This window comes from Mesorhizobium sp., from assembly GCF_024509055.1.
Classification (GTDB): Bacteria; Pseudomonadota; Alphaproteobacteria; order Rhizobiales; family Rhizobiaceae; genus Mesorhizobium.
Map to the genome: position 1 here is coordinate 1 of NZ_JANINM010000096.1, position 57,671 is coordinate 57,671.

At 64.0% G+C, this 57,671-nt stretch carries 43 protein-coding genes and 1 tRNA gene (1 of these 44 running past the window's edge); 21 read left to right on the forward strand and 23 right to left on the reverse strand.

The window, feature by feature from the left end:
* Positions 1 to 2,132, reverse strand: a 2,132-nt coding sequence (tssH, locus tag Q0L57_RS05655) for a type VI secretion system ATPase TssH (protein WP_296739268.1), incomplete at its 3' end; no start/stop codon positions are given.
* 540 nt (positions 2,133 to 2,672) lie between these two features.
* Here tssH and Q0L57_RS34220 point away from each other — a divergent pair.
* Entirely contained in the window at positions 2,673 to 2,906 is a 234-nt protein-coding gene (locus tag Q0L57_RS34220; protein WP_366940873.1) for a GcrA family cell cycle regulator, read from the forward strand.
* A gap of 561 nt (positions 2,907 to 3,467) precedes the next feature.
* On the opposite strand, the gene Q0L57_RS05660 is transcribed toward Q0L57_RS34220, so the two are convergent.
* Positions 3,468 to 3,544, reverse strand: a tRNA-His gene (locus Q0L57_RS05660).
* A gap of 343 nt (positions 3,545 to 3,887) precedes the next feature.
* Positions 3,888 to 4,352, reverse strand: a complete 465-nt coding sequence (locus Q0L57_RS05665; protein WP_296739271.1) for a phasin — start codon at positions 4,350 to 4,352, stop codon at positions 3,888 to 3,890.
* Between the two features lie 244 nt (positions 4,353 to 4,596).
* On the opposite strand from Q0L57_RS05665, the gene Q0L57_RS05670 reads away from it, so the two are divergent.
* A complete protein-coding gene (locus Q0L57_RS05670; protein WP_296739274.1) occupies positions 4,597 to 8,532 on the forward strand; it encodes a PAS domain S-box protein in 3,936 nt (1,311 codons plus the stop codon).
* A gap of 355 nt (positions 8,533 to 8,887) precedes the next feature.
* Here the strand turns inward: Q0L57_RS05670 and Q0L57_RS05675 are convergent, their stop codons facing one another.
* Entirely contained in the window at positions 8,888 to 10,846 is a 1,959-nt protein-coding gene (locus Q0L57_RS05675) for an acetoacetate--CoA ligase (protein ID WP_296739367.1), read from the reverse strand.
* Positions 10,847 to 11,090: 244 nt separating this feature from the next.
* Between Q0L57_RS05675 and Q0L57_RS05680 the strand changes: the two genes are divergently transcribed.
* Positions 11,091 to 12,968: an AsmA family protein gene (locus Q0L57_RS05680; protein WP_296739276.1), complete on the forward strand. Its 1,878-nt coding sequence runs from the start codon at positions 11,091 to 11,093 to the stop codon at positions 12,966 to 12,968.
* A 46-nt stretch (positions 12,969 to 13,014) separates the two neighbouring features.
* On the opposite strand, the gene Q0L57_RS05685 is transcribed toward Q0L57_RS05680, so the two are convergent.
* The 6 genes from Q0L57_RS05685 to Q0L57_RS05710 form a co-directional block, all read right to left on the reverse strand.
* A complete protein-coding gene (locus tag Q0L57_RS05685) occupies positions 13,015 to 13,833 on the reverse strand; it encodes an ABC transporter permease subunit (RefSeq protein WP_296739279.1) in 819 nt (272 codons plus the stop codon).
* On the reverse strand, positions 13,830 to 14,795 hold the full coding sequence (locus Q0L57_RS05690; protein WP_296739282.1) for an ABC transporter permease subunit: 966 nt from the start codon (positions 14,793 to 14,795) through the stop codon (positions 13,830 to 13,832). Before Q0L57_RS05690 ends, Q0L57_RS05685 begins: the two co-directional genes overlap by 4 nt.
* 9 nt (positions 14,796 to 14,804) lie before the next feature.
* On the reverse strand, positions 14,805 to 15,944 hold the full coding sequence (locus tag Q0L57_RS05695) for an ABC transporter ATP-binding protein (protein WP_296739284.1): 1,140 nt from the start codon (positions 15,942 to 15,944) through the stop codon (positions 14,805 to 14,807).
* A gap of 177 nt (positions 15,945 to 16,121) precedes the next feature.
* Positions 16,122 to 17,219 (reverse strand): polyamine ABC transporter substrate-binding protein, encoded by a 1,098-nt coding sequence (locus Q0L57_RS05700; RefSeq protein WP_296739287.1) that lies wholly within the window; start codon positions 17,217 to 17,219, stop codon positions 16,122 to 16,124.
* 338 nt (positions 17,220 to 17,557) lie between these two features.
* Positions 17,558 to 18,508: a DMT family transporter gene (locus tag Q0L57_RS05705; RefSeq protein WP_296739369.1), complete on the reverse strand. Its 951-nt coding sequence runs from the start codon at positions 18,506 to 18,508 to the stop codon at positions 17,558 to 17,560.
* A gap of 145 nt (positions 18,509 to 18,653) precedes the next feature.
* Positions 18,654 to 20,102, reverse strand: coding sequence for a short-chain fatty acyl-CoA regulator family protein (locus Q0L57_RS05710; protein WP_296739289.1), 1,449 nt, complete (start codon positions 20,100 to 20,102; stop codon positions 18,654 to 18,656).
* A 249-nt stretch (positions 20,103 to 20,351) separates the two neighbouring features.
* Here Q0L57_RS05710 and aceA point away from each other — a divergent pair, with 249 nt between their 5' ends.
* The 3 genes from aceA to Q0L57_RS05725 all read left to right on the forward strand — a co-directional run bounded on the left by aceA (position 20,352) and on the right by Q0L57_RS05725 (position 22,609).
* Complete coding sequence (gene aceA / locus Q0L57_RS05715; protein ID WP_296739291.1) at positions 20,352 to 21,641, forward strand: isocitrate lyase; 1,290 nt, start codon at positions 20,352 to 20,354, stop codon at positions 21,639 to 21,641.
* Positions 21,642 to 21,695: 54 nt separating this feature from the next.
* A complete protein-coding gene (locus Q0L57_RS05720) occupies positions 21,696 to 21,938 on the forward strand; it encodes a hypothetical protein (protein ID WP_127858903.1) in 243 nt (80 codons plus the stop codon).
* A gap of 263 nt (positions 21,939 to 22,201) precedes the next feature.
* On the forward strand, positions 22,202 to 22,609 hold the full coding sequence (locus tag Q0L57_RS05725; protein WP_296739299.1) for a response regulator: 408 nt from the start codon (positions 22,202 to 22,204) through the stop codon (positions 22,607 to 22,609).
* A gap of 50 nt (positions 22,610 to 22,659) precedes the next feature.
* Here Q0L57_RS05725 and Q0L57_RS05730 read toward each other — a convergent pair whose 3' ends face one another.
* Entirely contained in the window at positions 22,660 to 23,373 is a 714-nt protein-coding gene (locus Q0L57_RS05730) for an HAD family hydrolase (RefSeq protein ID WP_296739301.1), read from the reverse strand.
* Between the two features lie 181 nt (positions 23,374 to 23,554).
* On the opposite strand from Q0L57_RS05730, the gene Q0L57_RS05735 reads away from it, so the two are divergent.
* From Q0L57_RS05735 to Q0L57_RS05745, 3 genes are all read left to right on the forward strand, one after another.
* Positions 23,555 to 24,988 (forward strand): glutamine synthetase family protein, encoded by a 1,434-nt coding sequence (locus Q0L57_RS05735; RefSeq protein WP_296739371.1) that lies wholly within the window; start codon positions 23,555 to 23,557, stop codon positions 24,986 to 24,988.
* A gap of 6 nt (positions 24,989 to 24,994) precedes the next feature.
* Positions 24,995 to 26,281, forward strand: coding sequence for an FAD-binding oxidoreductase (locus Q0L57_RS05740; RefSeq protein WP_296739304.1), 1,287 nt, complete (start codon positions 24,995 to 24,997; stop codon positions 26,279 to 26,281).
* A gap of 248 nt (positions 26,282 to 26,529) precedes the next feature.
* Positions 26,530 to 27,447, forward strand: a complete 918-nt coding sequence (locus Q0L57_RS05745; RefSeq protein ID WP_296739306.1) for an SH3 domain-containing protein — start codon at positions 26,530 to 26,532, stop codon at positions 27,445 to 27,447.
* A gap of 22 nt (positions 27,448 to 27,469) precedes the next feature.
* Here the strand turns inward: Q0L57_RS05745 and Q0L57_RS05750 are convergent, their stop codons facing one another.
* Both Q0L57_RS05750 and Q0L57_RS05755 read right to left on the reverse strand, forming a co-directional pair.
* Entirely contained in the window at positions 27,470 to 28,762 is a 1,293-nt protein-coding gene (locus Q0L57_RS05750; protein ID WP_296739307.1) for a Mur ligase family protein, read from the reverse strand.
* 155 nt (positions 28,763 to 28,917) lie between these two features.
* Complete coding sequence (locus Q0L57_RS05755; protein WP_296739373.1) at positions 28,918 to 29,664, reverse strand: SDR family oxidoreductase; 747 nt, start codon at positions 29,662 to 29,664, stop codon at positions 28,918 to 28,920.
* Positions 29,665 to 29,949: 285 nt separating this feature from the next.
* Between Q0L57_RS05755 and zwf the strand changes: the two genes are divergently transcribed.
* The 3 genes from zwf to edd all read left to right on the forward strand — a co-directional run bounded on the left by zwf (position 29,950) and on the right by edd (position 34,004).
* Complete coding sequence (gene zwf / locus Q0L57_RS05760) at positions 29,950 to 31,419, forward strand: glucose-6-phosphate dehydrogenase (protein ID WP_296739310.1); 1,470 nt, start codon at positions 29,950 to 29,952, stop codon at positions 31,417 to 31,419.
* Positions 31,401 to 32,117, forward strand: a complete 717-nt coding sequence (pgl, locus tag Q0L57_RS05765) for a 6-phosphogluconolactonase (RefSeq protein ID WP_296739311.1) — start codon at positions 31,401 to 31,403, stop codon at positions 32,115 to 32,117. The genes zwf and pgl overlap by 19 nt, the downstream gene beginning before the upstream one ends.
* A gap of 63 nt (positions 32,118 to 32,180) precedes the next feature.
* A complete protein-coding gene (gene edd / locus Q0L57_RS05770) occupies positions 32,181 to 34,004 on the forward strand; it encodes a phosphogluconate dehydratase (protein ID WP_296739314.1) in 1,824 nt (607 codons plus the stop codon).
* Between the two features lie 43 nt (positions 34,005 to 34,047).
* Here edd and Q0L57_RS05775 read toward each other — a convergent pair whose 3' ends face one another.
* From Q0L57_RS05775 to Q0L57_RS05795, 5 genes are all read right to left on the reverse strand, one after another.
* Positions 34,048 to 34,440, reverse strand: a complete 393-nt coding sequence (locus Q0L57_RS05775) for a GFA family protein (protein ID WP_296739316.1) — start codon at positions 34,438 to 34,440, stop codon at positions 34,048 to 34,050.
* A gap of 75 nt (positions 34,441 to 34,515) precedes the next feature.
* Positions 34,516 to 36,222 carry a VWA domain-containing protein gene (locus Q0L57_RS05780; protein ID WP_296739319.1) on the reverse strand — a complete coding sequence of 569 codons (1,707 nt, stop codon included), beginning with the start codon at positions 36,220 to 36,222 and terminating at the stop codon, positions 34,516 to 34,518.
* A gap of 91 nt (positions 36,223 to 36,313) precedes the next feature.
* Positions 36,314 to 37,312 (reverse strand): GlxA family transcriptional regulator, encoded by a 999-nt coding sequence (locus Q0L57_RS05785; protein WP_296739321.1) that lies wholly within the window; start codon positions 37,310 to 37,312, stop codon positions 36,314 to 36,316.
* Positions 37,313 to 37,330: 18 nt separating this feature from the next.
* Positions 37,331 to 38,230, reverse strand: a complete 900-nt coding sequence (gene folD / locus Q0L57_RS05790) for a bifunctional methylenetetrahydrofolate dehydrogenase/methenyltetrahydrofolate cyclohydrolase FolD (RefSeq protein ID WP_296739324.1) — start codon at positions 38,228 to 38,230, stop codon at positions 37,331 to 37,333.
* A 176-nt stretch (positions 38,231 to 38,406) separates the two neighbouring features.
* Positions 38,407 to 40,704 carry a Wzz/FepE/Etk N-terminal domain-containing protein gene (locus tag Q0L57_RS05795; RefSeq protein ID WP_296739325.1) on the reverse strand — a complete coding sequence of 766 codons (2,298 nt, stop codon included), beginning with the start codon at positions 40,702 to 40,704 and terminating at the stop codon, positions 38,407 to 38,409.
* A 201-nt stretch (positions 40,705 to 40,905) separates the two neighbouring features.
* On the opposite strand from Q0L57_RS05795, the gene Q0L57_RS05800 reads away from it, so the two are divergent.
* Positions 40,906 to 42,201 (forward strand): lipopolysaccharide biosynthesis protein, encoded by a 1,296-nt coding sequence (locus tag Q0L57_RS05800; RefSeq protein ID WP_296739327.1) that lies wholly within the window; start codon positions 40,906 to 40,908, stop codon positions 42,199 to 42,201.
* Positions 42,202 to 42,207: 6 nt separating this feature from the next.
* On the opposite strand, the gene Q0L57_RS05805 is transcribed toward Q0L57_RS05800, so the two are convergent.
* The 3 genes from Q0L57_RS05805 to Q0L57_RS05815 are packed head-to-tail and all read right to left on the reverse strand — an operon-like array spanning position 42,208 to position 45,088.
* Positions 42,208 to 43,128, reverse strand: coding sequence for a DUF6492 family protein (locus Q0L57_RS05805; RefSeq protein WP_296739331.1), 921 nt, complete (start codon positions 43,126 to 43,128; stop codon positions 42,208 to 42,210).
* Positions 43,125 to 43,919: a WecB/TagA/CpsF family glycosyltransferase gene (locus Q0L57_RS05810; protein WP_296739333.1), complete on the reverse strand. Its 795-nt coding sequence runs from the start codon at positions 43,917 to 43,919 to the stop codon at positions 43,125 to 43,127. Before Q0L57_RS05810 ends, Q0L57_RS05805 begins: the two co-directional genes overlap by 4 nt.
* Positions 43,916 to 45,088 (reverse strand): glycosyltransferase family 4 protein, encoded by a 1,173-nt coding sequence (locus Q0L57_RS05815; protein WP_296739336.1) that lies wholly within the window; start codon positions 45,086 to 45,088, stop codon positions 43,916 to 43,918. The genes Q0L57_RS05810 and Q0L57_RS05815 overlap by 4 nt, the downstream gene beginning before the upstream one ends.
* 168 nt (positions 45,089 to 45,256) lie before the next feature.
* On the opposite strand from Q0L57_RS05815, the gene Q0L57_RS05820 reads away from it, so the two are divergent.
* From Q0L57_RS05820 to proC, 3 genes are all read left to right on the forward strand, one after another.
* Complete coding sequence (locus Q0L57_RS05820) at positions 45,257 to 46,255, forward strand: glycosyltransferase (protein WP_296739339.1); 999 nt, start codon at positions 45,257 to 45,259, stop codon at positions 46,253 to 46,255.
* Positions 46,224 to 47,543 (forward strand): O-antigen ligase, encoded by a 1,320-nt coding sequence (locus Q0L57_RS05825; RefSeq protein WP_296739342.1) that lies wholly within the window; start codon positions 46,224 to 46,226, stop codon positions 47,541 to 47,543. Before Q0L57_RS05820 ends, Q0L57_RS05825 begins: the two co-directional genes overlap by 32 nt.
* Before the next feature lie 83 nt (positions 47,544 to 47,626).
* Entirely contained in the window at positions 47,627 to 48,442 is an 816-nt protein-coding gene (gene proC / locus Q0L57_RS05830) for a pyrroline-5-carboxylate reductase (RefSeq protein ID WP_296739345.1), read from the forward strand.
* On the opposite strand, the gene Q0L57_RS05835 is transcribed toward proC, so the two are convergent.
* Entirely contained in the window at positions 48,417 to 49,757 is a 1,341-nt protein-coding gene (locus tag Q0L57_RS05835; RefSeq protein WP_296739348.1) for an NAD(P)H-dependent oxidoreductase, read from the reverse strand. The genes proC and Q0L57_RS05835 overlap by 26 nt on opposite strands.
* 407 nt (positions 49,758 to 50,164) lie before the next feature.
* Here Q0L57_RS05835 and Q0L57_RS05840 point away from each other — a divergent pair, with 407 nt between their 5' ends.
* From Q0L57_RS05840 to Q0L57_RS05855, 4 genes are read left to right on the forward strand one after another with little or no spacing between them, the layout of a single operon-like run.
* Positions 50,165 to 51,622, forward strand: a complete 1,458-nt coding sequence (locus Q0L57_RS05840; protein ID WP_296739351.1) for a TolC family outer membrane protein — start codon at positions 50,165 to 50,167, stop codon at positions 51,620 to 51,622.
* 30 nt (positions 51,623 to 51,652) lie between these two features.
* A complete protein-coding gene (locus tag Q0L57_RS05845) occupies positions 51,653 to 53,785 on the forward strand; it encodes a type I secretion system permease/ATPase (protein WP_296739354.1) in 2,133 nt (710 codons plus the stop codon).
* A 14-nt stretch (positions 53,786 to 53,799) separates the two neighbouring features.
* A complete protein-coding gene (locus Q0L57_RS05850; RefSeq protein ID WP_296739357.1) occupies positions 53,800 to 55,089 on the forward strand; it encodes an HlyD family type I secretion periplasmic adaptor subunit in 1,290 nt (429 codons plus the stop codon).
* Positions 55,079 to 55,720 carry a ribbon-helix-helix domain-containing protein gene (locus Q0L57_RS05855; RefSeq protein WP_296739359.1) on the forward strand — a complete coding sequence of 214 codons (642 nt, stop codon included), beginning with the start codon at positions 55,079 to 55,081 and terminating at the stop codon, positions 55,718 to 55,720. Before Q0L57_RS05850 ends, Q0L57_RS05855 begins: the two co-directional genes overlap by 11 nt.
* Positions 55,721 to 55,753: 33 nt before the next feature.
* Here Q0L57_RS05855 and Q0L57_RS05860 read toward each other — a convergent pair whose 3' ends face one another.
* Positions 55,754 to 56,725, reverse strand: a complete 972-nt coding sequence (locus Q0L57_RS05860; protein ID WP_296739362.1) for a transglutaminase-like cysteine peptidase — start codon at positions 56,723 to 56,725, stop codon at positions 55,754 to 55,756.
* Between the two features lie 324 nt (positions 56,726 to 57,049).
* Between Q0L57_RS05860 and Q0L57_RS05865 the strand changes: the two genes are divergently transcribed.
* On the forward strand, positions 57,050 to 57,671 hold part of the coding region annotated (locus Q0L57_RS05865) for a hypothetical protein (RefSeq protein WP_296739365.1) (this coding region is incomplete at its 3' end). Its footprint extends 114 nt past the window's final position; 622 of 736 annotated nt are visible.

A 57,671-nucleotide genomic window follows, 5' to 3' on the forward strand; every position in this document is an offset into this window, starting at 1 on the left:
CCCGGGTGCGCCTTCTCCATTTCGTCGAGAAGAACCACCGAATAGGGCCTGCGACGCACTGCCTCCGTCAGCACGCCGCCCTCACCATATCCGACATAGCCCGGGGGCGAGCCGACGAGCATGGAGACCTTATGCTCTTCCTTGAACTCGGACATGTTGATGACGGTAAGGTTCTGCTCGCCGCCGTAGAGGAGATCGGCCACCGCCAGTGCCGTCTCGGTCTTGCCGACACCCGAGGTGCCTACCATCAGGAAGACGCCGATCGGCTTACGCGGATCAATCAGCTTGGCGCGCGACGTTCGGATAGTCTCGGCGATCGCTTCGAGCGCGTGCGGCTGGCCGATAACCCGCTCTTCCAGCTTGTCTTTCAGCGACAACACCGTCCTGATCTCGTCGGACACCATCCGACCGACCGGAATTCCCGTCCAGTTTCCGACCACCTCGGCGATGGCCTGGGCGTCGACTGTCACCCGCATCAGCGGATTCTCACCTTGAAGAACCGCCAGCTTTTCCTGCAGTGCTTTCAGCTCTGCGCGCAGCGCGTCAGGATCGTCGGCACCTTCCGCCGGCGCGCCTTCGGTATTCCACTCGCCTGCGGCCGCCTCTTGCTCCTCGCTTAGTCGATCGTGAAGCGAACGTATCTCTGAGACGAGCTCACGCTCCTTTTCCCACTGGCTTTCAAGATCAGCGAGCTCGGCCACAGCCTTCTCGCGTTCCGCCTCCAGATCCCGCATCCGTGAGTCATGGTCTGCACCGATACGAGCCTCCCGGGCGAGCACCCGAAGATCCATATCGATCATGTCTATGCGGCGACGACCGTCCTCAACGGCGGCCGGAATGGCATGGCTGGCGATGGCGACGCGCCCGCAAGCGGTGTCCAGAAGGCTCACCGCCTTGTCCGGAAGCTGACGGCTCGGAATATAGCGGCGCGACAGCCTAACCGCCTCCTCGACCGCGTCGGCAAGGATGCGGACACCGTGGTGCGCCTCCAGCGTGGGAGCGATGCCGCGCATCATGGCGATCGCCGCCTGGTCGCCGGGCTCTTCCACCTTGACCACCTGGAAACGACGCGTCAGGGCCGGATCGCGCTCGAAATACTTCTTGTACTCAGCCCAGGTCGTTGCCGCGATCGTGCGCATCTCGCCACGGGCGAGCGCTGGCTTGAGCAGGTTGGCCGCGTCGTTCTGGCCAGCCGCCCCACCCGCGCCGATCAGCGTATGGGCTTCGTCTATGAACATGATGATCGGCCTTGGCGAAGATTTGACGCCCTCGATCACATTCTTGAGGCGATTCTCGAACTCGCCTTTCATGCCTGCGCCAGCCTGCAGAAGGCCGAGATCGAGCGAGCGTAGCTCGACATCCCTAAGAGCGGGAGGCACATCCCCTGCCGCGATCTTCAGCGCAAAACCTTCGACGACCGCTGTCTTGCCGACACCCGCCTCTCCCGTCAAAATCGGATTGTTCTGGCGGCGCCGGGTCAGGATGTCGACGATCTGACGTGTTTCCGCGTCACGCCCGAGCACGGGATCGATCTTGCCCTCGCGCGCCCTTGCGGTGAGATTGACGGTGTACTGATCAAGCGCGGCGCCTGCTGGGCTAGCCGCGGCTTGAGCGCTGCGGCCGGGTTCGCCGTGGGCGGCCGGCGCTCCTGCCGATTCGGTGCTGCCCTCGGTGATCTTGGCCAGCGAAGACCGCAACGTCTCCACATTGATCCTGGCGAACTGCGAGGAAGCATCTCGCGCGACGGGCGCCAGTGAATCGTCGCCGAGCAGGGCGACCAAAAGGTGCCCACTCCTGATCATTGCCTGGTTGAACTGCAGGGACGCCACGACCCATGCTTCGCGAATGAGCTTCACAATGTTCGGGGCGAGCGCCGGCGGACGACTGTTTCCAGTCTTGAGGCGGTCAAGGACGCGCGTCAGGTCGCTGGCGACACGGCCCGCATCGATCTCGAAATGGCGGAAAACAAGAGAGATGTCGCTGTCGGCGCTCTCGATGAGCTTCGACAGGTAGTGCTCGATCTCCACATTGTAGTTCGTTCGGGAAAGCGTCAGCCCGACCGAACCTTCCAATGCGGTTCGGCAAAACGGCCCGAGCTTCGATACAAGCGACTGAAGGTCGACATTGACCACGATGCCCCCCCGACCCCGACGAAGCTGCATAACGCAACCGCAGCCGCGAAAACGGCTGGTGGACCGACGATCACTGCAGCTTCTGGATAACTCGGCAACTAGAATAGGTTCAAGGCACGAGTAAAGTCCAGCCATTTCAAGAAAAGTTGTTGGGTTATGGTAAGCGAAGGTGAAGTCACTTCCGCCTCGTACCCATACACGGAAGGCCTCGCGAAGGTCGCGCCTGGCCCCGACGTTCGCCTGCGTCGTACCAGGCCGGTAAAGACGTGACCGGCTGAAGGCGCTTCTTCCGCCATGGGGCCGACAGCGGACTGTCCGCCATCGGGGGAGTTCAGCGGATTACTGCCATTCGGCAGCCGAAGGTGTGGCCTTAAGTCGCAAACTATCGGCTTCGTATAGCGGGCCTAGGGCTTCATTAATGCCGCGACCACACCATATGACGATCCATAGCCTTTCAAAACGAGAGACGCTCGCCTCGGTGCGGTCGCGCTGCGGCCGCCAACCGGCATCGGCTTATGAACTAGGAACCTGAAAACCATCATGCGCGAAAATACCAGACTGACTTCGAGAGACGTCCCGCTCATTCAACTAGGCGTCTATCAGTGCCGCTTCCCGATCAGCGAAGACCCATCAGTGCCCGGCGGTTATCGTTTTTGTGCTGGGCCAACTTCGACGGATCGCGTCTACTGCGATCACCACCACAGCATCGTGACTGCGGTCGACCCTCGTCGAGCCCGGCCGAGTCCCCAATTCGCTCAACGACGCGCCGCGTAGGTTACGTTTGGTGGGCGAGCCCTCCGCGCGCTGGCGGGCGTCGCTTCGCCGTCGGCCATTTCCAGACCTTGGCGCACCTGATGTCGCCATTCGCGAGGGCCACCTAGCCCATCTGCGTCCAATCGACGGCATGATGTTATCGCCCGAGCGCAACCAAATCCGTATTTCGGCTTGGGTCGTGATAGGCGGCCATCAACGCGGTCGGAAATGTCCATGTTGGCCGCCGGCCGAAAGTGAACATATGGCAGCTTTAGGCTTGGCAAGGGATCGGCGGACGGCGACATCACGGCGCAAAGCGGCCATATCGTTTCGAGGGCCAGAAGCTATGAAGCCTGCGCCTGATGCACCTGCTACGTCCGAAAGCTCCTCGCCTCTAGAAGATCGCGCGGCGATCACTGGATAGCTTGCGTCAATTGTTGATGCAGTCCGGTAGAGGACTGGATTCGACCCAATCGCACTCCATTGCCGCACACATAGTTGCGGGGTCTTTTACCGCCCGAGGCCTTGCGGCCGAAATCACAAATTCCTTAGCAAATTCAATACATTACATGCAAAAGCCAGTGGTACCGTTGGCTGGGATCGAACCAGCGACCTCCGGATCCACAATCCGGCGCTCTAACCAGCTGAGCTACAACGGCACATCTGCCTGGGCTGGATCGAGGTTGAGTTGCACTCACCTCAAATACGCCCTGTCGTTCGGCGATGCGTCCAATACGGGCTATCGGATTTTAATTCAAGGCCTTTCGGAAGCAAAGGGGCGACTTCTGTGGACCGCCGGCTTCCGGGCAAAAGAAAAGGCCGGCGGGAGGAGGTGCCGGCCTTTTCCTGTTACGAGCCAGCGGGAGGAGGTGCTGGCTGGTCACCCCGGGGAGCGGAGGGAGGAGGTTCCGATCGCCCGGGTATCTGGTTGCACAACCCTATCCCACATCTATTGTCTGACGAATGCGACGTTTTGATGCGGTTTGGGTCGTGCGCGAAAAATCAGGCCGCCTTGGCGTCCTTGAAGGCCTTCTCGAAAGCGGTCTTGACCGGCTTGGAAACGTCCTCGACCGCCTTGGAAGCAACGGTCTGGAACTCCTTGGCCTGCTCGACGGCCAGCTCGACGCGTTTGCGCAGGAACGCGGTCTGCAGCTCGACGACTTCCGACAGCGACTTGGCGCCGATCAGGGCTTCCAGATGCGAGAAGTTGGCCTCAGCGTTGGAACGCAGGATGGCGATGGTCTTGAGCGACAGGTCGTTGGAAACGGTCTTGGCGGTCTCGTAGGTCGACTCCAGAACCTTCTGGGTCTCCTCGGCGCCATTCTTCAGCTTGGTGTAGGCTTCTTTCGACTGCTCGACGCCCTTCTCGGCGAAGGCGCGGATCTGGTCGGTGGCCTTGGAAGCGTCGAAGCTCGGGAATTCGACGTTTTCGATGGTCTCGGCGGTCTTGGTGGTGGTCTTGGACATTTTCCAACCTTTCGGGGCAGCGGCTTTGACAGAAAGCCGTCTCGTTCATGTATGATGGCAATATAAAGGATTTTTTGTGCATTGCAACATCTTTGTTGCAATGCACCATAGATTCCTCCCCGCCGTTAACCAAGAGGCCAGAGATTTCGGCCACTTCGCGCATGGCTTGTGGACCTTCGCCCCACAGGCTTTTATTAACAAAGCGTTAACTGAAAATAGCCGTTCGGGGAGCGTTCGCCTGCGCATGCCGCCTGAAAACTACTCCTTCCTCGACGTCGCCGTGCTCGATGCGGTCCGCCAGCGCTTTGCGGCCGGCGACGCGCTCGCCATATTGTCGGCCGACCTCGAGCAGGTCATCTGGGCTAATGGCCCCGGCGCGGCGGTGTTCGGCTATCCGGATATCGAGGCCATCATCGGCGCTTCGGCGCGATTGCCGCTGATCGCCAGGCGGCAGGTCATGGCGACCAGCGGCTTTCCCGAAATCGGCAGCGACCGCGCCATCACCGTCAGGCTGGCGACCGGCATGGTAAGCCGCGCCGTTGGCCTCCTGGCCAGCGCGGTCACAATGCCGGACGGCGAGAAGGCGATCATGCTGGCCGTGCCGGCGGCGCAGACCAGCTCGCGCAGCGCCGGCGAGATCGCCAGCCGCGCCATCGGCGGCTTCACCGAGGCCGGGCATTTCATTGCCTTCGTGGATGGCCAGGGACATGTCGAGGCGGCATCCGAGGGCTTTGCGGCGCTCGGCATCAAGCCGCAGACGCTGGCCGCGCTGGTCGCGGACGTGGCGAGTGCTGGCGACCGCGTCGTCAAGCGCCTCGTTCCCGGCGCCAGCACCTCCTACCCCGCGGGCTTCGCACGGCTGACCGAGGCACGCCACCTTCTCGTGGTAATCGACGAGGACCAACTCGACGGCGATCAGGAAGGGCCCGCGACAGAGATAGCTCCTCCCGCTCCAGCAGGCGAAAGCGCCGTCGTGGAGGCAGAGCCGACGCAGGACAATCATGCGGCACCGGCACCTGCCGTCACAACCGAACAGGCAGAAGCCGCTCCGAAACTTTCGGGAGACAGCAGTGCGCCCGCAGCCGAAGGCCAACCCGCGCCGATCGTTCCGGCGCCCGGCAGCGCTCGTGCCAGCGAGCCGGTCGAGGATGCCTCGCCGGCCCAACATGACCATTGGTATTTCAACGCTGGCGGCGACGAGCCCAAGCGGCCTGAACCCGACGCGCGGACGCCGCTCGAAGCGGCATCGGACGCAGGCCAGGCGATGGACGTCTCCGAGACCGCGGTGCCGGAGCAGCCGGCCGCCGCGGCCCGAAACATCGACCGCTCGGCGCCGCCGCTGCGCTTCGTCTGGCGCACCGACGCCGAGGGCAAGTTCAGCATGCTGTCACCGGAATTCGCCGACATTGTCGGCAAGCCGGCCGCGGACGTGATCGGCCGCCGCTTCAGGGATGTCGCCACCACGTTCGGCCTCGACGCATCCGGCGAGATCGCCGGCCTGCTCGAACGGCGCGACACTTGGTCCGGGCGCTCGGTGCTATGGCCGGTGGCGGGGACGGAGCTGAAGATTCCGGTCGACCTGGCGGCGCTGCCGGTCTACGGCCGCAGCCGCGCCTTCGAGGGTTTTCGCGGCTTCGGCGTCGCGCGCAGCGCCGACGCCGTGATCGATCCGGAGGCGCTTGGCATGGCGCTTGTGCCGAATGGCGCGCCGGCGACCGAACCCAAGTCCCCGGCTGGGGAAATCACGGCCGAGCAGGCCTCGACTGAACCGCCGAAACCCGAAGACCCGTTCCGCGGCGAGGTGCCGGCGCTGAGCATCGTGCCGAAGCCGGAGCGGCGCTACGCCGACAAGGTCATCCGGCTGGCCGAGCACCGGCAGCCGGCGAATGACAAGCAGCCTGGAAGCGACAAGCAATCCGGAGGTGACAGGCAGCCCGGAAGCGACCGGGGACTGTCGGTCCTGGAGCGCAGCGCCTTCCGTGAAATCGGCGAGCGGTTGCGCAAGGACAGTTCCGGCCCGGCGGAGCCGCCGGCGCCCGTTGGCGATGCGGCTGAAAAGCAGGTCAATGCCGGCAAGGCCGAAGCATCGAAAGAACCGAAGGCCGGCGAAGCAAAGTTTGATGAACCCAAGTTGGGTAAGCAGGACGCAACTCCGCGCGATCGCGAAACGCAAGATACGCCGATAGCCGAGGCCGACACGGCCGAGCGCGCGGAAGCGGAGACCGAGGCGGAGGACCTGAAGGATCTGGCGCGGCTCGACGGCGCCGAGGACGTCCCCGGCGAGAGCGGCGCTTCCCCAGACCAGACCCCGGCGGTCTCCGGCTCGCTGCTCAGCTATGCAGGTCAGGCGGAAACTGCCGACAAGCCTGGCGAGGCTTCTGGGAAGGACAAGACCGCGCAGGTCCATGAGCCCGCCGGGCCAACCACGGCGCAGCCGAAGGCAGCCGAAGCGCCTGCACCCCGCACGGGCGCAGGCGACGACAGCATGACCGCCGACGATTTCCGAGACGCGGAAGACAGCGAGGACTGGAAGGAAGCTGGCGCCGAAGCCAGTTCGGAGACCGGCGCCCGCGTGGCCGAGTTGGAAAAGGCAGCCGCGGAGCGGCCGCGCCTCACGGTGCCGCCGCTCAAGCTCGAAGGCTTCGTGCCTTCCGCCTTCTCGACCGGAGAGGAAGCCGGCGGGCCCGACACGTCCATCGTCGCCAGGCTGCCCGTGCCGCTGCTCATCCATTCCGGCGACGTGCTGCACTATGCCAACGAAGCGTTCCTCGAACTCACCGGCTATGACGCGCTGGACGACCTAGCCGATGCTGGCGGCCTGGGCGCATTGTTCGCCGACCACTACGCCGACGATGGCGGCGCGGATGAAAGCGACCGATCGCTCAAGCTCACGACCCGCCAGGGCCAGGAATTCCCGATCGATGCGCTGCTGCGCTCGGTCCCATGGCGCAGCGGCAAGGCGCTGATGCTGGTGGTGCGCCGATCCGGCGAGGACGACACCACGCCTGCCCATTTCAGCGCCGCGAACGATGAACCAAGCCAGCAGCCGGACGTGTCCGAGTTGAAGTCGCGCATCGCCGAAATGCGCACCATCATCGATACCGCCACCGATGGCGTGGTGCTGATCGGCCGCGACGGCAATATCCGCTCGATCAGCCGGCCGGCCGAAGCGCTGTTCGGCTTCGACAGCGACGAGGTCGCGGGCAAGCCGTTCGCCTCGCTGTTCGCGATCGAGAGCCAGCGCGCCGCGCGTGATTATCTCGCCGGTCTCTCCGAGCCCGGCGTGGCAAGCGTGCTCAACGACGGCCGCGAGGTCATCGGCCGCGAGGCGCAGGGGCGCTTCATCCCGCTGTTCATGACCATCGGCAGGCTGCCCGGCGACAGCGGCTTCTGCGCTGTCGTGCGCGACATCACGCAATGGAAACGGGCTGAGGAGGACCTCACCCAGGCTCGCGCCGTGGCCGAGCGCGCCTCCTCGCAGAAGACGGATTTCCTGGCGCGCATCAGCCATGAGATCCGCACGCCGCTCAACGCCATCATCGGCTTTTCCGAATTGATGGTGGATGAGAAGTTCGGTCCCGTGGCCAACGACCGCTACCGCGACTACCTGCGCGACATCAACCGCTCCGGCAACCACGTGCTCGACCTCGTCAACGACCTGCTCGACATCTCGAAGATCGAGGCCGGCCAGCAGGAGATGGACTACGAAGCGGTGTCGCTCAACGACACGCTGGCCGAAACCGTCGCGATGATGCAGCCGCAGGCCAACCGGGAACGCGTCATCATCCGTTCGAGCTTCGCATCGCGGCTGCCGGAAGTGGTGGCGGACCTGCGCAGCGTGCGCCAGATCGCCCTCAACATCCTGTCTAACGCCATCCGCTACACGCAGGCCGGCGGCCAGGTCATCGTCTCGACAGCGTACGAGGCGTCGGGCGACGTCGTCATGCGGGTGCGCGACACCGGCATCGGTATGACTCCAGCCGAAATCGAGCAGGCGCTGAAGCCGTTCAAGCAGATCAACGCGCTGAAGCGCGGGCGCGGCGACGGCACCGGCCTCGGGCTGCCGCTGACAAAGGCGATGGTCGAGGCGAACCGGGCCCGCTTCATCATCACCTCCACGCCCGGCGAGGGAACGCTGGTGGAGGTGGCCTTCCCCTCGACCCGCGTGCTGGCCGAGTAAGCATCGCAGCCTGCCAAAAGAAAAAGGCGTCCGTGAGGACGCCTGGAAAATGGGATTGCTGTCACAACGGGGCTTGAGCGAATCTGATCCTCAGGGGACGAGGAACGGGATTTCTCCCTCAAGTTACACGCGACTATCGACGCCGTCCCTTAACAACTCCTTACCGGACCCTGAAAAAATTTACGAATGTGTACCACTCGTGAAATCTAGGTAAATTCGACCGACAGAATTCCTTAACCATGCTCCGGCGTTCTAAAGCGCGTCGCGTTTGAGCGAATTCACGCGACGCGCTTTAAGTTTTGTTTTGATGCGTGTCGTTGTCCCAAAACCGCTGCGCACTTTTGGGCGACATGCATTAGCTCGCAAGCTGCGGCAGGTTCCTGAACAGCTCCAGCGCATCCGGGTTGGCGAGCGCCTCCTTGTTCTTGATGGCGCGGCCATGCACGACGTCGCGCACGGCGAGCTCGGTGATCTTGCCGGATTTGGTCCTCGGAATGTCGGTGACCGCGACGATCTTGGCCGGCACATGGCGCGGGCTGGCGCCGGTGCGGATCTTTGCGCGGATGCGCTTTTCCAGGTCCTCGTCGAGGCTCACGCCGGCGGCAAGCCGCACGAACAACACCACCCGCACGTCATTGTCGAAATCCTGGCCAATGCAGAGCGCTTCAAGGATCTCCGGCATCTGCTCGACCTGGTTGTAGATCTCGGCCGTGCCGATCCTCACCCCGCCGGGATTGAGCGTCGCATCGGAACGGCCATGGATGATCATGCCGCCATGCGCGGTCCATTCGGCGAAGTCGCCATGGCACCAGATATTGTCGAAACGCTCGAAATAGGCCGCGTGATACTTCTTGCCCTCGGGGTCGTTCCAGAAGCCGATCGGCATGGATGGGAACGCCCTGGCGCAAACGAGTTCACCCTTCTCCTGCCTGACCGGCTTGCCGTCGTCGTTCCAGACGTCGACCGCGAGGCCGAGGCCCGGTCCCTGGATCTCACCGGTCCAGACCGGCTCGATCGGCACGCCGAGCACGAAGCAGGAGACGATGTCGGTGCCGCCGGAGATGGAGGCCAGGTGCACATCCTTCCTGATTCCGTCATAGACGAAGCGGAAGTCTTCCGGCGACAGCGGCGAGCCGGTGGACGATATGGTGCGCACGCTGGAAAGGTCATGGCTTTCGATCGGCTTCAGACCGGCCTTGCGCACCGAATCGATGAACTTCGCCGAGGTGCCGAAATAGGTCATCTTCTCGGCATCGGCGAAGTCGAACAGCGCATTGCCGTCGGGATAGAAGGGCGAGCCGTCATAGAGCAGAAGCGTCGCGCCGGAGGCCAGCCCCGAGACCAGCCAGTTCCACATCATCCAGCCGCAGGTGGTGAAGTAGAAGAATCGGTCGCCGTCGAGCAGTCCGGCATGCAGGCGCTGTTCCTTGACATGCTGGATCAGCGTACCGCCGGCCGAATGCACGATGCATTTCGGAACGCCGGTCGTGCCCGAGGAGAACAGGATGTAGAGCGGATGCGAGAACGGCAGCCGCTCGAAGCTCACCGCCTTCGCAGCGAATGGCGAGAGCGCCTCTTCCAACGACCCCGCCTTGTCGATGGTGGCGGCGACGTCGGAAGACGTGCCGAGATAGTCGACGATCAGCACCTTGCGCACGCTGGCAAGCTTTGCCGCCACGGCGCGAACCTTGTCGGCGACCTCGATCGCCTTGCCGTTGTACCAATAGCCGTCCGGCGCGATGAAAACGGTGGGCTCGATCTGGCCGAAACGGTCGAGCACGCCCTGCTCGCCGAAATCGGGAGAACAGGACGACCAGACCGCGCCGATCGAGGCGGCAGCCAGCATCGCGGCGACCGTCTCCGGCATGTTGGGCATCATTGCTGCGATGCGGTCGCCGGCCTTGACGCCGAGCGACAGGAAGAGCTGCTGCAGACGCGAGGTCAGCGCGCGCAACTCGTTCCAGGAAAGCCTGCGCTCGACCTTGTCCTCGCCGCGAAAGACGATCGCCGGCCCGCTGCCGGTCTTCTTTAGAAGGTTCTCGGCGAAATTGAGCCTGGCGTCGGGGAAGAAGGCGGCGCCAGGCATCCTGTCGCCGTCGACGAGCGCCCGTTCACCCTTGTCGCCGACCAGCCCGCAGAAATCCCAGACCAGGCCCCAGAACGTCTCACGGTTGTCGATCGACCAGCCATGGAGCTCGACATAGCTGGAGAAGGTGGTTCCGGCCTTGGCCTCGGCGGCCTTCATGAAAGCAGTCATGGGCGCCGCGTCGATCTGCTCCTGCGTCGGTGCCCACAAGGGTGTCTCGGCTGCCATCATCGCTCCTCCCAAAGCGTGTCGCGTTTCAGGCGGTTAAGCCTGTTATCGCATAGGTCGTTGTCCCAAAGCCGGCGCACCATTCTGGGGCATCCGATAAGGTGGACCGCTTATGCATGTTGCAGCGCAGCATAGCAAGATTTTGTTCGCGCGGCCATTGCCGGGCCATAAAGACTTGAAAAGCGTCAGCGCTCGGTTACACCCGTCGGGCAATTTTGTCGGCAATGGAAGCATACGGGGCGAGATGCGATCATCTATGATCCGACGTGGGGTGTGGGCGGTCGGCGTTGCCGTGCTTGTCCTTGCGCTCGCCGTCGCCGCCCTGCCGCTGATTGCCTCGACGCGCATCGTGCGCGACCGCATCGCGTGGGAGCTGAGCGCCTGGAGCGGATTCCGGGTCACTATCGACGGCTCGCCGCGCATCGAGGTCTGGCCGAAATTCCAGGCGATCTTGAGCGACGTGACGCTGTCGCAATGGACAGAGACCGATGCGCCGCCGGTGATCGTGGCCGACCGCGTGGAGGTCGATCTTTCCGCCATGGCCGCCCTGCGGGGCGACGTGGCGTTTTCGACGGCAAGGCTGGTGCGGCCGACGATCCGGGTGGAGCGGACGGCGAGCGGCTTCTACCTGCCGCCGCTGCCGAGCGGCGGCCGCATCGCGCGCTCGATCGACACCGCGCGCGTCGTGGTCGGCGCGAACCCGCAAAAGCCCGATCTCGGCAAGTTGCCATCCGATCCGTTCGGCGTGGTCGAATTCCGGGACGGCCGTGTCATCACCTCGGCGGGTGGCAAGGACACCGAGATCCTGAGCAGCCTGAGCGGCCAGGTGAACTGGGCGGCGATGAACAGCGACGCATCGCTGACGGCAACGGGGATATGGCGCGGAGAGAGCGTCCAGGTGGATTTTTCCTCGGCCAGGCCGCTGGTGCTGTTTGCCGGAGGGGGCGCGCCCGTCACGCTTTCGTTCAAGGCGGCCCCGGCGACTTTCTCCTTCGATGGCGTCGCCTCGATGTCGGACAATGCCTATTTCGACGGCCAGGCGAAATTCGCGGCGCCCTCGCTTCGGCGCGTCCTGGAATGGTCACAGGCGGGTATCGCTCCGGGAGCCGCAATCGGCTCGGTCTCGGTCTCCAGCAAGGTGACGGCTTCGGCAGGCCGGGCGAAGTTCGAGAACACCACCGTTGCGCTAGACAACAACCCAGGCATGGGCGCGCTTGATTTCTCCTTCGCTGAAGCGCGGCCCGTCATCGCTGGCACGCTCGCCTTCGACACGCTGGACCTCCGATCCTTCCTGTCCGCGTTCACTCCGATCGCGCCCACCGGCCAGGCAGGCCCCGGCGAGATCGACACCAGCTTCGCCGACCGGATCAACCTCGATCTGAGGCTCTCGGCCGCGCACGCAACGGCCGGACCGGTCCAGCTTGCGGACGTCGCCGCGACCGCGCAGGTCAAGAACGGCCTCGCCGTCTTCGACATATCCGATGCGTCGGCCTTCGGCGGCAATGTCCAGAGCAGCCTGCGCTTCGACCGCAAGCCGGAAGGCACGCAGGTCGAGATGCGGCTGCTGGCGTCCGACGTCGACACCGGCGCCTTCGCCACTGCCGCTGGCATGACCCGGCTGGTGCCGGCCGGCACCGGAACCGTCTCGGTCATCCTCAAGGGACCAGGCAAGGCCTGGGATTCGATCTTCGAAAATGCCGATGGATCGTTCTCGGCGACGTTCGGACCGGGTTCGCTGAACGGGCTCAACCTGCCCGCCTTCCTCAAGCACAACGAGCAGGGCGGCTTTTTCGCGCTCGACGATGTCGCCGACGGCTCGCTGCCGATCGACGGCGCGGAGATCAAGGCGAGCATCTCGAAAGGCGTGGCGCGGCTGGACAAGGCCGAGGTCAATTCGCAGAAGTACAAGATCTGGCTTTCCGGCATTGCCTCCTATACCGGGCGTGGATTGGCGCTCTCCGGCGGCATCGTCCCGACGGGCCAGCCTCCAGCGCAGCCGCAGGCCAACGGCCAGACGGCCAATCCGCCCCCTCAAGCCCCCAATCAGTCGCTGTTCTTCGTCGGTGGCAACTGGAGCTCGCCGTTCATCTCGCCGATCAGCCGCGGCGTTTCGGGCCAGTAGCAAACGAAAGGCCCGTTCCCTGCCGAACGGGCCTATGCCGGTCCCTCTATCCGCGCTGGGCGGCCTGCTCGTCGCGCTGACGCTGCACCTCGCGGCGCTTGTTGGCGATCGAGGCAATGATGACGCCGACCGCGACCACCGCGATCAGGATGGTGCAGGCGGCGTTGATCTCAGGCGTCACGCCGAGGCGGACCTGGCTGTAGATCTTCATCGGCAGCGTCGTGGCGCCCGGACCCGACGTGAAGGAAGCGATGACCAGATCGTCGAGCGACAGCGTGAAGGCCAGCATCCAGCCCGAGATGATCGCCGGCAGGATGACCGGCAAGGTGATCTGGAAGAAGGTCTTCACCGGCGGCGCGCCGAGATCCATCGCCGCCTCCTCCAGCGAGCGGTCGAACGACACCAGCCGCGACTGCACGACGACGGCGACGAAGCACATGGTGAAGGTGATGTGGGCGAGCGTGACCGTCAGGAAGCCACGGTCGAGTCCTACGGCGACGAAGAGCAGCAGCAGCGACAGGCCGGTGATGACTTCCGGCATGACCAGCGGCGCGAAGACCATGCCCGAGAACAGCACCCTGCCCCTGAAGCGCGTGTAGCGCGTCAAGGTTATGGCGGCCAGCGTGCCGAGCACGGTCGCCACCGTGGCGGAGATCACGCCGACACGCGCCGTCACCCAGGTCGCGTCCATCAGGCCCTGATTGTGGAAAAGCGAGACATACCACTTGGTCGAGAAGCCGCCCCAAACGGTGACGAGCTTCGATTCGTTGAAGGAGAAGATGATGAGGAGGACGATCGGCAGGTAGAGGAAAGCAAAGCCAAGCACGATCGAGGTGATGTTGAAGCGGCTCCAGGTCGAGTTCATTTGCCTTGCTCCTGGGCACGCGCCTGGGCCTGCTGGAAGAACATGATCGGAACGGTCAGCACCAGCAGCAGGATGACGGCCACCGCCGACGATACCGGCCAGTCGCGGTTGGAGAAGAACTCGTTCCACAGCGTCTTGCCGATCATCAGCGTCTGCGAGCCGCCGAGGAGATCCGGAATGACGAACTCGCCAACGACCGGGATGAACACCAGCAGGCAGCCGGCGATGACGCCGGGCAGCGACAGCGGGAAGGTGATCTTCCAGAAGGCGCCGGTGGGCGGGCAGCCGAGATCCTGCGCCGCCTCGATCAGCGAGTAGTCCATCTTCTCAAGCGAGGAGTAGAGCGGCAACACCATGAAGGGCAGGTAAGAGTAGACGATGCCGATGAAGATGGCGGTGTAGGTGTTGAGGATCACGAGCGGCTCGCTGATGATGTGCAGCGACAAAAGCAGCTGATTGAGCAGCCCTTCAGGCTTCAGGATGCCGATCCACGCATAGACGCGGATCAGGAACGAAGTCCAGAACGGCAGGATCACCAGCATCAACAGTGTCGGGCGGATCGTCGCCGGGGCGCGGGCCATGCCGTAGGCGATCGGATAGCCGACGATCAGCGTCAGCACCGTCGAGATCGCCGCGATGACCAGGCTCGTCACATAGGCGTTGAAGTAAAGGGCGTCCTGCGTCAGCCAGGTGTAGTTGTCGAAGCTCAATTTCTTGAACTGACCTATAAAGCCCGACCAGCCATCGGCGAAATCCATCACCGGCGTATAGGGCGGCATCGAGATCGCCGACTGCGACAGCGATATCTTGAAGACGATGATGAACGGAATGAGGAAGAAGAACAGCAGCCAGAGATAGGGGATAATGATGACGAGGCGGTCAATGACACCCTTCGCCAGCCTCGCCGGCAACGCGGCGGTGGTTTCGGTCGATGGGGAGACGGCGGCGGCGATGTCGGTCATGGCCCCCTCCTACCTTGTCAGCACGACGCCGGCATCGGGCCGGAACGAAACCCAGGCGCGGTCGTTCCAGGTCAGCGGGTCCTCGGAGACGCGCGCCGCGTTCAGCGCGCTCGCCCGCACGATCTGTCCGTCATCGAGCTTGACGTGATAGACGGTCATGTCGCCGAGATAGGCAACATCGTACACCTCGCCTTCCAGCGCGTTGACGGCATCGGCAGGCTTCTTCGAGGTAACCCTGATTTTCTCCGGCCTGATCGCAAAGACGATGTTGGCACCGGCCGCGGCGTCGCCGCCATTGTCGACGACGATCTGCGCACCGGTCGCGCCGGTGATGCGCGTGGTGCTCGCGGAGCGCTCGGCGACCTTGCCCTCGAACATGTTCACGTTGCCGACGAAGTGCGCCACGAAGCGCGAAGTCGGCGCCTCGTACACCTCGGCAGGCGTGGCGACCTGCATCACCTCGCCCTTGTCCATGATGGCGATGCGGTCGGCCATGGTCATGGCCTCTTCCTGGTCGTGTGTGACGACGACGAAGGTGAGGCCCAGTTCCTGCTGAAGGTCCATCAGTTCGAATTGGGTCTCCTCGCGCAGCTTCTTGTCGAGCGCGCCGAGCGGCTCGTCCAGAAGCAGCACCTTCGGCCGCTTGGCGACCGAGCGGGCAAGCGCGACGCGCTGGCGCTGGCCGCCCGAAAGCTGGTGCGGCTTGCGCTTGGCGAACTGCTCGAGCTTGACCAGCTTCAGCATCTCGGCGACGCGCTTTTCGATGTCCTGCGCGGGCATGCCTTCCTGCTTGAGGCCGAAGGCGATGTTCTTCTCCACGGTCATGTGCGGGAACAGCGCATAGGACTGGAACATCATGTTGACTGGCCGTCGGTAGGGCGGGATGCCGCGCAGATCCTGGCCGTCGAGCAGGATGCGGCCCGAGGTCGGCTCCTCGAAACCGGCAAGCATCCTGAGCAGCGTCGATTTTCCGCAGCCGGAGGCGCCGAGCAGGGCGAAGAACTCGCGCTCGAAGATGGTCAGCGACAGATTGTTCACGGCGGTGAAGTCACCGAAATTCTTGGTGACCTTGTCGAACTGGATATACGGCTTGGCGTTCGGATCACTCCACGGCGCGAAATCCCTGCGGATGCTGCCAAGCGATTTCATATCCCCACTCCCATTGTCTTAAAGTGCCGTTCGCGCGGTCCGTCGTCTCGAGCAAGCGCGGACCTGTTCTACCAGCTTGTTGTGACGCAATTCCCGGCGGAAAACCGCCGTGCTTTTCCTGGAATTGACTAAAGAAATGTGACCCCGGCAGTTTGCTGCCGGGGTCACCCGCGACTGTTACTGACCGGTGACGATCTTCGTCCAGGTGCGTGTGATGACGCGCTGGGTCTTCGGATCGTATGGCTGCACCGTATAGAGCTTCTTGAGCGTCTCGGCGTCGGGATAGACCGAGGTGTCTTCCAGGATCGCCTTGTCGACGAATTGCTGAGAAGCCTTGTTGCCGTTGGCGTAGAGCACGTAGTTCGACGACTTGGCGATCACTTCCGGCTTCATCATGTAGTTGAGGAATTCATGCGCCTCGGCGACATGTTTTGCATCGGCGGGGATCGCCATCTGATCGAACCACATCTGGGCGCCTTCCTTCGGAACCGAGTAGCCGATCTCGACCCCTTGCTTGGCGTCATGGGCGCGGTTGCGGGCCTGGAATACGTCGCCGGACCAGCCGATCGCCATGCAGATATCGCCATTGGCGAGCGCATTGATATACTCGGAGGAGTGGAACTTGCGGATGTAGGGACGGACCTTGAGCAGTGCTTCCTCGGCCTTCGAGATATCATCCTGCGAGGTGCTGTTCGGATCGAGGCCCAGATATTTCAGCGCCGCGGGAATGACGTCGGCCGGCGAGTCCAGAACGTAGACGCCGCAGTCCTTCAGCTTGGCCAGCTTGTCAGGATTGAAGAACACGTCCCAGCTGTCGATCTTGTCGGTACCGAGCGCGGCCTGCACCTTCTTGACGTTGTAGCCGAGCCCGACCGTGCCCCACATGTAGTTGACTGAATATTCGTTGCCGGGATCGTATTTGCCGGTGCGCTCGGTAATGACGTCCCACATGTTGGAGATATTGGGCAGCTTCGACTTGTCGAGCTTCTGGAACACGCCGGCCTGGATCTGGCGCGCCAGGAAGTTGGCGCTCGGCACCACGACGTCGTAGCCACTGCCGCCCGCAAGCAGCTTCGTCTCGAGAATCTCGTTGGAATCGAAAGTATCGTAGACGACCTTGATGCCGGTCTGCTTGGTGAAGTCGTCGATGATCGAACTGTCGATATAGTCCGACCAGTTATAAACATTGATGACGCGATCCTCGGCGTGGCCGCCGATGGTAAAAAGCGTCAGAAATACCGAGGTTGCCGAAAGCCAAAGCGCTTTGCGGATCATGCTTCTCTCCTTTGATGAATGTTCCCCCACCGCCCGCGGCGATATGGGCGCGGGGCGGCGTTCGTTTCAGATTATTGAGCTTTACTGGAAGCGACAAGCGTGAACTGCCGGCAATGCGCCGGACCGTCGTGCGATGGTTGCAGGCGCTTCGCCATCTCCGGGGAGGTCCCGGAATGGCGGCAACGGCATTCGCCGCGGCATAAGAAGAAATACGACAGTGTTGTCCGGTCCCGACCAGACCGGCGAATAAACTTGGCAAGACACGCCTGTCTTGTTGTTGCAATGGCCTCAGCCTGCCCGGCCAGCAACGCGGTTGTCAATGGGGAGGGGCGTTACAATCAATTGGGAGACGGCAGGCCGGTGACGCCGGGCCGCGCCGGCCGCGTCTGGCGTTTGAACTCGAAGCCGATATGGACCAGCAGCGCCGTGACGACGACCGCGCCGCCGATGATGGTGCGCACCGACGGCACTTCTGAATGGACCAGCCAGACCCAGATCGGGCCAAGGATCGGCTCGAAAGTGCCGAGCAGCGCGGCGATCGCCGCGGGCACCAGCCGCGCGCCCATGGCGAAGAAGGCGAGACCGACGCCGAGGTTTATCACGCCGAAGGCGAAGAGGAATCCCATGTCACGGCCGGAGACCGCGAACTCCGATGCCTGTGATGCAGCGAACACACAGGCAAGCAAGGCGGCGAGACAGTTGGCCGGAACCATGCGCACATGGGCGAAACGCCGGGTGATGACGGTCGCGAACGAAAACATCACCGCGATCAACAGCGCGAGGCCGTCGCCGATCGGAGAGACGGCGCCGCCGAGGGATTCCGAGACCATGATGGCGACACCCGCGATGACGGCGGCAATGGCGACCCATGTGCCCGGGCTGACGCGTTCGCGAAACAGCACCCAGGCAAGCAAGGCCGCCAGCAACGGCACGCCGGCCTGCATCAGGAGGATGTTGGCGACCGTGGTGTAGGAGAGCGCCACCACGAAGCTCGTCGAGGCCGTGGCAAAGCAGATTGCGACGCCAAGGCCGGGCAAGCCCATGTCACGGAACAGTTTCCAGGTGCCGCGCCAGCCGTCGCGCCAGAGCATGAAGGCGATGAGAAAGGCCACCGCCCAGAGCGAGCGCCAGAACACGACGGTCCAGTTGTCGCCGACATGGATGAAGCGGGCGATGGTGCCGCCAAAGCTCCACATCAGCGCCGACAGGAAGACCAGCAGCATGCCGATCCGCTCCTCGCGCGGCGAGACTGTGGGCAAGGCGACGCGAGGCGAGGCGGTATCGGTCATGGACACGACTGTCAGCGAGTTGCGGGCGGTACGATGCACCAAGGACGACAAGACTATGTCCCATTCGCGTAGCGCAAAGACGAAAACGAGGCGTGATCCAGCAGTCGCTGAAATATGGGACAAAAGCCGCTGGGGGGCCCCGGACCTAGCCCTGGAAATCGAAGGCGCTGAGACCCGTCACCATCTCGTCGAGGCCTAGCGGGCGCGTCACCGGCGGCTCGGCGCGAGCCAGGCAGCCGGCGCGCTCGCAGAGCCTGCAGGCGGGGCCGACTGGCGTGGCGAACACGGGACCCGCCCCCGCCTTGCCAGCGGCGACCGTCGGCAACGCCGCGCCGTAGACAATCTCGTCGCGAAAGCCGATGTCGCAGCCAAGCAGCAAGGCCGTGCGCCGCGGCCGTTCGGAGAAGGCGCCCTGCGGGCCTTCCAGGGTGCGGGCGATGCAGAGGAATTCGGCCCCGTCGGGCATCTCAACGGCCTCGACAAGGATTTGCGCCGGTTGCGAGAAGGCAGCATGGACCGCGAGTTTCGGACAGCCGCCGCCGAACCGGCTTTGCGGATAGCCCAGGCTGCCCGCCTTGCGGAAGCGGTTGCCGGCATTGTCGACCTCCAGCATGAAGAAGGGCACCCCGGATGCGCCCGGTCGCTGCAGCATGGTCAGCCGGTTCGCAGCCTGTTCGAAGGAGACGCCGAAGCGGGAGCGCAGGACATCGATGTCGTAGCGGGCGCGCACGGCCGCGGCATGGAAAGCCTGATAGGGCATCATCAGCGCGTGCGCGGCATAGCGGCCGAGCTCGAAGCGGGCGAGCCGGCGCGCCTCATCGGTACCGAGCTTCAGCGCCTCAATCTCGGCGGCCACGGCCACCGTCATGCGGATCAGGCTCGCCTCCATCGCGATCTCGCGCAGTTGATCGAAGGGCGATAGCCGCTCGGACAGGAACAGGCGCTGCGAGTGGCGATCGTAGCGGCGGCGCCAGTTCGGCATGGTAGCGACCGGCAGCACCTTGATGACGATGCCATGCTCGCGCCTCAGCCAGGCCTTCAGCGCGCCGAACAGATCATCGCCAGGATCGAGCACCGAGATGAAAGCCTCGGCCTCCTCTTCCAGCGATGCGAAGTGGTTCGCCCGGCGCTCGAAGGTCTCGTGCACCTCATCTATGGGCAGCCGCGCGCCGGACAAAGCTGTCGCCCTGCCCTCACGCGCCAGCAGCTCGTTGAGGTCCGACAGCCGCTCGGCCTGCTCGCGATAGGCGCGAAACAGTTTTACCATCGCGGCCGAGGCATTCGGAGCAATCTCCGCAAGATCGATAAGCTCCTGATCTCCCGGCAGTTCGGCGCTGAGCAGCGGATCGCCGAACACCTCTTTCAGGGCCGCGATCGACCCCTTCGTCTCGCCCTGCAGCTCGTGCGGGTCGACCTTGTAGACGGACGCAAGCTTCAGGATCAGCTGCACCGTGATCGGCCGCTGGTTACGCTCGATGAGGTTGAGATAGGAGGGCGAGATGCCCAGCCCTTCGGCCATCGCCGTCTGGGTCAGGCCCTTGGCGTTGCGAAGCCGTCTAATACGCGGCCCCGCGAAGATCTTCTGGTCGGCCACCCGGCAATCCTTGACAAAGCTTGACTCGAGCCACCCGTCAGGAGGCTGTGCATCACCATTTACAATCGTGACAAATTTACAGAGCCAGCCTGTCAAAGGCAACACAGCTTTTCTCTTATTTTCAGCGCGAAACCACGGTTTTCGTGGCGTATTTTGCGCTGCAATGTAAACGATGTCACACACCTGCAGCGCAATGACAGTTGAAGCAAGGCGCTGCTCGAACCAGCTTTCAATGACCTGGAGTGAGCAATGACCGATTTTTACAACCTCGTCCCATCCGCGCCGGAGGGCCGTTTCGATGGCATCGAACGTCCTTATTCGCCGGAGGATGTGAAGCGGCTGCGTGGCTCGGTCCAGATCAGGCAGACGCTCGCCGAAATGGGCGCGAACCGGCTTTGGAAGCTCATCCACGAGGAAGACTTCGTCAACGCGCTCGGCGCCATGTCCGGCAACCAGGCCATGCAGCAGGTGAGGGCCGGGCTGAAGGCGATCTATCTGTCGGGCTGGCAGGTCGCCGCGGATGCCAACACCGCGTCCGCCATGTATCCTGACCAGTCGCTCTATCCGGCCAATGCCGCGCCGGAGCTGGTCAAGCGCATCAACCGCACCTTGCAGCGCGCCGACCAGATCGAGACTTCCGAAGGCAAGGGCCTGTCGGTCGACACCTGGTTCGCACCGATCGTCGCCGACGCCGAGGCCGGTTTCGGCGGACCGCTCAATGCCTTCGAGATCATGAAGGCCTTCATTGAAGCGGGCGCCGCGGGCGTCCATTACGAGGATCAGCTGGCGTCGGAAAAGAAGTGCGGCCATCTCGGCGGCAAGGTGCTGATCCCGACGGCCGCGCATATCCGCAACCTCAACGCGGCGCGCCTGGCGGCCGACGTCATGGGCACGCCGACCCTGGTGGTGGCGCGCACCGACGCGGAAGCGGCAAAGCTGCTCACTTCCGACATCGACGAGCGCGACCGGCCTTTCGTAGACTACGACGCCGGCCGCACGGTCGAGGGCTTCTACAATGTCAGGAACGGCATCGAGCCTTGCATCGCGCGCGCCGTCGCCTACGCGCCGCATGCCGACCTGATCTGGTGCGAAACCTCGAAGCCCGATCTCGCGCAGGCGAAGAGGTTCGCCGAGGGCGTGCATAAGCATCATCCGGGCAAGCTGCTCGCCTATAATTGTTCGCCGTCCTTCAACTGGAAGAAGAACCTCGACGACGCGACCATCGCCAAGTTCCAGAGGGAACTCGGCGCCATGGGCTACAAGTTCCAGTTCATCACGCTGGCCGGCTTCCACCAGCTGAACTTCGGCATGTTCGAACTGGCGCGCGGCTACAAGGACCGGCAGATGGCGGCCTATTCGGAGTTGCAAGAAGCCGAGTTCGCGGCCGAGGCCAACGGCTACACCGCGACCAAGCATCAGCGCGAGGTCGGCACCGGCTATTTCGACGCGGTGTCGATGGCTATCACGGGCGGGCAGTCTTCGACCACCGCCATGCATGAATCGACCGAGCACGCCCAATTCAGGCCTGCGGCCGAGTAACGGATAACAACCAGAGGAAACGCCCACAGGGCATCTACATCGAGGAGAACAGCAATGGCATCGATAAGCCGAGTCAAGGAACGCGCCGAAGAACAGTCGAGCGCGATGAGCGTCGACCAGCAGGCAACGATCCGCATGCTTGCCAACGACCTGCACAGGCTTAACCAGTCGGTCATGAAGGCAGTCGAGGCGGGCGTCTCGGTGGAACTGGTGCGTTCGGCCAGGCACCATGGCGGCGACGGCAACTGGGGTGATCTTTTGATCCCGGTCATCGTTACACATCAGAGCCATAGCTGACGTAACGTCAACAATCGCTGGCGAGTGTCTCCCGTGCGTTATACGTTCGGGAGACAGTCGTCTCTTTTCGAATTTCGTTCATTGCGGTAGTCAGAACTTGCGCTGAATTTTAGCAGTTCTTGTTATATTTTCGCGTTCTATCGTTTCAGCTTGACACGGTGGGCGATCTCACGCCAATTGCGCCTCAGGTTTCAACCCTGCATTGAACCAGAGGCCCGCCCAGCCCCATGTGTCCCGCCAATCCCGACGACCCTGCAAAACCATTGAAACCGGCAGACCGTGCCGGCGGGTTGCCGACCGACTTTTCCAAAGTGCTTGTCGTCGGAAAATCCTCGATCAACCGGGTCGTCGTCTCGAAGATCGTCGAGAAATCGGGACTGAAGCCAATATCTGAATCGCCCGACACCGCCGGGAAGGCACTGAGCGGCCATGTGCCCTGCGCTGTCATCCTGGACGGCGGAGCCGACAACAAGGATTGCGACGGGCTGGTCTCCGGCATCGACGCGTTGCGGCGCGCGTCGGGCAAAGCACTGCCCTCGGTGATCCTGCTCTCGTCCAGGACCGGCACGCCGGAAAGCTTCGGCCTCTCGAGCGTGATCGACGCCGTGGTCGCCAAGCCGATCACGCCCGAACGGCTGCAACCGGTGATCGATAGGCTGATTGGCCGCTGACAGTTCAGCACTAAGCGGGATCGCCGACGTTCCTGCCCGAGATCAGGCGATTAGCCAGCCTTCGCTATGGTCTCGATCAACGCAGGCAGTTGTCCAAGGTCGGCGATCCGACGAAACCGCGGCGCGGTAACCGGCGCCTCGGCATGCTCGACCGCCCAGGTCAGCTCGTGCGGCACATGGACGCCCCAACCGCCGGCCTCGATGGCCGGAACCACGTCCGATTTGAGCGAGTTGCCGACCATCATGCTGTTTTGCGGCCCGTCGCCATGGCGGCCGAAGATACGGGCATAGGTGGCCGCGCTCTTGTCGCTGACAATCTCGACGGCGTCGAAAAGATCGCCGAGCCCTGACTGCGCCAGCTTGCGTTCCTGGTCGAAAAGATCGCCCTTGGTGATCAAGACCAGACGGAAGGAGCCAGCGAGCGTCTCGACCGTTTCACGCGCATATGGCAGCGGCTCGATCGGATGGCTGAGCATCTCACGGCCGGCGGCGAGGATTTCGCCGATGACCGAACCTGGAACCTCGCCATTAGTGACCTCGACCGCCGTCTCGATCATCGACAAGGTGAAGCCTTTGATGCCGAAGCCGTAAAGGGCAAGATTGCGCTTCTCGGCCGCGAGCAGCCTTGCAGCGACGTGTTCGTGATCGCCGTGGTCCGCCAGCAGAGCGGTCAGGCGCTTCTCGGTCATGCGGAAGAACTGCTCGTTCTGCCACAGCGTGTCGTCGGCATCGAAGCCTATGGTCGTCAGACGTGAATCGGACATGGACAGAGACTCGCCTCTCGGATAGTTCATCTAGACCTTGTCGGGCGCGATCGCCAGCCGCAGCGACGGGACCAAGTCTCCGGCTGGCGGTCCCGCGCCTGTGACGAGCGGGACGCCTCCCCTTCCCTTCCCCCACGAGGCCCGGCTATAATTTGAAATCCGCAACACAATCTGGTGAATGATGCCGCCTGAAAAAAAGGAAGTCCGTCCGTCAAGCCGGGGGGGACGCGCCCGCACGCCCGCTTTCCTGAAAAACGAACGTGGTGTGAAGAACTGGAAGGAAGCCAGCGCCTGGCTCGAATGGCGCGGCATCGAGGACATCGAATGCATCACGCCGGACCAGGCCGGCGTCGCCCGCGGCAAGATGATGCCGTCGAAGAAATTCACCTCCAACACCTCGCTGGCGCTGCCTTCGGCGGTGTTCATGACGACGATCTCCGGCGGCTACCCGGAAGACGGCAACGGCTTCCACTATCCGGAGGATGACGGCGACCTGAAGCTTTTGCCCGACCTTTCGACGCTCACCGTCGTGCCCTGGGAAGAAGACCCCACCGCCGCTGTGATCTGCGACCTCGTGCATCAGGACGGCCGTTCGGTGGAATTCACGCCGCGCAACGTGCTGAAGCGCGTGCTTGCCGCCTACGACGAGCGCGGCCTCAAGCCCGTGGTGGCGCCCGAGATCGAATTCTACCTGGTACGAAAGAACCCCGATCCGGACTATCCGCTGACGCCGCCTGTCGGCCGCTCGGGACGGCCTATCGGCGGCGGCGCCGGCTACTCGATCGCCGGCGTCAACGAGTTCGACGAGCTGATCGACGACATCTACCATTTCTCGGAGCGGCAGGGCCTGGAGATCGACACGCTGATCCATGAAGAGGGCGCCGGCCAGCTCGAGATCAACCTGCGCCATGGCAACCCGATCGAGCTCGCCGACCAGGTCTTCATGTTCAAGCGCACCATCCGCGAGGCGGCGCTGAAGCATGAGATCTACGCCACCTTCATGGCCAAGCCTATCCAGGGACAGCCGGGTTCGGCCATGCATATCCATCAGTCGGTGGTCGACAAGAAGACCGGCAAGAACATCTTCTCGGCCGAGGACGGCTCGGAGACAGACGACTTCTTCCATTTCATCGGCGGCATGCAGAAGCACGTGCCCAACGCGCTGGTGATGTTTGCGCCCTACGTCAATTCCTATCGTCGGCTGACCCAGGCCGCTTCGGCGCCGGTCAACACCCAGTGGGGCTACGACAACCGCACGACCGCCTTCCGCGTGCCGCGCTCCGACCCGGCGGCGCGCCGCGTCGAGAACCGCATTCCGTCTTCCGACGCCAATCCCTACCTTGCGCTCGCCGCTTCGCTGGCCTGCGGCCTGATTGGCATCACGAAGAAGGAGAAGGCGTCAGCGCCGGTGCTGACGACAGCCAACGAAGACGAGATCGATCTACCGCGCAACCTGCTGGAGGCAGTCGACCTGTTCGAAAGCGACACGGAACTCGGCGCTCTCCTGGGAAAATCCTTCGCGGCGACCTATGCGGCTATCAAGCGCGCCGAGTTCGAGACCTTCATGGAAGTGATCAGCCCGTGGGAGCGGGAATATCTGCTTCTCAACGTCTGACCGATCATGAACTATCAATCCCCGATTTCCCCCGGGCGCTCGTGGTATGAGGATACGGCCGGGCCTCGGCCCGAGTATCCTGCCCTCGATGGCGACCGCCAATGCGATGTCGTCATTATCGGCGGCGGCTTTACCGGCCTGTCGGCAGCGGCTCATCTTGCCAAGGCCGGCTCGAATGTCGTGCTCATCGAAGCCTATCGTTTCGGCGACGGCGCTTCGGGCCGCAATGGCGGGCAGCTCGGCACCGGCCAGCGTGCCTGGGCCGAGGAACTGGAGGCCGAGTATGGCCTCTCGCGCGCCAAGGCGCTGTTCGATCTTGCGGAAGAGGCCAAGGCGCATCTGCTCGACTTCAGCGCCGCCAACGGCATCGATATCGACTACATGCCGGGCCAGTTGTCGGTGGCGCATAAGGAACGTTACGTCGACGACTACAAGCGCCATGCCGACATCATGGCGAGCCGCTTCGACTATCCGTATGTGAGCTTCATGGACGCGGCGGAAACGGCGCAACGTCTTGGCTCGACGCGTTACTTCGGCGGCGCGCGCGACAAACGCACCGGCCATATCCACCCCTTGAAGCTGGTGATCGGCACGGCCAAGGTGGCGGCCACTGCCGGCGCGCATCTGTTCGAGCAGACGCCGTCGACCGGCATCACCTCCGCCGGCGGCAAAGTGAAGGTCACGACCGCAAGAGGCACGATCTCCGCCGACAAATGCCTGATCGCGGTCAACGCCTATGGCGGCAATCTCGAGCCGGTAAGCGCGGCACATATCATGCCGATCGGCTCCTTCATCGGCGCGACCGTGCCGCTGGGGGCGGATTCGAAAGTGCTGCCCGGCGGCGAATCGGTGGACGATTCCCGCTTCGTCGTGCGCTATTTCCGCAAGTCGAAGGACGGCCGGCTTTTGTTCGGCGGCCGCGAGGTCTACGCCGTCAACGATCCGAAAGATATCCACATCCATATCCGCCGGCAAATCGCCGAGCTCTATCCGGCGCTCAAGGATGTCGAGATCACGCATGGCTGGGGCGGCTATGTCGGCATCACGGTGCCGAGAAAACCCTTCGTGCGTGAAGTCATGCCGAACGTGATCTCCGTCGGTGGCTATTCCGGGCATGGCGTCATGTTGTCCAACTTCTTCGGCAAGCTCTACGCCGAGACGGTTTGCGGCAATCGCGACCGGCTGAAGCTGATCGAGGATTTGAAGATTCCAGCCTTTCCTGGTGGCCGGCGCTTCCGCGCGCCGCTGCTATTCCTGGCACTCAGCTGGTATGCGCTGCGCGACCGTATCTGAGCGGGCATCGGTCCGAAGCCTTTGATTCGGCAAGCGACATGCCGCTGCGGCAAGTTGCAGAATCCTTAACAAAGGCGCAGAATTTCGCACTGATGCCATAATCGGCAGCGATAGGTGCAAGTTCTGGGCGATAGATACGGGGATTTGCGCGGGCCTGCCCGCCGCAATTCGGGACCGATGCCGATCGAAAGCCGGCTGTTACGGCAGTGATCGAAAGAACGTCGGCCTGCTACTTGGAGGTGGTTTGAGTGAGTGAGCCCTTCAGTTTCGGCGCGCCGGAACGACGGCGCTTCGCAATGCAGTTCGGCTATGATGTACGGCCATCCTTCTGGCAGAATGTCCAATCGAATTCGCATTTGGTGATCGCAGCTGTCGGCACCGTGGCGCTGCTTGGCGTCGCGGCGGTAGCGCTTTGGCTGGCCTTGCCCGGCAACGGCCGGCAGACCGTCGCCAGCACAGGGCAGACCGTGCCCGCCGTTCCGGTCAAGACGACGAAGATCGCGCCGGCCGCGGCAAACGCCGTCGTGACGGTTGCGGCAGCGCCGCAGGCCGCTCGCAAGGCCGACGCGGTTTCGCCGGCCACCGCGGTCCGCGAGGCCGCTATTCCCGCGCTGGCCTCCAGCAGCCCCCGCTGGAACCCTGCCGGAAGCGGAACAACACCTGCTCCGGCCGAGGCGGCGGCATCACCGGCGCCAGCCAACCAGGCGGCTTCCACCGAGTCGGCTTCCAACCAGCCCGCGGCCAGCCCGCCGGCCGCGCAAAAGGAAGCGGTGGCGGCCTACGCCGAAGCCCCTGCCGAGAACGACGCCTCGACGGCGCTGTCGGAAGTCGCGGCGCCCGCGCCGACGGACGACCAATCGGCGGCCGGGAACAATGCGGACGCCGAGACCGCGGCCATCCCGGAAGTCAAGCCGCAGGCTCCCGATGCCGATACGGCGGCAACCGGCGACAACGCAGCCAAGCCTAGGCAAGCCAGCGCCGGCGCGAATGGGCACATCCTTCGGCCGGTGACGATGCGGGCAGGCCCAAAGAAGGGCGCTGCCGCGATCCTGACCGTGCCCGCCAAGGCGCCGGTGCAGGTGATGAATTGCAAGCAGTGGTGCGAGATCGTCTACAACGGCAAGCACGGCTGGGTCTACAAGAGCTACGTCAAAACCGGCGCCTGATCCGGATCGCCGCGCGGCTGCGTCAGCCGCCGAACGCCCGGCGAAGGCGCTGCAGGCGGCGATGGAACTTGCGCTTCCTGACGAAGTCCCGATGTTCATCGAACGGCACTTCGTAGAGGCCGCAGGTCAGGCAGCCTTCCTTCTTGCCGCAGGCCGGAATCCAGCATTTGACGTCGCGGGACCAGGCAAGCGCGATACGCTCCAGGTGAAGATTGGAGGAACTCTTGAGCAGGACCAGTTCGCCGGGCGCCGCCGTGCGTTTGATGTGATCCGAGACCTCTTTGGGCGTGCGCAATTCGACGAACCTGCCGATGTCTCGATCGTCCTGACTGGCCTTCGATCGATGCGCATGCTCGCCGACATAGATCACTTGGCCCGCGATCTCCCGTGCGCTCTCATATGCCCTGGCATATCTTATGTTCGAGCCGGTAAAGTCCGACAACTGGCCAAGGACGATCCGCTTGCTGTCGAAAGTCGAGCTTGCCAACATCTCGAAGGCAAGGCCCACCGAATGCCCGGGCGCCTTGGCGCAATCCACGATGAAGTGTGGGCCGCCGTCGGTGGTGATTACCTGGCAACGGTTGGCCAGTGGTTCGAATGTCGCGACCCTATCCGCCACCGTCTGGGGCAGCACTCCAAGTTCCAGCGCGGTGGCCGCCGCCGCGGCCACAGGTAGCCAGAAATGCGCGCCAGGGAATGACGTTTGCAGGTCCAGTGCCGCGGCGCGCCAGAGCAGCGTGAAGCTGAGCCTGCGGGGATAGGCAGCGCTGATATCGGTGACGCGATAGTCGGCTGCTTCCGACTCGCCGAACGTCACGAAGCGATGCTGGCCCGATGCCATGGCAAGCACGTTGGGATCGTCGGCATTGAGCACGGCGAGGCCGCCCGGTTCCAGGGCCTCGACCAGTGCACGTTTTTCCTGAGCGACGTTTTCCAGGGTCCTGAAACTGGAAAGATGCTCCAGCCGGACCATCGTGACGACGGCCACGTGCGGCTTCAGCATTTCCGCCATCGGCCTGATGGTACCGACGCCGAAGGCCCCGGCTTCGAAGACCACATAGTCGAGAGGGCCGGCCCGCGGCACCCGCTTGTAAAGCGTGTTGACCAACGCGGTCATCGCATTGGCAAGTATCTGCGTGTGGACGGCACTCTGTCCGGCCAGGATGTGCCCGAGCAGGCCGGCCGCCGTCGACTTTCCGGAGCTTCCGGTGACACCTATGAAAACCGCGCCGCTTCGCGCCCTCGCGCGCCCGGCCCGGTAGAGCCGCAACCGCCACGCCAAATTCTTGCGAATTTCCCGCAGACCAGCCTTCATCAGCCGCTATACCCGACCCGATCCGTTATGCCCTCCGGCGGATCGTCGAGTCAAACCGGAACCGCATGTCGGCTGTGTGCCTTGGCGAACAGTTTACCGGCTTGTTACCAGGCAATTCAGGACGGGAACCGTTCCACACTTCTCCCGGGAATTGCCTACACGCAGCGCCCGCCGTCGACCTCCAGCGCCACGCCGGTGATGAAGGCGGCTTCGTCCGAGGCCAGCCAAAGCGCAGCGTTGGCGATGTCGAGCGGTGTCGAGAGCCGGCCGAGCGGGATGGACGCGCGGAACTTCTCGCGGATCTCCGGCGTGTCCGCGCCCATGAATTTTTCCAGCATGCCGGTTTCACCGGCGACCGGGCACAGGCAGTTGACCCGGATGTTCTTCGGGGCAAGTTCCACCGCCATCGACTTCGTCGCTGTGATGGCCCAGCCCTTGGAGGCATTGTACCATGTCAGGCCGGGCCTCGGACGGAGGCCCGCCGTCGAGGCCGTGGTCAGGATGACGCCGCCACCCTGACGGTCCATGATCGGCACGACGGCAAGTGCTGCGTGATAGATCGCCTTCATGTTGACGGCGGTGATCAGGTCGAAGGTCTCCTCGTCGACGCCAAGCATGTCGCCGTTGCGGTGGGTATAGCCGGCATTGTTGACCATGATGTCGATGCGGCCGAAGGCGCTCTTGGCGGCGTAGATCATCTCGTCGAACTCGGAGCGCAGCGAGACATCCGTCTGCGTCCAGATCGCGTTGTCGCCGATCTCTTGCGCCACGCGCTCGGCCCCCTTGGCGTTGAGGTCGGCAACCACCACGCGCGCGCCCTCCTCGGCAAAGCGCTTGGCCATGCCCTCGCCGAAGCCCGACGCCGCGCCGGTTATGATGGCGACCTTATTTTCCAGACGCATGCTTTTGCCCGCCATTGAACCCATCCCAGAATTTCAGGAGAACGACCGCGCCGCCATTCTCCCTTAGCTTTCGTCACATTCACGTTCTATGTTGCAGCCGCGAACGCTGCCGGAAGCCGTCGCCCCGCCGACAAGCCTCCGTGCAGCGCCGGTGTCAAGGGCACAGGGGACGCCAACCGATATGCAGCGATTGGCTCTTGCTGTGACACCATGGCACTGGAAAATTTAAATCGATTAGAATATACCACTCGCGCTACCGGCGCCCGGCCTCAAATCGGACTGACCATGACCAGCCAGATCATCCCTGTCGATCCTTTCGACTTCATCATCTTCGGCGGCACCGGCGACCTGTCGGAACGCAAGCTGCTGCCTTCGCTCTACTATCGCCAGCGCGACCACCAATTTTCCGAACCGACGCGCATCATCGGCACGTCGCGCGCGAAAATGACCGACGCGGAGTTCCGGGCCTTCGCCAAGCAAGCGATTTCGGACCATGTGAAGGCAGCGGACGTCGACGCTAAAGAACTGGAAACCTTCCTGGCCAGGCTGTCGTATGTCCCGGCGGACGCGACCACTGGCACCGGTTTCGACAAGTTGAAGAAGGCGATCGGCGACAGCGACCGCATCCGCGCCTTCTACCTGGCGGTGGCGCCGGCGTTGTTCGGCGACATCTCGCACCAGCTCAAGGAACACAAGCTGATCACGCCGAACTCGCGCATCGTGCTGGAGAAGCCGATCGGCCGCGACCTTGCCTCGGCGCGCGCGCTGAACGACGCCGTCGGCGACGATTTCCATGAAAGCCAGATCTTCCGCATCGATCACTATCTCGGCAAGGAAACGGTGCAGAATCTGATGGCGCTGCGCTTTGCCAACGCGCTCTACGAGCCGCTTTGGAACTCCGCCCAGATCGACCATGTGCAGATCACGGTCGCCGAGACCGTGGGTCTCGAGGACCGCGTCACCTACTATGACAAGGCAGGCGCGTTGCGCGACATGGTGCAGAACCACATCCTGCAGCTGCTTTGCCTGGTCGCCATGGAAACGCCGTCGTCGATGGATGCCGACGCGGTGCGCGACGAGAAGCTGAAGGTGCTGCGGGCGCTGAAGCGCATCAACGGCAACGAGGCGCCCAAGCACACCGTGCGCGGCCAGTATCGTGCCGGCGCCTCCGCCGGCGGGCCGGTCAAGGGCTATGTCGAGGAACTCGGCAAGGACAGCAACACCGAGACCTTCGTCGCCATCAAGGCCGAGATAGGCAACTGGCGCTGGGCCGGCGTTCCCTTCTACCTCAGGACCGGCAAGCGGCTGGCGACCCGCGTTTCAGAGATCGTCATCGAGTTCAAGCCGATCCCCTATTCGATCTTCGGCGACAGCGCCGGGCCGATCTTCGCCAACCAGCTGGTGATCCGCCTGCAGCCGGACGAAGGCGTCAAGCAGTTCATCATGATCAAGGATCCGGGTCCGGGCGGCATGCGCCTGCGCCAGATCTCGCTCGACATGAGCTTCGCGCAGTCGTTCGACGGGCGCGCGCCGGATGCCTATGAGCGGCTGATCATGGATGTCGTGCGCGGCAACCAGACGCTGTTCATGCGCCGCGACGAGGTCGAGGCGGCATGGAAGTGGATCGACCCGATCCAGAACGCCTGGGAAAGCGCCCGGCAGGAAGCACAGGGCTATACGGCCGGCACCTGGGGGCCATCGGCCTCGATTGCGCTCATCGAACGTGACGGACGGACATGGCACGAGAGCAATTGAACGCGCCCAACTACCGTTGGAACGGCTTTGCCGATCGCCAGGAGCTGGCGGCGGCACTTGCCGGCCAGGTCGCCTCGAGGCTGACCGATGCCGTCGCAAAACGTGGCAGCGCGGTGCTCGCAGTATCAGGCGGCACGACTCCGGCGAAATTCTTCGCCGCGCTGTCCGCCACGCCCATCGCCTGGGACAAGGTCACGGTGACACTGGTCGACGAGCGCTTCGTGCCGCCATCGTCGCCGCGCTCCAACGCTGGGCTCGTGGCCGCCAACCTGCTCCAGAACAAAGCGGCGGCAGCGCGCTTCGTGCCGCTCTACCATGAAGCGGCAAGCATCGAGGATGCGGCGGCGGCGGACAGCGAGGCGTTGAAATCCCTGGCCTGGCCACTCGACGCAGTCCTGCTCGGGATGGGTGGCGACGGCCACACCGCGTCATTCTTTCCCGACGCCGGCAATCTCCCGGAACTGCTCGATCCGTCCTCACAGCGGATCGTGCTGCCGGTGCATGCGCAAAGCGCTGGCGAGCCGCGGCTCACGCTTTCTATGGCGCGCATCATAGCGGCCGGCTTCATCGCGCTGCAGATCGAAGGCGATGACAAGCGCGCAGCCTTCGACGGCGCAATGGGACCGGGCGAGAAAAAGCCCATCCGCAAGGTGCTCGAAGCATCGCCGATCCCGGTAGAGGTGTTCTGGGCACCCTGATTTCCAAAGAGGCAGTCCCGGCAGCCGTGGGAGGACGTTGCCCGGGACTCGAAAGGACCGACCATGACAGCCAGACGCGATATCGAAGCCATCACGGAACGCATCCGCCAGCGCTCGAAACCCGGACGCGAAGCCTATCTCGGCCGCATCGCGGAAGCGTCCGGTCGCACGGCCAACCGCGCGGTGCTGGGCTGCGGCAACCTCGCCCATGCCTTCGCCGTCTGCAGCCCGTCCGAGAAGGTGGCACTTGGCGGCGACCGCGTGCCGAACCTCGGCATCATCACCTCCTACAATGACATGCTGTCGGCGCATCAGCCGTTCGAGACCTTTCCGGCGATGATCAAGGAAGCAGCGCGCGAGGCGGGCGGCATCGCGCAGGTTGCCGGCGGCGTGCCAGCAATGTGCGATGGCGTCACCCAGGGCCAGCCCGGCATGGAACTGTCGCTGTTCTCGCGCGACGTGATCGCAATGGCGGCCGCGATCGGCCTCTCGCACAACATGTTCGACGCCGCCGTCTTCCTCGGCGTCTGCGACAAGATCGTGCCGGGCCTGGTGATCGCGGCGCTGACCTTCGGGCACCTGCCGGCGATCTTCATTCCGGCCGGGCCGATGACGACCGGCCTGCCGAACGACGAGAAGGCCAAGGTCCGCCAGCTTTACGCCGAAGGCAAGGTGGGGCGCGCCGAACTGCTGGAGGCGGAGTCAAAGTCCTATCACGGGCCGGGCACCTGCACCTTCTACGGCACCGCCAACTCCAACCAGATGCTGATGGAGGTCATGGGCCTGCACACGCCCGGCGCCTCCTTCGTCAACCCGGGCACGCCGCTGCGCGACGCGCTGACCAGGGAAGCGGCGAAGCGGGCGCTGGCGATCACCGCGCTGGGCAACGCGTACACGCCGGTCGGGCGCATGATCGACGAGCGCTCCATCGTCAACGGCGTCGTCGGCCTGCACGCCACGGGCGGCTCGACCAACCACACCATCCACCTGATCGCGATGGCCGCCGCCGCCGGCATCTCGCTCACCTGGCAGGACATTTCCGACCTTTCGGAAGCCGTGCCGCTGCTCGCCCGCGTCTATCCCAACGGGCTCGCCGACGTGAACCATTTCCACGCCGCCGGCGGCCTCGGCTTCCTGATCCGCGAGCTGCTTGACGAAGGCATCCTGCACGAGGACGTGCAGACGGTCTGGGGCGAAGGCCTCAGGCCATATGCGGTCGAAGCCAGGCTCGGCGACGATGGCGGCGTGGTGCGCGAGGCGGCGCCACGCGAGAGCGGCGACGAGAAGGTGCTGGCGCCCTTCAAGAAGGCGTTCCAGCCGACGGGCGGGCTCAAGGTGCTTGCGGGCAATCTCGGCCATGCCGTCATCAAGACTTCCGCCGTGAAGCCCGAGCGGCGCGTCATCGAAGCGCCGGCAAAGGTGTTCGACAGCCAGCAGGGGCTGAACGATGCCTTCAAGGCCGGCACGCTCACGGGAGATTTCGTCGCCGTCATCCGCTTTCAGGGACCGAAGGCCAACGGCATGCCGGAATTGCACAAGCTCACCACCGTGCTTGGCATCCTGCAGGATCGTGGCCAGCGCGTCGCGCTGGTGACCGACGGACGTATGTCGGGCGCTTCCGGCAAGGTGCCGGCGGCGATCCATGTGACGCCGGAAGCGGTCGAGGAAGGACCGATCGCCAGGATCCATGACGGCGACATCATCCGCCTCGACGCCGATGCCGGGACGCTGGAAGTGCTGGTGCCGGGGGCGGAGTTCGCGCTACGCCGCACGGCGGATGCCGATCTCATCGGCAATGAATTCGGCTTCGGCCGCGAGCTGTTCGCCGGCTTCCGGCAACTGGTCGGGCGCGCCGATCACGGCGCCGCGGCGTTCGGCAACGCCTGAGCCTTACCGTATCCCCAAAGCGAACGACCGTCCGGTCGCGCGCTTATTCCTCGGAGCGGCCCGCGGCGTCTCGATCACGCTCGTACCGTCTTGCGAGTGGAAACGGCGGCAGCCAGGATTCGCGACGCACGGTCCACAGCTCATAGGTGGGCATCAGTTGATCCGGGGCATCCAGGGAGCCCAGGCTCACTTCGATTTCGTCGCCGGTGCGCGCGAAAACGGACGAGCCGCAGCGCGGGCAGAAAAACCGCCCGGCATAGTCGCGTGTCTCGCCGTCGATCTTCACCGCACCATGAGGGAAGATCGCCGACGCGTGAAAGAGCGCCCCATGATGCTTGCGGCAATCGAGACAGTGGCAAAGGCCGACGCGGTATGGGCAGCCCGTCGCCACGATCCGGACGTTGCCGCACAGGCAGCCGCCCGTGAACCGGTCCATGATTGCCTCCTCCAATAGCGGGGAGCTGGAGGCGCCCAACGACTGTTCCAGCGCCTTTCGTCTGCCCGTCCGAACCTACTGGACGGTGATCTCGCTCCGTCCGCCGACTTTGACCGTAACCGGCACTTCCTTGTCCTGGCCCTGGTCGGACATGTGGCGCACGACGACATAGTCGCCAGCGGGGACCGTCTGCTGCCAGCTGTCGCCATAGCTCAAGCCAAGCGATTTGCGCTTGCCGTCGATGTCCTTCGTCGCCGCGAACAGCTCGATCGAATAGGCGCCAGGCGCCGACATGGCCAGCACGCCGGCCCCGAGCGCGACCTTGATGTCCTGGCTCTCGCCGGCCTTGATGCTGAAAGGCTGTTCGGCCACGGCGAGATCGAGCGTGGCGATAGCGACATAGTCGTCCGGCGGCAGCCAGAACTTGCTGTCCGACCCGTAGGAGTGCTCGACGCTTTCGCGGCTGCCATCGGTCTTCTTCTTCGCCTTGACTATCTCGAAACCGACGGCGGAATTGTCCGCCTTGTCGCCACCGGCGACATAGTAGGCGTTGAGCACCGCATGCCCGACACCGACGATGACGTCCTTCTCGACGGTCTGTCCGGCGGCAAGCCGAACGGTCTCGGTCGCCGTGCCGGCGCCGATCTGCACCGTCACCTTCTGCTCGCCGGCAGGCACCATGACCTTTGCATCGCCATAGCTGGTGGTGGTTCCGCCCGGATAGGCGATGTCGACACGGGCTTCGGCACTGCTCTCGGCGCCCTGGCTGGCACGCGGATGGATGACCAGCGTACCGCCGTTCAGCGTGAATAGCGGGTCATAAGTCTTGCCCGCCTCGATCTTGATCTTCTGCTCGGTCCTTGCCTCGTCGTTGCGGGCGACGACGACATAGTCGCCAGGTTCGAGATTGGTCTTGAGCGGCCCGTATTCCGTGGTGACCTGGTCGCCGCGCGTGCCGTCGGATTTGGCCTTGTAGATCTCCCAGGCATTGCCGTCGGTGATCCGCTCGCCGCCTTCCGCCATGACCACACCCGGCGTGAAATTGAACTCAGGCTTGGCGGGCTCCGGGGCTGGCGCCGCAGCGGGGGCCGATGCGGTCTCGGTGGCGGCCGGCGCAGGCTGGGGCGCCGGGGCTGGGGCGGACGCGGCCGTCGGAGCGGAGGGCGCGACGGTTTCAACCAGCGCTTCCTTCAGCGCCTTCTCGTCGGAAACCTGGATGTATTTGCCGCCGGTGTTCTCGGCGAGACAGGCGATCTGCCTGCCTTCGTCGGCGGAAAGGCCAAAGCCGACGACGTCGGCGGTGAAGTCGACGCCCTTTGCCTTCAGCTCCTTGCCAAGCGCGCAGGGGTCGCCGCCGCAGCTCTCCAGCCCATCGGTGATGAGGACCACGGTCGCCTTGTCCTCGGTATATTTCAGCGCCTCGGCCGCCTGTTTGACGGCGGCCGTCAGCGGGGTCTTGCCCTGGAATTTCAAGCTGTCGGCGGCAGTGGAAATCGCGCCGGCCGAACCTGCCTGCGGCGGCACGATCAGCTCGATGTCGTCGCAACTGCCCTTCGTGCGATGGCCATAGGCCATGAAGCCGATCTGGTCATCGGCCGGCACTGACTGCAGCACGTTGCGCAGGGACTGGCGTGCGATTTCGAGCTTGGGTTTGCCGTCGATCTGGGCCCACATGGAACCCGACGCGTCGAGAATGACGATGACCTTGTTGGCGGCAAAGCCGAAGGTCGTCGTCGACAAAAGGAAGATCGCCGCAGCGACGCTCCGTGCCAGTCCCGCCATTAAAATCTCCTGAGTGAGCCCCGTCCGCGCCGGAAAGCTATTTGAGGCGGCCTTGGGAGACAAGCCCGACGGAATGCGAAACGAAGGCTGCTCAATAGGTGGTGCGGCGTTCCTCGGAAGGCGGGCGGCCGAATTGCAGGCGATAGCTTTGCGCGAAATAGGAGTGCGAGGTGAAGCCGGTGGCGATCGCCACGTCGAGGATCGGCATATTGGTCTGGCGCAGAAGCTCGCGCGCCCGCTCCAGCCTCAAACGCATATAGTAGCGGCCGGGCGTCACGCTCAAATGGCGCAGGAACAGGCGCTCGACCTGGCGTACCGAAAGGCCGGCCGACTTCGCGAGTTGCACCGCCGACAGCGGCTCGTCGAGATGGTCGGCCATCAACTCGACGATCCGCCTGAGCTTCTCCGATTTGCCGGTGAGATCCCGTTCGGGCCCGACGCGCTGCCGGTCGCCGGCCGAGCGGATGCGTTCGTGCTGGAACTGGTTGGCGACGCCGTTTGCAAGGTTGGAACCGAAATCACCGCGCACGATCTCCAGCATCAGGTCGATCGAGGTGGTGCCGCCGGCGCAGGTGTAGCGCTTGCGGTCGATCTCGAAAACGTTGCCGGTGCAGTTGATGTCCGGGAAGCGCTCCATGAAGCCGGCTCGGTTTTCCCAGTGGATGGTGCAACGGTAGCCGTCGAGCTGTCCGGCTTCGGCCAGCAGGTAGGAGCCGACCGACAAGGCGCCGAGCGCGTTGCCACGCCTGCCCCAGCTGCGCAACGCCGCCAGCACCTTGCTCTTGCCGGGGAATTCTATGGAGAGGCCCACCGACACGAACAGGATGTCGACCGGCGGCATGTCGGCGACGGAGTAATCTATCTTCAGAGGCAGGCCGTTGGAGGCCATGACCGCGTCGCCGTCGGCCGAAATCGTCGTCCAGCCGTAGAAGTCACGACCGAGCAGCCTGTTCGCCGAACGGAAGCAGTCGATGGCCGCGGCGAGCGAGAACATCGAGAACTTGTCGACCAGCAGGAAACCGAACTGCCGGCCGCCCTGAACGGGATCGCTGCTGACCGGCCGTTCAACAGGAGCAGTTAGGTTCGGCAATGCTGAGGCTTTCTAAAATCAGAAGGACGGCCGCTTCAATCCGGCCGCGAGGTAGGCGGAAGCTACAGTGTTCGCCATCAGCATGGCAATGGTCATCGGGCCGACGCCGCCGGGCACGGGGGTTATGGCGCCGGCGACCTTCGCCGCCTCGGCATAGGCGACATCGCCGACCAGACGGCTTTTGCCCTCGCCTTTCTCCGGCGCGGGGATGCGGTTGATGCCGACATCGATGACGGTGGCGCCGGGTTTCACCCAGTCGCCCTTGACCATTTCCGGGCGGCCAACGGCGGCGACCAGGATATCGGCGGTGCTGGCCAGCGCCGGCAGATCCTTGGTGCGGCTGTGCGCGATGGTGACGGTGCAGTTGGCTGCAAGCAGCAGGTTGGCCATCGGCTTGCCGACGATGTTGGAACGACCGACGACGACGGCGTTGAGACCGGACAGATCCTTGCCGCGCACCCGCTCGATCAAAAGCATGGAACCCGCCGGCGTGCAGGGCACGAAGGCCGTCTCCAACTCGCCGGTGCCGAGCTTGCCTACATTGATGAAATGGAAGCCGTCGACATCCTTCTCGGGCGCGATCGTCTGGATGACCTTGCCGGAATCGATGTGGCCCGGCAGCGGCAGCTGGACGAGAATGCCATGGATCGACTTATCGGCATTGAGGTCGCCGATGATCTTCAAAAGCTGTTCTTCGGTTGTGTCGGCCGGCAGCGTGTGCTGCACGGAATGGAAGCCGCATTCCTTGGCGGTGCGGGACTTCGAAGCGACATAGACCTGGCTTGCCGGATCCTCGCCGACGATCACCACCGCCAGGCCCGGCCTGGTCGCGCCCTTGGCCGAAAGCTCCGATGTCAGCGCCTTGACCTTCGACACCACATCCTCGGCGACGCTCTTCCCGTCAATCACTTCGGCCATCACTCACCTTCACCATTGCTCAGCGGCGGCACGCCATGCGCAGCCCGGTTGCTCGGCCCGCCACCGCTCAATCGAGCCAGGTGCCGGCCACCGAAGCGCGGCATTTTCACGAAAATTCGCCAGGGCAATCCCGTCAAAGCGTCGTCGGATGCCGCTTTTATCGGACGCGGCGTGTTTTAGAAATAGCGGCGGCGCGAGCGGCTTTCGGTCAGCTCGCGCACCGCTTCGCGGAATTCACGCAGGCTGGCGCGGATCTCGTCGACCTGGCCCTGCTGGTCGACGTCGGAGACCGCGCGCGCATCAGCAACCGGCTGCTGGGCGAGCGGCGCCTGCCGGGCATCTGGCGCCGGTCGATCATAGGCGCGGCCAGAGGGCTGCGGGTCGCTTGCAGGCTGACCTCGTCCCTGCGGTGACTGGAAGGCCCGTGGCGGCGCGGCCGACATCGACGGCTCGCCCCAGCTCGCCGGCGGCATGGCCGCCCGGGCGTCAGGCACAACGCTTGGGACGGTGTCCGGCCTTCTGGTCACCGCGGTCCACAGATTGCGCAGCGAAGCGCCGATGAACCCGGCACGTCCCGTCCGGTCGTCGTCATTGGACTGCCCCCTGCGAGGCGGCGCAATGGGCGCGGGCGGTGGTGGGGGGGCCTTGTGGGCCTTCTCCTCGACGATCGGCCGCTGTTCGTCGGCTCCACCACGCGAGCGGGAGTCAGCCGTTTCGCGCAGGCTGGCGTAGGCGCCACGCAGCGCGCCCAGGCCGATGCCGCCGAACAGGCCCGCCAACAGGCCGGCCAGCGCCATCACGGCACGCGACGGTCCCTTGGCCTCGAGCGGCGGATAGGCGTCCGAAATGACGCTGATGTTGGCGGTGTTGATGTCCTTCTGCTCGCCGGTTTCCTTGGCGCGCAGCAGGAACTGCTCGTAGACGGACCGCTTTGCGGCCGCCTCGCGCTCCAGCTCGCGCAGCGAAACGAGGTTGTTGTTGACGTCGCCGCTTTGCACCTTGGCCTGCGCCAGACGCGAAGAAAGGTCCTGCTCGAGCTGGACCGAACGCTTCAGGTCGACCTGCAGCGAGGCGGCGATGCGCTGCAGTTCGGCGCCAATGCGTTCGCGCGCGCCGGCGAGCTGGGCGTTGAGCGCCTGTATCTCCGGATGGCGCGGGCCGAACTTGATCGCGGCGCGGTCGGCTTCCTGCTTCAGCTGGGCATATTGCGAGCGCAGCTCGCTCATGGTGTTGGAGCTGAGCTCCTCCGGCAAGGTGCCGCTGAGGACCGAATTGACGTCGAGCGAGCGCGCCGAGGCGGCGCGGGCGTTGAGCTCGAGCGTGCGGGCGCGCGCAACCGAAAGCTGCTCGTTGAGCTTGAGCATCTGGTCGTCGCTGATCAGGTGACCCTGCGCATCGACGAGATCGTGCGTCGCCCTGAAGTTCTCGACGTTCCGCTCGGCCGTCTCGACGCCCTTGCGCAATTCCTCGAGCCTGGCCGTGAGTTCGTCGGTGGCGCGACCGGCAGTCCTCTTCTGGATGTCGCTGGAGATATCCTTGAAGGCCGTGATCATGGCGTTGGCGATTTGCGCCGACTTCTTCGGATCCTGCGTGGTGGCGGAGACCGAGACGACGAAGGTCTTGCCGCCGCGCTCGACGTCGAGGCTCTTGGCCAGATTGCCCACGGTCAGCGCCTGCAGGCGGGCTTCGTCCGCGGAGCCCAGCGCGTCGTGACGCAACAGGACCGAGCGGATCAGCGACATGACGCCGAGGCCGCCGGAGCCTTGTCCATTGAACTCCGCATCTTTGGTGAGATCGAGGTCGGCGACGACCTTTTCCAGGACCCTGCTCGAGGTGAGGATGCGGACCTGGTTCTCGACGATGGCGAGAGTCGCATCCGAGGCGACCACATTCTGCGTCAGATCGCGATCGGTGAGCTTGAGGTCGCGCGGGTCGACGATGACGTCGGTGGTGGCCTCGTATTTCTTGGGCGTCGACAGTGCGATGGCGACGCCGAGCACGGCGCCAAGGATCGTTGTCGACAGGATCAACGCCTTGGAACGGGTGATCCCGCGAACGACCTGCACCGGGTCGATCAGCGGTTTCCATTCCTGCGAATCGGAATCCCTGCCGGCAGGCGGCCGCCCCGCGAAGCGAGGTTCAATGGCGGCTTGAGGGCGATGATCCGGAACACGGCCTTCATCTCGCCGCTCGACCGGTGCGTCGCTCCGGGTCCGTCCGGCTTCGGTTTCAACCGGATCCGGAGCAGGTTCGGGCATAGCGTAGCCGAACTCGTCGGTATCAGCGGGGCTTGGATTCAACCGCCCTTCGCGCTCGGAGCGCGCGGCGCGATGGCGTGCGGCGGCGTCCTCACGCCAGGACGAGTTGACCCGGTCCCCGATCGAAACCGTGTTGTCCTCGCCACGGACGGCCTGGCCAAGCGCAAGCAACGAGCGCTCGCGCCTCCAGTCCTCACGGTTTTCCCTGTCGACCATTGTGGTGGAGTTACTCTCTGGCGGCTTGGGGACGGCGGGGTGGCCAATCGTTAAGCCACGCTAAACAGGCATAGGAAATAAAAGGTTAATTTTGAGCTGGGCCAAGTCCAGTTTCTCGCCCTGATTGCAGCGTTTGCGCGGACATGAGCGAGGCCGCCAGAACGGCACGTTAAGCTTTCCCGCCTATGGTCCGGCCGACCTATGACCCAGACCAGCGACATACCGCAAAGGCGGCCCCTCGCGCGGATCGGCCACTTTGTGGCCACGCGCCGGAAGCTGGTTTACGACTATTTCTCGGCCATCAGCGGCGCCGGCGGCCGGCTGGTGTTCTCGCTCGCCTATTTCGTCGCGCTGGCCAACACCTTGTCGATCGCCGAGTTCGGCATGTTCGCCACCGCGTCGGCGGCGGGCGTGATGCTGTCGCGCATACTCGCCTTCGGCTTCATCTCGGCGCTCTATCGAACCGCCACGATCCGCCCCAACCTGATCGGCACCTTCACCGCCGGGTTCCTGCTGCTCGGCGCCGCCTCGCTGCCGTTCCTCGCCGCCGCGTCCTACCTCGTCTACCTGGTCTTCTTCGCCGGCACCGTGCCGCTGCCGGTCTTCACCGCGGTCGTCTTCGCCGAAGCAATGCTGTGGCGGCCGGTCGAGGTCGTGCTGATCGTCAATAACGGTCTCGGCAAGTTCGGCCGCGCCGCGTTGCTGGCGATCCTGGCGACGGCGCTCAGGGCAGTCGGCGCCGTGCTGTTCATGTTTGCCGCACAGCACACCATCGGCGTCTGGTCGTGGTTCTACATCGGCGCCAACGCCGCCTCGCTCATCGTCGCCTTCGTCTTCTTCTACCCCCGCCAGCGGCTCAGGCTGCGGATCGAGCTCTATTTGCGGCGGCTTGCCGATTCCGTCTATGTCGCCGGATCGGAGGTGCTGTTCTATCTGCAGATGGAGTTCGACAAACTTCTGGTGCTGTCGATCGGCGGAGCCCATCTCGCCGGCATCTACGCCATCATCATGCGGCTGGTGGACCTTACCGCGATCCCGATCCGCACCTTCTCGATGATGCTTGTGCAGCGCATGATGCGAGCGCCCGAGCTGCTTTCGCGACTGATGGTCAAAAGCGGCATCGAGGGCGGCGTCTTCCTGGTCTCGACGCTGGCGCTGCTCTCGCTCGGCATCGTGCTGCACTTCTTCCCCAACGCGCTGGGCAGGAATGTCGCGGAGGCCGCCCCGCTGGTAGCCCTGGCGATCTGCGTGCCCGGCCTGCGCAATCTGGTGGAATACCAGGCCGAGCTCCTCTTCGCGCGCGGCCAGACGGCGGTGCGGGCGATCAATCTCGGCCTGCTCGCCGGCCTGAAGGCGGTGCTGCTCACCTATGCGCTGACGACGATTACCGACACGCCCAACCTGGTGCTGTCGCTCAACATCGTCTTCCTGCTGCTCTATCTCGCCTCGATGCTGCTGACCTATTCAGCGATGCGCCGGCCGGCGAAGGCTATCTGATTCCAATCAGAAACCTATCAGGCGGCGGATGCGGCCGATGTCGGTGCCGATGAAGGATTGCATGCCGATCGCCACCTGCTCCGGCGCCATGGCGTCGACAAAGCGGCGGAAGGCGTCGTCCGACAACGCCTCGCCATTCCAGTGGACGCGGCAGAACTCCTCGGAACTGTGGAAATGGCCGGCGCCGTCCAGCACGTCGTCGACGTAGCGGCCATAGATCATGCATTCGGAGAATTTGCGCGCCGAGCCGACGACGCTCACCCACTCGCGGCCATGCACCTTTTCAATCCGCTGGCACATCGCATTGACGGTTTCCCGGCGCCAGGCGATCAAGGTCGAAATATAGTCATGGGTCGAAAGCCGGGCCCGGTCGATGCCGAGCGCCGCGCCGGCATTGCGGGACCAGACGCGGTGTTCGTCGTGACCATGATTGGCCAGGACACCATCACGCCTGAACAGCCGAACCTTGCCGTCGCGCCAGAAGGCGCCGGTGTCGAACGCTTTCAGGAAGGCAACATCGGAATCGCAGAAAACGAGCACGTCCTCCGTCGCGCGGGCCGCAATCGCGATGCGGCGCAACTGCTGCACGTGCCAACCACGCAGCGGCTGCGTCCGCAGGCTCAGCCAGATGCGGCGACGAAATCCGCTCAGCGGATCGTCGAAGACATGCAGCCAGCGCGGCAGCAGGTCTTGCTCGTCGACGATCGTGCGGCGGCTGCCTTCCAACTGGCGAAACTGCGCGACGTCACGATGCTCGACAAGGATGTAGTGTCGCGCCACGCCGGCCACATGACGATCCATGGTCTCGCACAAAAGGCGGCAGCGCTCGAAGTCCGGCGCGTAGCTTGCGGTCACGATCGCGGCCGAGGGGGTGCGCGGCAACGGCTCGACCGCGGTGGCGGCATCCGGAACGAAGCGACTGTTCAACGGCGCGCCTCCGCCGCTTGAAGCCTGCCCGACAATTTTTGCTTCAGGACGCGCCACAGAAAGACCGGGTTGCCGACCACATAGCGACGCCAAAGCCGGCCAGGTTCGATCCACAGGCGATAGAGCCATTCCAGCCGCAGCCGGCGCATCCACAATGGCGCGCGTGGCACCGTGCCGCTCAGGAAATCGAGCAGTGCGCCGACCGCGATCGGCAGCGTGCAATGCCGGGCGTCGATATGGCGCGCGATCCACAACTCCTGGCGCGGCACGCCCATGGCGACGAGCAGCACGTCGGGCCGCAATTTCGCGATGCGCCCGACGATCTCCGGCTCCTGGGCGGCGGAGAAATAGCCGTCATGGACGACGACGAAATTGTGCTGGCCGGCAAGCGCGGAAAGCTTGACCGACGCGGCCTCCGCGTTGACGCGCGTGGCGCCAAGCAGCGCCACCGTCAGCGGTCGCTTCGAAGCCTGGAGAAACGCCGGCACGAAGTCGGTGCCGTTGAGATTGTCCGGGAACGGCGCGCCATAGAGAAGCTTGGCGGCGATGTCGACGCCGACGCCGTCCGGCAGGATCAAAAAATCGTCGAGCGCTTCTGCAAAGACCGGATCGCCGTAGGCGATGTTGGCGTTGTGGGCGTTGAGGAAGCTGACCTTGGTGAAGCGCCGCTCGGCGACCAGCCTGGCAAGCAGCTCGATGGCGTCGTCCCAGCGGATCGCCAGCACTGGGATGCCGAGGATGGTCTTCAGCGTATCGAAACCGAAGGCGGCGCGGGCGGCATGCATGTTCATGCAGCAGCCTCCAACCCGACGGCGCCAAGCTTCTCCAGCCCGACTCCGATCGCGGCATCGAGCGCCTTGACCTGGCGGCGATGGAAGGCACTGCCGTCAACGTCGCGGATATCGGACGCCGCCGCCTCCATTGCCGCGGCAAAGGCGGCGGGATCGTCCGCCACCACGCAGTTTTCCGGGCGGTAGCCTATGCCACGCAGCGAGCGGCTAGTGGCGACCGAAGGCAGGCCGAGCTCGAAGGTTTCGATGGTCTTCAGCTGCACGCCGCTGCCGGCAGTGCTGATCAGCGGAATGACCGCTGCGCCGCGTACGAAGGCCTGGGCGTCCGGCACCCTGCCGACGAATTCCACCCCGGGATGCGCGGATGTGACCCCCGACGGCATGTTGCCGGCGATCCTGACTCGGAAATCGGGTCGCAGATGCGGCACGACCTTGGCGAGGAACCAGTCAAGGCCAATACGGTTCGGCTGCCAGGTCCAGGTACCAATCAATGCCGCGTCGCAGTCGATGCGGCGCGGGGCTTTGCTTGCCGACGGCTCGGCGCGGGTGATCAGCGGTAGCACCGCCGAGCGGTCGCTCGAGCCGACGCCAAGCGCCGCGCGATCCTCCTCGGCCAGGGTGAAGACAAACCGCGCGGCAGCGCAGAGGCGCTCTTCCATGGTCTTCAGCAGCCTGGCCTCGCGGCGGAACAGCCAGCGCTCGACGGCGCTGCCCGCGGCGGCCGCGTTTTCCTCGGCCGAGCGATGTTCCACATTGTGGGCGACGAAGATCGAAGGCCGGTCGCGGAACAGGTTCTCAAAGGCGCCGGCAAACTGGACGGAATTCAGCACATAGCCATCGAACGGGCCGGCATGCTCGATCGCCGCGCGGATGTCACTATCCGTGACGACGCGCAGCTTGACGGAGGAAAAGGTAAGGCCGGCAAGCACCGCCTTGCCTGCCCAGGCGAGCTTGCGCAGCGACGAGGCGCCTTCCGTGCGGACGTCGACGGCGCCGAGCAGAACCGTGTTTTGTGGATCGACGGGCGCCTTGCCCGGCCAAATGAAGCCCATAACTGTCACGCGCGCGCCAGCGCGCCGCAACGCGTCGATAATCGCCGCGTTGGCAATCTCGTAACCCGAGGCGAGAGCGCCATCGGGTACGATCGATGTGGCGAACAGCAGATGCATCTCACCTATCCATTGGTGTAGCGGGTAGCAAAGCGCAGTGAAGTCTTGATTAAGTGGCACCGCCGGAGGCTGAAAGCCTCGCTTTCGCGGCGCCTGTGCGTGAAGGTGATTAACGAAACGTTATCACCGCGATGCTATCGAGGGGCAAACCCACGCGACTGGAAACGGATGATCCCCTTGCCTTCGGACGCTTCGATATCGATCACGGGGCGGTCTCCCGGGCTCGCCGTCGAGGGCGTCGAGGCGGTCGTCACGGTGCCAACTTTCAAACGCCCCCGGCAGGTGCTGGAAACGCTGGCGTCGCTCAAGGCGCAGCGGACGGCGAGGCGTTTTGCCGTCATCGTCATGGAAAACGAAGCCGAGGCGCGCGAGGGCGCCAGGGCCGCGCTGCCGCTGTTCGAGCGCGGCGAGATGCCGGGTCTTGTCATCATCGCGCATGAGCGCGGCAATTGCAGCGCCTACAATGCCGGCTGGCAGACGGCGATGCAGCAGTTTCCCAATTTCAAGCATCTGCTGGTCATCGACGACGACGAAATCGCCGAACCCGACTGGCTGGAGAGGATGTGCAAGGCAGCCGAGGCGCTCGGCGCCGACATCGTCGGCGGACCGCAAGTGCCGGTGTTCGCAGACGCGAGCCACGCCAGATGGGCAGAGCATCCGGTCTTTGCGCCGCCCTATCGGGAAACGGGCCGCGTGCCAGCGCTCTATTCGTCCGGCAACCTGCTGGTCGGCCGTAACGTGCTGACGGCTATGGGGCCGCCCTTCCTAGACCTCAGGTTCAACTTCATGGGCGGCGGCGACTCCGACTTCCTGAGCCGCGCCGCGCAGAAAGGTTTTGTGCTCGGCTGGTGCGCCGAGGCAAGAGTGAGCGAGACCGTTCCGGCACGGCGCGTCGAGGCCGATTGGATCCGCGCCCGCAGCCTGCGCAACGGGGTGATCTCGACACTCGTGGAAAAGAAGAAGCGCGCGGGAACGCCGTTTGCGGGCGCGAAAGTCTTCCTGAAGAGCCTCGCGCTGCTTGCCACCTCGCCGCTGCGCGGCGCTGTCCGGCTGGCGCGCACAGGGTCGCTGACAACTGGCCTCTACCCCGTTTATGTCGCGCTCGGCCGGGTGCTTGCCGAATTCGGATATGCCAATGAGCAGTACCGGCAGCCTGAGAAGAACTGAGCGCGCCCCGCTCAGCGCCGCCTTCACGCGCGAGGGCATTGCTACGGCGATCGCCGCGCTGCTGTTCGCCACCATCATCGTATCGTTCCGGCCTTTCCAGCCCGCCGGCGCGGAGCTCACCGGCGACGGCGGCGACATCGTCAACCAGCTCGGCTTCGGCTCGCTCGGCGCGGTTTCGGTCTTCTCGCTGCTTGCCTTCGCCGACCCGCGCGTGGTGCGCTCGCTGGTCAGTCCTTCCTGGGCGTTGATGCTGGGCTTCTTCTTTCTCTCTGTGGTGCTCGCGACCGATCCGCCAGCGGCAATGCGCGCGGCCTCCTTCACCATGATCGGCATTATCACCATGGCGACGATCCTGGTGCTGCCGCGCGATGCCGATTCCTTCGCGCGGGTCGTCATCTTCACCGCCGTCGTGGTGATCGGGCTCTCCTACATCGGCCTCATAGCCTTCCCGCACGAAGCGCTGCATACGGCCGACTCGCAGGAGCCGGAGCATGCGGGCCTGTGGCGCGGCGTCTTCACGCACAAGAACATCGCCGGACCAGTGATGGCCTGCTTCAGCTTCGCCGGGCTTTACCTCTTCCGGCGCGGCCAGCGCTGGTGGGGCGCCGGCATCTTCTGCGCGGCGATGATCTTCATGCTGCACACCGGCTCGAAGACAACCGCGGGACTTGTCCCGTTCTCAATCATGATCGTGGTGCTGCCAAGCCTCATCGGCATGCGGCTCGGCACGCCGATCCTGTTTTCGCTGGCCATCATCGCGACCGCGGTGGGCACGCTCGGCATCGTCTTTCTCCCGCCGGTGAAGCAACTGGCTGCTATCTATTTCCCGAACCTTACCTATACCGGACGCACGACGCTGTGGGAGTTCGCCGGCGAGATGCTGGCGAAGAAACCATGGACCGGCTACGGCTACGAAAGCTTCTGGGGAACGCCGCTGCTGCTCAACCAGGACCAGCCGTTCGACCGGCCCTGGGACATCCGCACCATCGTGCACGGCCATGACGGCTATCTCGACATCGCCGTGCTGATGGGAATCCCCGCGCTCTGCGTCGCGGCCTATACCTTCCTCATCGCGCCGCTGCGCGACTACATGCGCATCCCGCCGCGCAAAGAGAACATCTTCCTCGGCGACTTCTTCATGATGGTGGTGCTGTTCACGGCTCTCAACGCCTTCCTCGAGAGCTTCTTCTTCCATCGCGGCGACCCGGTGTGGCTGTTCTTCGTGCTCGGCGTGCTTGGCCTGCGCCAGGTCTCGCTGCGGCCGATACCGGTCCGGCTCCCTCACTAACCGCTGGCCAATCGATCTTCCGCGAGCTGGCCTTTCCCGGCGCCGCGCGAGCGGTTAAGGAGAACCATCTTCGGGAGGCCTCCATGACCATCAGGCTCGTTCTCGCCGGTTGCGGCAATATGGGTTACGCCATGCTCTCGGGCTGGCTGAAATCCGACAAGCTGCCGTCATCGGCCGTTTTCGTCGTCGAGCCCAATGCCGAGTTGCGCCGGCGGGCCGAACATCTTGGCTGCGCCGCAGCGGCACACGCGGACAGCATTCCTGCCGATGCGGCGCCCGATCTCGTCGTCATTGCAGTGAAGCCGCAGGTGATCCGCGACGTCACAGCCGCCTACGAGCGCTTCGGCGACGGCAGGACCACCTTCGTCAGCGTCGCCGCCGGCACGCCGGTCAGCACCTTCGAAGAGATTCTGGGCGATCTGGTGCCGGTCATCCGCTGCATGCCGAACACGCCAGCGGCGATCGGCAAAGGCATGATGGTGGTGTTCTCCAATCCGCTGGTTACCGACGACGTCCGGCGTTTCGTTGCCGAGCTGCTTTCGGCAAGCGGCGTCGTCACGACGATCGACGACGAGAGCCTAATGGACGCCGTGACCGCGGTTTCCGGTTCCGGGCCGGCCTATATCTTCCACTTCATCGAGGCGCTGACCGTCGCAGCCGAGAAGGCCGGCCTGCCGACTGAGACGGCCAGGCTGCTTGCCATGCAGACCGTCTATGGCGCGGCTTCGCTCGCCGCCGAAAGCGATGAAGAGCCCGGCGTGTTGCGCCAGCAGGTGACCAGCCCCAACGGCACAACGGCCGCCGCGCTTGCCGTGCTGATGGGCGAGGACCGGCTGACGAAGCTGCTCACCGAAGCGGTCGAAGCGGCGCGGCTCAGGTCGATCGAGCTGGGGAAATAGGGCTCGTTCCGTAGAGCATCTCGTCCTGCAGCTGGCGCAGGGCGTAAAGCCTGGTCGTCTTGTCGGGCGCGGCATTGTCGGCTGTCAGCAGTTCGCCCTTCCTGACCGGCTTCAACACCTTGCCGCCCTCGAGCAGGCCGACCGGCACGGCGCGGCTGGCGCGCGCCTCGGCAACGGTCATCGTCCAGGAACGGTAGCAGGTCTCGCCGATGGCATCGAAGGTTTCACCGGCGGCAAGGTCGCGCTTGGCGACGGCGCAGACCTCGGCCGCGGGCTTAGGCAACGGCACCATGTCCGGCCGGCCATGGAGCATGATGCGGGCCGCGGTCAGCGGCACTTCCAGCGAGGTCAGGTGAAAAGGCCTGAACAGGCCGTAATACGGCCCCGTGCCGACATGGAGATCATCCATGCGCTCGACGATGCGCGGATGCATGGCTTCGACGATGACGAAGACGCCCGGCGCCACGCCCTTGCCGATCGTGTAGTCGACGACGCCCTTCCGCGACAAAAGCCCACCGTCCTCCTTCGGGATGAGCACTTTTGCCAGCTGGTCGCGATCGGCCTTCGGGCCGTGCATGCCCGGCACATCCGGCACCAGCCCGGTGGCGTTGGCGATGGCGCACATCTCGACCATGGTCTTCGAACCGTCGACGAACTCGACCAGCATGCGCGGGTTCATGTTGCGGCGCAGCGCTTCTTCCCGGTAGTCGTCGGGCACGGCGTCGTGGTTGAGCGGATTGTTCTTGCCCTTTCCGGCGGAAACGATGGTGTAGCCGAGCGCCGAGGCGAACTCGATCAATTCCATGCAACTCGATGGCTCGTCGCCCGCACCGACAGAATAGACGACGCCCAGCCGGTCGGCCTGCTGCTTCAGGTAGCAGCCGATGGTCACGTCGGCCTCGACATTCATCATCACCAGGTGCTTGCCATGCTCCATGGCCATCAGGTCGAAGTCGGCGGCAACGCCGGGCTTGCCAGTGGCGTCGATGACGACATCGATCAGCGGGTTGGTGACCAGCATCTCGTTCGAGGTGATGGCGATCCTGCCGCCTTCGATCGCCTGGCTGACCCTGGAGGCGGTATCGGCCTCGGCGGCCATCGCATCGTCGCCATAGGCGATCCGGATCGCCTCGCGCGCCGTATGCGGACGGCGCGTGGAGATGGCCGCGACCGAAATACCAGGCATCAGCATGCCCTGCGTGACCAGATCGGTGCCCATTTCGCCGGAACCGATGACGCCGATGCGCACCGGCTTGCCCTCGGCGGCACGCCTGGCGAGATCGCGGGCAAGCCCGGTCAGGGCGACGTTGGTCATGCGAAAGGTCCATGCTTTTTGATTTTAGGTCGCATTAGCAGGAAATGGCCCCGCTTTGCCAATGAAACCGTCGCGCCGCGGTTCAATGCAGGCCTCGCGGCGGCGCCCGTTGTCCGGCCTCATTTTGCGGCATTGGCCGGCGATTCTGGGGACGCGGCCGGCAGTTGGGACCTTTGCAGCCCCTTCCACAGCCGATGTTCGGCGAAGCCGAGCGTCGTTTCTGTGCCATTTTTGCTACATGCGTCGAGGCTAATGGCCGGAATCAACGCTTTTAGACTACTCTAATTGATTAAGCGCTCACATCTTCGGAAAATCTGATAGATACTGGCCGCAAGCTCCGGTGGCAGGCTTGGGCAAATAAGCGTCGACAATAAAAAGAACGGCGCGGGGATAGTCGCGGGGTAGAAATGATCAGGACGGGTAAAGTGACCGTCGGCTGGCGCATTGTGCTTGCCTTGACGGTGTCGGTGCTGGCTTGTGGAAGCGCCAGCGCACTCACACTCAAAGAGGCGGTTGAGGTCGCGGTGGAGTCCAATCCGGAGATTGGGCAAGCGATCGAAAACCGCGAAGCCATCGAATTCGAACTTCGCCAGGCCAAAGGCCTGTACCTTCCAAGCGTGGATCTGGAGGCCTCCACCGGCGTCCGGCGCCTGGACAATTCCACCCGGCGCGCGCTCGATGAACAGCACAGCGCCCTCTACCCGAACGAGGCCGACCTCTCGGTCACGCAGACGCTTTACGACAGCGGCGCGAGGCGGGCGGAGTTGAACCGACAAGCCTCGCGGGTCGACGGTGCTTCGTTCCGCGTCCTGGAGCGCTCGGAGTTCATCGGGCTTTCCGTCGTTCAGGACTATCTCGAATACATGCTGCAGGGCTCGATCGTAGCCGAAGCCAAGAAGAACCTTGCCTTCCATCAGTCCATGCTCGGCGACATCAAGCAGGGTATAGCAGGCGGCGCGCTGAACGAGGCCGACCGGCAGCAGGCGGAGGAACGGCTTTTTGCCGCGAAGGCGCGCATGCAGGAGGCCACGGAAGAGCTCGAGGCAGCCAAGATCCGGTTCTTCAAGAATGTCGGCAAGCCGTTGACCAACGCGTCGCGCCCGGCCGATGTGGCCAGCGCGCTGCCGAGATCGCTTGACGAGGCGATCGGGCTGGCGCGGCAAAACAATCCGCGCGTCCACATGGCCAACAGCGATATCGACGCCGCTTCCTCGCAGGTCGACGCCGCGCGGGCGAAATTCGGCCCCACGATCACCGCCGAGGGTGTCGCCCGAGGCGGATATGACATCGACGGCGACAATGGCGACGCCAGCGACCTGCAGGCGCGACTTGTGCTGCGCTGGAACCTCTATCGCGGCGGCATCGACAAAGCCAACGAACAGGAACAGATCCGCCGCACCAGCGAGCAGCGCCTGGCGCTGCACCAGGTGCTGCGCGAGATCGAGGAAGCGGTCCGCACATCATGGGATCGCCGCTTCCGCCAGGCCGAGCTGGCAACGACATTGCGGCAGCAGGCCGCTACCAATGAAAAGCTGGTCGCATCCTACCGAGAGCAGTTCAAGGTTGGACAACGCTCGCTTCTCGACGTGCTCGATGCGCAGAACACGCGCTTCAACACCGCGACGCTGGCCGATACTTCCTCCTACGCTTCGCTGTTTGCCGAATACCGGCTTCTGGCGGCCACCGGGCAGTTGCTCAAGACGCTGAATATCCAGCCGCCCAAGCAGGCCGCGGCCTACGCGCGAACTGAATTCGGAGTGCCGGAAACGGCCGACACCGAGACCTATGCGCGGACGCCGTCGGAGCAGAAGAACGATGTACCGTTCGACATTCTTGCGCCGGTCAGGAAGAAGCAGCCGATGTAAGCATCGATCTCGGGTCCTTCGGGGCGGATCGTGAACCAGCAGCCCAACATCCAGTCGCCCAAAGAGGCTTTCAAAATCTGCTTCTCGGCCGTTGCCGCCTATCTCGGCAGGCCGAGCGCGGAGACCGTGCTGTTTGCCGGCGTGCCAATTTCGGATACGCGTATCGAGCCGGATGACATCAGGCACCTCGCCGAGCGCATCGGCCTCGAAGTGCAGGATTTCAGCCACCGCGATTTCGTGCGCGGCCATATCGATCTTCCAGCCATCGTCTTCCGCGTCAGCCAGTTGCCGGTGGCGCTGCTCGCCGAGATCGAGAACGGGCAATTCCTGACGGCCCCGCAAGAGAACGGGCGCACCACAATCAGCAAGTCGGAACTCGCCGAGGCCTATATCAGCGGCGGCGCCTCCTTCTCGATCACCTATGCCAACACCACCGAGGAGATGACGGTCGGCTCGGCGCCGCGGATCGAAAGGCGTCACTGGCTGACCGGTACCATGGGAGCGTTCTGGCGGACCTACTCGAAGGTCGTGCTGTCGGCGATCTTCATCAACGTGCTCGCGATCGCCTCGCCCATTTTCACCATGAACGTCTATGACCGCATCCTGCCCAACAAGGCGATGTCAACGCTCTGGGTGCTGGCGATCGGCATCGGCGCGGCCATCCTGTTCGACCTGCTCTTGAAGACGGCCCGCGCTTCGCTGATCGACTATGCCGGACGCAAGGCGGATTTGCGGATTTCCTACCTCCTGTTCGAGAAAGTGCTCAACTCGTCACTGTCGGCGCGACCGGGGTCGACGGGCGAATACGCAAACCGCGTCACGCAGTATGAGTTCGTGCGGGAGTTCTTCACGTCGAACACCATCAGCGTCTTCATCGACACGATCTTCGTCTTTATCTTCCTGCTAGTCATCTACGCCATAGGCGGCTGGCTTGTGATCATTCCAGCCCTGGCCTTCCTCTTGTCGGTCGTCGTTGGACTGGTCACGCAGCGGCGCATCGGCAAGCGGGTAGCCGCTTCGATGAACGAGGCCTCGCAGCGCCAGGCGCTGCTGGTCGAATCCATCTCGACGCTGGAGACGATCAAGTCGCTGCGCGCCGAAGCATACCTGCTGCGCAAATGGGGGGAGCACTCGAAGAACGCCGCCAACACGTCGGAGAAGATCAAGGAGCTCTCAGCGGCGGCCGGCAACGTCACCGGGGCCATCCAGCAACTGGTGACTGTCGCGCTGGTGGTGGCTGGAGCCTACGCCTTCTCGGAGGGCGAGGTCTCGACAGGCGCAATCATCGGCACCGTCATGTTGGCCGGCCGGACCGTAGCGCCGCTCGGCCAGATCGCCATCACCCTCGCGCGCTTCCGCCAGGCGGTGCTGTCGCTCAGGATCATCAATACGATCATGGCCCAGCCGGAAGATCGACCTGACACGGTCGGCTTCGTCAACCGGCCGATCCGCAGCGGCGCCATGCTCTTCAAGAATGTCGGCTTCGCCTACCCTGGCACCGAGAACGAAGTGCTGAGCGGGCTCAACATCACGGTCAAGCCCGGCGAGCGGATCGGCATTATCGGCCGCATCGGTTCAGGCAAGACGACGATGGGCCGGCTGATCGGCCGGCTGTTCCTGCCCACCTCCGGGGAGCTGCTGCTCGACGGCATCGACATCCGCCAATACCACCCGTCGGAAGTGCGCGCCGCCGTCGGCATCGTGGCGCAGGCCGGGGACCTGTTTTCAGGCACCATCAAGGAAAACCTCCTGATGGCCGCGCCCGAAGCGACCGACGAAGATATCATCAATGCCGCGAAGGCCGCCGGCGTCGACGACTTCGTCTCGCGCCATCCGCGCGGCTACGACATGAATGTCGGCGAGCGGGGCACCAACCTCTCGGGCGGCCAGAGGCAGGCGGTGGCGATCGCGCGGCTGCTTTTGACCAAGCCGAAGGTCGTTTTTCTGGATGAGCCGTCCGGCTCCATGGACCTGGCCTCGGAACGACAGCTGATCAAGCAGCTCAAGGTCGCCTTCGACCGCAACACGACGTTGATCGTGTCGACCCATCGCTACAGCATGCTGGAACTCGTCGAGCGCCTCATCGTCATCGAGCAGGGCCGTGTGGTCGCGGACGGAGTGAAGGAACAAGTCATCCAGGCCTTGCAAAAGGCAAGTGCCTGATCGGGACGTCCAAAATGCTTGCAAGGGAAGATCGGCCGCCACTTTTCGCATCAGCGTCCGTCTACATCGTCGGGGCGCTCTTCGTCGCCTTCACCGCCTGGGCGTCGTTTGCCGAGGTCGATGAAGTCGCGCGCGGCGACGGCAAGGTGATACCCGCTTCCAAGACGCAGATCATCCAGGCCAGCGAGCCCGGCGTGGTGCAAGAGATCGCCGTCCAGATCGGCCAGACCGTCAAGAAGAACGACCTCATCATCCGTCTCGACAATTCGGGCAACACGTCGAGCCTCGGCGAAGAGAAGGCCAAGGCGCGAGCGCTGCAGGCGCGCATCGCGCGGTTGCAGTTCGAGCAGAGCGGCAACGTCGAAGGGTCGTTCCCCTGCCCCGCGGACATCCAGAAGGCCGCGCCGGAAATCTGCGACAACGAGCAAAAGCTGCTCGTCGCGCGTCGCGACAATTTCGAGGTGAAGCTGTCGGTTCTCAAATCGCGCCTCGATCAGCGCGAAAAGGAGTTGGACGAGGCCAACGCCAATTCGGACCGCCTGTCCAAGAGCCTTGCCGTCACCGACCAGGAAGCGGCGCTGATCGAACCGATGGTCAAGAAGGGCCTGATGGCCAGGACCGAGCAGATACGCGTCGAGCGTGAACAGACCGACCTGCACGGCCAGCTCAACCTCGCCGGCGAGACTATCAAGAAGGGCCAGGCGGCGATCACCGAGGCGCAGCTTCAGGTGAACGAACTGGGCCTGCAATTGCAGCAGGAGGCGTTGAGCGACCTGACGCAAGCACTCGCCGATCTTTCCGTGGTGGACGAAACCATCCGCGGTGCCACCGACAAGGTGGCACGAACCGACATCCGCTCGCCGGTCGACGGCATCGTCAACACGCTCGACGTCAACACGCTCGGCGCCTTCGTGCAACCAGGCGCGGTCGTGGCCGGCATCGTGCCGACGTCCGAAACCCTGCTGGTCGAGGCACGGGTTTCACCGCGCGACGTCGCCTTCATCCAGCCAAACCAGGATGCGCTGATCAAGGTCACGGCCTATGACTTCTCGATCTTCGGCGGCATCGAAGGCAAGGTCTCGAACATCACCGCCGACAGCCTCGTTGATCAGAAGACGGGCGAGCCCTACTATCAGGTGCGGGTTGCGACGGAGAAATCCACGCTGACCAGAAACGGCAAGAGCTATTCGATCATCCCTGGCATGATCTGCTCGGTCGACATCAAGACAGGACGCAAGACGATCCTGAATTACCTCTTGAAGCCTATCAACAAGGCGCGCCAGGAGGCCATGAGTGAGCGATAGCGCCGCCCGCCCCGACACGCCGCGCGAACGGCTGCTGCCGTCGCTCGCGGCCGAGGACTTCGGCCCGGAGTTCCGGGTCGTGGCGCGGGGCGGCGTGCGCCGCGGCATCCGGCTGGAACGTGCCTTCTGGGTATCGCTGAAGCATATGGCCGAAAGCCGCAAATGCACGATCGGCATGCTGGTCGAGGAGATCGCCGAAAGCCATCCGGACCAGGGCAATCTGACCTCGGCGATAAGGGTCGCGTGCATGCGCGGCCTCGCCGAGGAAAGCATGGAGTTGCGTAAGCTTGCCTCGATACGGACCATCAACGCGATCCTGGTCGCCTGTCCTTCGCCGGCCTTTGCGCTGTCGTCGGCGAAGAAGATCCTGGCCTTCAACACGCCGTTCCAGCAACTGGTCCGGCGCCAGCTGCCGAACGCGCCGGGCGACGACGGGCGGCAAGACCTCAAGCTTGCGCTGGACGTCAATGTCGTCGACATATTCTCCCGGCTGGACGCCAATGGCGAGACGCCGGTGACCACCGGCTTCGTCATCGGCGCAGGCGAGCGCCGCTATCGGGGCCAGCTCAGCGCCGTGCGCGCGCCGGTGACCGAGCCAGAACTTTTGATGGCCTTTGTGTTCAACGGCTGACAGGCCATGCCGCGCGTGGGCGGGCCTACAACTCTATTTCGTACCGGGATCGGACGACGCCAGCGTGACGGCATTGTCTGGCGTCAGGCCTTCGCCGGGAGCGACCGATGCGAAACCGCCAGCGATCTCGGCGACCTTTGCACCGGATTTCGATCCGTGGATCCAGGCCCGGTCGGTGCTGAAGGAGTAGAGCGGAACATAGTCCGGATGGTCGCTGTCCAACGCCACGACGTTGCTGAGGCTGTCCAGGATGAATGTGCCGCTTCCGGTGCTGACGGAAAGCACGGCATGGAAGAACTTCCGGCGGCGATCCTGCAGCACGACAAACGACATGCTTTGCGCCGGAATACCCGCACGCAGCAAAGCCGTCATCTTCAATATGACGTAATCCTCACAGTCGCCGGCCCGGTGTTCTAGGATTTCCGAAGGCGTGGCCCAATAGTCCGTCACGCCGTAGACGGCCATGTCAGTCTTGTAGGTGATCAGCCGGTTTATACTGCTGTTGACGAAATCCAGCTTCTCGCGGAAGGCCTTCTTGCTGGCAATGTTGATGATCTCGGAGAAAGCCGGGCTCTTGCGATCGCATGCGCTGCCAGGCGTGCAGTCCACGATCGCCTTATAGACGGGGGCCCAGTGAGCGGAAACCGGGAAGTTGCGCATCGACAATGCGACGGATCCAAACACGCCAGGGATGATCGCGCCTGTGTTGATCGGGTCGACGCCAGGGCTGGCCTGTTCGCTTGAGGAATTGTCCGGCCGGGACGCCGCCGCAGGTGCGTAGGCGCTGGCGATGCTCGAAATCCGATAAGCGGCAGCGGGCTGCCAGGGCTGCGGCCGCGCCAATGAAACGCCGCCGAGAAGAGAGGGCGCCGCTACCGCCAGAGGGGCAGGCTCCGCGTCCGACAACGCGCTCGCGGATGACGGATTTGGCAAGCCGGCAAGGCCGATTGCCAACAGGATGGCGGTTACCCCAGACAGACCCGCATCAGTTTTTTTTATTTTCATAGCGCCCACCTTTGACTGTGGACGCTACCAATCTTGTCTCAAGTTATCGGAAAGGAAGGTGGGTAAATTTCCGCGAATCAACCTGTTCTGTTTTCATTCAAATTTTATTCAATTTTATACTTTGGCAGCCGGGCATCGGCATCCGCTTCGAGGCTAGGCCGAGAACATGCCTGCGGATGTATAAATCGTTATATGAGGCCGGTTTACCAAGCGTAAAAAATGCCGGACGAGGCATATTTAAATATATGAAATATATTGAGCGTCTGTTGCAAAGTCCGAGCCCCACATGTCTCTTTCCGGGAAATGCCGAAGGGGGCTTGAACTATGACGACCACTATCGAATTCGATGCCGTTTCAAATTCCTGGGACGGGCACGCGACCGCCGACGAGCATTCGGGGTCGGCGGGTGTCCAGGTAGCTCAAGCCACCAGCGGCCAGGCCGCGCCGGCAACCGGCGAACCGGTTCCGGTCGATGTCGGCAACGGCGCGGCGGCGCAGGGTTCGGCCAATGCGCCGGCGACAAACCCGCCGGCGAACACAGCCAACGCCCCTGCCCCGAATGCCCCTGCCGCGAGCGCGCCGGCGACGAACGCGGCGGCATCGAACGTTCCGCATGAGTATCATGCCGACGCCGGCAACGTCGTGAAGCTCCCGGCCAATGTGTCGATCGACGACATCAAGGTCGACGGGCACAATCTGGTGCTGGTGCAGCCCGACGGCTCCGAGATCGTCATCAAGGACGCCGCGCTGAACGTGCCTACCTTCATCATCGGTGATGTCGAGGTGCCGCGCGTCGCGCTGATTGCCGCGCTCGAGTCGAGCCATGTCGACGTCGCCTTCGGCGCGGACGGTTCGATTTCTGCGAGCGGAAATGGGTCGCCAAGCAGCGCCGGCGGAAACTTCGACCAGCCTGCCGGCGGCATCGGCAACGGCTTCGGCCTGAGCC

Bases quoted from the DNA above. Each gene is read 5' to 3' on its own strand.
- Q0L57_RS34220 (WP_366940873.1), top strand. From the start codon at position 2,673: ATGCGCGAAAATACCAGACTGACTTCGAGAGACGTCCCGCTCATTCAA.
- Q0L57_RS05665 (WP_296739271.1), bottom strand. From the start codon at position 4,352: ATGTCCAAGACCACCACCAAGACCGCCGAGACCATCGAAAACGTCGAA.
- Q0L57_RS05670 (WP_296739274.1), top strand. From the start codon at position 4,597: ATGCCGCCTGAAAACTACTCCTTCCTCGACGTCGCCGTGCTCGATGCG.
- Q0L57_RS05675 (WP_296739367.1), bottom strand. From the start codon at position 10,846: ATGGCAGCCGAGACACCCTTGTGGGCACCGACGCAGGAGCAGATCGAC.
- Q0L57_RS05680 (WP_296739276.1), top strand. From the start codon at position 11,091: ATGCGATCATCTATGATCCGACGTGGGGTGTGGGCGGTCGGCGTTGCC.
- Q0L57_RS05685 (WP_296739279.1), bottom strand. From the start codon at position 13,833: ATGAACTCGACCTGGAGCCGCTTCAACATCACCTCGATCGTGCTTGGC.
- Q0L57_RS05690 (WP_296739282.1), bottom strand. From the start codon at position 14,795: ATGACCGACATCGCCGCCGCCGTCTCCCCATCGACCGAAACCACCGCC.
- Q0L57_RS05695 (WP_296739284.1), bottom strand. From the start codon at position 15,944: ATGAAATCGCTTGGCAGCATCCGCAGGGATTTCGCGCCGTGGAGTGAT.
- Q0L57_RS05700 (WP_296739287.1), bottom strand. From the start codon at position 17,219: ATGATCCGCAAAGCGCTTTGGCTTTCGGCAACCTCGGTATTTCTGACG.
- Q0L57_RS05705 (WP_296739369.1), bottom strand. From the start codon at position 18,508: ATGACCGATACCGCCTCGCCTCGCGTCGCCTTGCCCACAGTCTCGCCG.
- aceA (WP_296739291.1), top strand. From the start codon at position 20,352: ATGACCGATTTTTACAACCTCGTCCCATCCGCGCCGGAGGGCCGTTTC.
- Q0L57_RS05720 (WP_127858903.1), top strand. From the start codon at position 21,696: ATGGCATCGATAAGCCGAGTCAAGGAACGCGCCGAAGAACAGTCGAGC.
- Q0L57_RS05730 (WP_296739301.1), bottom strand. From the start codon at position 23,373: ATGTCCGATTCACGTCTGACGACCATAGGCTTCGATGCCGACGACACG.
- Q0L57_RS05735 (WP_296739371.1), top strand. From the start codon at position 23,555: ATGCCGCCTGAAAAAAAGGAAGTCCGTCCGTCAAGCCGGGGGGGACGC.
- Q0L57_RS05740 (WP_296739304.1), top strand. From the start codon at position 24,995: ATGAACTATCAATCCCCGATTTCCCCCGGGCGCTCGTGGTATGAGGAT.
- Q0L57_RS05750 (WP_296739307.1), bottom strand. From the start codon at position 28,762: ATGAAGGCTGGTCTGCGGGAAATTCGCAAGAATTTGGCGTGGCGGTTG.
- Q0L57_RS05755 (WP_296739373.1), bottom strand. From the start codon at position 29,664: ATGCGTCTGGAAAATAAGGTCGCCATCATAACCGGCGCGGCGTCGGGC.
- zwf (WP_296739310.1), top strand. From the start codon at position 29,950: ATGACCAGCCAGATCATCCCTGTCGATCCTTTCGACTTCATCATCTTC.
- pgl (WP_296739311.1), top strand. From the start codon at position 31,401: ATGGCACGAGAGCAATTGAACGCGCCCAACTACCGTTGGAACGGCTTT.
- edd (WP_296739314.1), top strand. From the start codon at position 32,181: ATGACAGCCAGACGCGATATCGAAGCCATCACGGAACGCATCCGCCAG.
- Q0L57_RS05775 (WP_296739316.1), bottom strand. From the start codon at position 34,440: ATGGACCGGTTCACGGGCGGCTGCCTGTGCGGCAACGTCCGGATCGTG.
- Q0L57_RS05780 (WP_296739319.1), bottom strand. From the start codon at position 36,222: ATGGCGGGACTGGCACGGAGCGTCGCTGCGGCGATCTTCCTTTTGTCG.
- folD (WP_296739324.1), bottom strand. From the start codon at position 38,230: ATGGCCGAAGTGATTGACGGGAAGAGCGTCGCCGAGGATGTGGTGTCG.
- Q0L57_RS05795 (WP_296739325.1), bottom strand. From the start codon at position 40,704: ATGGTCGACAGGGAAAACCGTGAGGACTGGAGGCGCGAGCGCTCGTTG.
- Q0L57_RS05800 (WP_296739327.1), top strand. From the start codon at position 40,906: ATGACCCAGACCAGCGACATACCGCAAAGGCGGCCCCTCGCGCGGATC.
- Q0L57_RS05810 (WP_296739333.1), bottom strand. From the start codon at position 43,919: ATGAACATGCATGCCGCCCGCGCCGCCTTCGGTTTCGATACGCTGAAG.
- Q0L57_RS05815 (WP_296739336.1), bottom strand. From the start codon at position 45,088: ATGCATCTGCTGTTCGCCACATCGATCGTACCCGATGGCGCTCTCGCC.
- Q0L57_RS05820 (WP_296739339.1), top strand. From the start codon at position 45,257: ATGATCCCCTTGCCTTCGGACGCTTCGATATCGATCACGGGGCGGTCT.
- Q0L57_RS05825 (WP_296739342.1), top strand. From the start codon at position 46,224: ATGAGCAGTACCGGCAGCCTGAGAAGAACTGAGCGCGCCCCGCTCAGC.
- proC (WP_296739345.1), top strand. From the start codon at position 47,627: ATGACCATCAGGCTCGTTCTCGCCGGTTGCGGCAATATGGGTTACGCC.
- Q0L57_RS05835 (WP_296739348.1), bottom strand. From the start codon at position 49,757: ATGACCAACGTCGCCCTGACCGGGCTTGCCCGCGATCTCGCCAGGCGT.
- Q0L57_RS05840 (WP_296739351.1), top strand. From the start codon at position 50,165: ATGATCAGGACGGGTAAAGTGACCGTCGGCTGGCGCATTGTGCTTGCC.
- Q0L57_RS05850 (WP_296739357.1), top strand. From the start codon at position 53,800: ATGCTTGCAAGGGAAGATCGGCCGCCACTTTTCGCATCAGCGTCCGTC.
- Q0L57_RS05860 (WP_296739362.1), bottom strand. From the start codon at position 56,725: ATGAAAATAAAAAAAACTGATGCGGGTCTGTCTGGGGTAACCGCCATC.